Origin of the sequence: Algoriphagus aquaeductus, assembly GCF_003253485.1 — a bacterium.
GTDB classification, from domain to species: Bacteria; Bacteroidota; Bacteroidia; order Cytophagales; family Cyclobacteriaceae; genus Algoriphagus; species Algoriphagus aquaeductus.
Map to the genome: position 1 here is coordinate 288,357 of NZ_QKTX01000003.1, position 57,671 is coordinate 346,027.

52 protein-coding genes (2 of these 52 cut by a window edge) are annotated in these 57,671 nt (G+C 44.2%); 20 read left to right on the forward strand and 32 right to left on the reverse strand.

Annotated elements, in window-relative coordinates; all coding sequences use genetic code 11:
• Positions 1 to 360: the 5' portion of an IMPACT family protein gene (locus tag CLV31_RS05665; protein ID WP_111391915.1), read on the reverse strand. It extends 255 nt beyond the left edge of the window; only the first 360 of its 615 coding nucleotides appear in the window; its start codon is at positions 358 to 360; its stop codon lies beyond the left edge, outside the window.
• Positions 361 to 443: 83 nt separating this feature from the next.
• Here CLV31_RS05665 and CLV31_RS05670 point away from each other — a divergent pair, with 83 nt between their 5' ends.
• The 3 genes from CLV31_RS05670 to CLV31_RS05680 are packed head-to-tail and all read left to right on the forward strand — an operon-like array spanning position 444 to position 2,728.
• Positions 444 to 884: a sugar 3,4-ketoisomerase gene (locus CLV31_RS05670; RefSeq protein ID WP_111391916.1), complete on the forward strand. Its 441-nt coding sequence runs from the start codon at positions 444 to 446 to the stop codon at positions 882 to 884.
• The gene (locus CLV31_RS05675; protein ID WP_111391917.1) at positions 856 to 1,776 is read left to right on the forward strand and encodes a hypothetical protein; all 921 of its coding nucleotides are present in this window, start codon (positions 856 to 858) and stop codon (positions 1,774 to 1,776) included. The genes CLV31_RS05670 and CLV31_RS05675 overlap by 29 nt, the downstream gene beginning before the upstream one ends.
• Before the next feature lies 1 nt (position 1,777).
• A complete protein-coding gene (locus CLV31_RS05680; protein WP_111391918.1) occupies positions 1,778 to 2,728 on the forward strand; it encodes a glycosyltransferase in 951 nt (316 codons plus the stop codon).
• Here the strand turns inward: CLV31_RS05680 and CLV31_RS05685 are convergent, their stop codons facing one another.
• The 5 genes from CLV31_RS05685 to CLV31_RS05705 all read right to left on the reverse strand — a co-directional run bounded on the left by CLV31_RS05685 (position 2,729) and on the right by CLV31_RS05705 (position 9,837).
• Entirely contained in the window at positions 2,729 to 4,000 is a 1,272-nt protein-coding gene (locus CLV31_RS05685) for a M16 family metallopeptidase (RefSeq protein WP_111391919.1), read from the reverse strand. It abuts the gene before it with no gap.
• On the reverse strand, positions 4,000 to 5,214 hold the full coding sequence (porV, locus tag CLV31_RS05690; protein ID WP_111391920.1) for a type IX secretion system outer membrane channel protein PorV: 1,215 nt from the start codon (positions 5,212 to 5,214) through the stop codon (positions 4,000 to 4,002). Before porV ends, CLV31_RS05685 begins: the two co-directional genes overlap by 1 nt.
• Positions 5,211 to 8,360, reverse strand: a complete 3,150-nt coding sequence (gene porU / locus CLV31_RS05695) for a type IX secretion system sortase PorU (RefSeq protein ID WP_181452578.1) — start codon at positions 8,358 to 8,360, stop codon at positions 5,211 to 5,213. The genes porV and porU overlap by 4 nt, the downstream gene beginning before the upstream one ends.
• Before the next feature lie 77 nt (positions 8,361 to 8,437).
• Positions 8,438 to 9,130 carry a CDP-diacylglycerol--serine O-phosphatidyltransferase gene (gene pssA / locus CLV31_RS05700; RefSeq protein WP_111391922.1) on the reverse strand — a complete coding sequence of 231 codons (693 nt, stop codon included), beginning with the start codon at positions 9,128 to 9,130 and terminating at the stop codon, positions 8,438 to 8,440.
• Positions 9,127 to 9,837, reverse strand: a complete 711-nt coding sequence (locus tag CLV31_RS05705; RefSeq protein WP_245943329.1) for an MBL fold metallo-hydrolase — start codon at positions 9,835 to 9,837, stop codon at positions 9,127 to 9,129. Before CLV31_RS05705 ends, pssA begins: the two co-directional genes overlap by 4 nt.
• Between CLV31_RS05705 and CLV31_RS05710 the strand changes: the two genes are divergently transcribed.
• The 4 genes from CLV31_RS05710 (at position 9,818) to CLV31_RS05725 (ending at position 16,649) form a co-directional block, all read left to right on the forward strand.
• On the forward strand, positions 9,818 to 10,882 hold the full coding sequence (locus CLV31_RS05710; RefSeq protein ID WP_245943330.1) for an NAD(P)/FAD-dependent oxidoreductase: 1,065 nt from the start codon (positions 9,818 to 9,820) through the stop codon (positions 10,880 to 10,882). The two genes, CLV31_RS05705 and CLV31_RS05710, sit on opposite strands and share 20 nt — an antisense overlap.
• Positions 10,883 to 10,903: 21 nt before the next feature.
• Positions 10,904 to 14,206, forward strand: coding sequence for a biopolymer transporter Tol (locus tag CLV31_RS05715; RefSeq protein WP_111391924.1), 3,303 nt, complete (start codon positions 10,904 to 10,906; stop codon positions 14,204 to 14,206).
• A gap of 13 nt (positions 14,207 to 14,219) precedes the next feature.
• Positions 14,220 to 15,098 carry a YicC/YloC family endoribonuclease gene (locus tag CLV31_RS05720; protein ID WP_111391925.1) on the forward strand — a complete coding sequence of 293 codons (879 nt, stop codon included), beginning with the start codon at positions 14,220 to 14,222 and terminating at the stop codon, positions 15,096 to 15,098.
• Between the two features lie 174 nt (positions 15,099 to 15,272).
• On the forward strand, positions 15,273 to 16,649 hold the full coding sequence (locus CLV31_RS05725) for a hypothetical protein (protein WP_111391926.1): 1,377 nt from the start codon (positions 15,273 to 15,275) through the stop codon (positions 16,647 to 16,649).
• Positions 16,650 to 16,729: 80 nt separating this feature from the next.
• Here the strand turns inward: CLV31_RS05725 and CLV31_RS05730 are convergent, their stop codons facing one another.
• The 17 genes from CLV31_RS05730 to CLV31_RS05805 form a co-directional block, all read right to left on the reverse strand.
• Positions 16,730 to 17,251: an energy transducer TonB gene (locus CLV31_RS05730; RefSeq protein ID WP_111391927.1), complete on the reverse strand. Its 522-nt coding sequence runs from the start codon at positions 17,249 to 17,251 to the stop codon at positions 16,730 to 16,732.
• Positions 17,248 to 17,394 (reverse strand): hypothetical protein, encoded by a 147-nt coding sequence (locus CLV31_RS21805; protein ID WP_181452579.1) that lies wholly within the window; start codon positions 17,392 to 17,394, stop codon positions 17,248 to 17,250. The genes CLV31_RS05730 and CLV31_RS21805 overlap by 4 nt, the downstream gene beginning before the upstream one ends.
• 134 nt (positions 17,395 to 17,528) lie before the next feature.
• Complete coding sequence (locus CLV31_RS05735) at positions 17,529 to 18,209, reverse strand: energy transducer TonB (RefSeq protein ID WP_111391928.1); 681 nt, start codon at positions 18,207 to 18,209, stop codon at positions 17,529 to 17,531.
• A 66-nt stretch (positions 18,210 to 18,275) separates the two neighbouring features.
• Positions 18,276 to 18,647: a VanZ family protein gene (locus CLV31_RS05740; protein WP_146250870.1), complete on the reverse strand. Its 372-nt coding sequence runs from the start codon at positions 18,645 to 18,647 to the stop codon at positions 18,276 to 18,278.
• A 12-nt stretch (positions 18,648 to 18,659) separates the two neighbouring features.
• On the reverse strand, positions 18,660 to 19,037 hold the full coding sequence (gene gcvH / locus CLV31_RS05745) for a glycine cleavage system protein GcvH (RefSeq protein WP_111391930.1): 378 nt from the start codon (positions 19,035 to 19,037) through the stop codon (positions 18,660 to 18,662).
• 53 nt (positions 19,038 to 19,090) lie between these two features.
• A complete protein-coding gene (gene sov / locus CLV31_RS05750) occupies positions 19,091 to 26,029 on the reverse strand; it encodes a T9SS outer membrane translocon Sov/SprA (protein WP_111391931.1) in 6,939 nt (2,312 codons plus the stop codon).
• A gap of 201 nt (positions 26,030 to 26,230) precedes the next feature.
• Positions 26,231 to 26,824 carry a Holliday junction branch migration protein RuvA gene (gene ruvA / locus CLV31_RS05755; RefSeq protein ID WP_111391932.1) on the reverse strand — a complete coding sequence of 198 codons (594 nt, stop codon included), beginning with the start codon at positions 26,822 to 26,824 and terminating at the stop codon, positions 26,231 to 26,233.
• Positions 26,821 to 29,100, reverse strand: coding sequence for an NADP-dependent malic enzyme (locus CLV31_RS05760; protein WP_111391933.1), 2,280 nt, complete (start codon positions 29,098 to 29,100; stop codon positions 26,821 to 26,823). The genes ruvA and CLV31_RS05760 overlap by 4 nt, the downstream gene beginning before the upstream one ends.
• A gap of 21 nt (positions 29,101 to 29,121) precedes the next feature.
• A complete protein-coding gene (locus CLV31_RS05765; protein WP_111391934.1) occupies positions 29,122 to 30,222 on the reverse strand; it encodes a DUF4837 family protein in 1,101 nt (366 codons plus the stop codon).
• 100 nt (positions 30,223 to 30,322) lie between these two features.
• The gene (locus CLV31_RS05770) at positions 30,323 to 31,726 is read right to left on the reverse strand and encodes a lytic transglycosylase domain-containing protein (RefSeq protein ID WP_111391935.1); all 1,404 of its coding nucleotides are present in this window, start codon (positions 31,724 to 31,726) and stop codon (positions 30,323 to 30,325) included.
• 11 nt (positions 31,727 to 31,737) lie between these two features.
• A complete protein-coding gene (gatA, locus tag CLV31_RS05775) occupies positions 31,738 to 33,165 on the reverse strand; it encodes an Asp-tRNA(Asn)/Glu-tRNA(Gln) amidotransferase subunit GatA (RefSeq protein WP_111391936.1) in 1,428 nt (475 codons plus the stop codon).
• Positions 33,166 to 33,184: 19 nt separating this feature from the next.
• On the reverse strand, positions 33,185 to 33,382 hold the full coding sequence (gene tatA, locus CLV31_RS05780) for a twin-arginine translocase TatA/TatE family subunit (RefSeq protein WP_026951369.1): 198 nt from the start codon (positions 33,380 to 33,382) through the stop codon (positions 33,185 to 33,187).
• A gap of 112 nt (positions 33,383 to 33,494) precedes the next feature.
• On the reverse strand, positions 33,495 to 34,733 hold the full coding sequence (locus tag CLV31_RS05785) for a murein hydrolase activator EnvC family protein (protein ID WP_111391937.1): 1,239 nt from the start codon (positions 34,731 to 34,733) through the stop codon (positions 33,495 to 33,497).
• 3 nt (positions 34,734 to 34,736) lie between these two features.
• Entirely contained in the window at positions 34,737 to 35,474 is a 738-nt protein-coding gene (locus tag CLV31_RS05790) for a DUF4292 domain-containing protein (RefSeq protein WP_111391938.1), read from the reverse strand.
• A complete protein-coding gene (locus tag CLV31_RS05795; protein ID WP_245943331.1) occupies positions 35,467 to 37,194 on the reverse strand; it encodes a tetratricopeptide repeat protein in 1,728 nt (575 codons plus the stop codon). Before CLV31_RS05795 ends, CLV31_RS05790 begins: the two co-directional genes overlap by 8 nt.
• A gap of 103 nt (positions 37,195 to 37,297) precedes the next feature.
• Positions 37,298 to 38,797: a lipopolysaccharide biosynthesis protein gene (locus CLV31_RS05800; RefSeq protein WP_111391940.1), complete on the reverse strand. Its 1,500-nt coding sequence runs from the start codon at positions 38,795 to 38,797 to the stop codon at positions 37,298 to 37,300.
• Between the two features lie 15 nt (positions 38,798 to 38,812).
• Positions 38,813 to 39,595 (reverse strand): enoyl-CoA hydratase/isomerase family protein, encoded by a 783-nt coding sequence (locus CLV31_RS05805; protein WP_111391941.1) that lies wholly within the window; start codon positions 39,593 to 39,595, stop codon positions 38,813 to 38,815.
• A 211-nt stretch (positions 39,596 to 39,806) separates the two neighbouring features.
• Between CLV31_RS05805 and CLV31_RS05810 the strand changes: the two genes are divergently transcribed.
• The 5 genes from CLV31_RS05810 (at position 39,807) to CLV31_RS05830 (ending at position 45,933) form a co-directional block, all read left to right on the forward strand.
• The gene (locus CLV31_RS05810) at positions 39,807 to 41,261 is read left to right on the forward strand and encodes an NADP-dependent isocitrate dehydrogenase (protein WP_111391942.1); all 1,455 of its coding nucleotides are present in this window, start codon (positions 39,807 to 39,809) and stop codon (positions 41,259 to 41,261) included.
• Between the two features lie 116 nt (positions 41,262 to 41,377).
• Complete coding sequence (locus tag CLV31_RS05815; RefSeq protein ID WP_111391943.1) at positions 41,378 to 42,667, forward strand: glycosyltransferase family 4 protein; 1,290 nt, start codon at positions 41,378 to 41,380, stop codon at positions 42,665 to 42,667.
• Positions 42,648 to 43,736 carry a DegT/DnrJ/EryC1/StrS family aminotransferase gene (locus CLV31_RS05820; RefSeq protein WP_111391944.1) on the forward strand — a complete coding sequence of 363 codons (1,089 nt, stop codon included), beginning with the start codon at positions 42,648 to 42,650 and terminating at the stop codon, positions 43,734 to 43,736. The genes CLV31_RS05815 and CLV31_RS05820 overlap by 20 nt, the downstream gene beginning before the upstream one ends.
• 44 nt (positions 43,737 to 43,780) lie before the next feature.
• Positions 43,781 to 44,914: a DUF819 family protein gene (locus CLV31_RS05825; RefSeq protein ID WP_111391945.1), complete on the forward strand. Its 1,134-nt coding sequence runs from the start codon at positions 43,781 to 43,783 to the stop codon at positions 44,912 to 44,914.
• A 152-nt stretch (positions 44,915 to 45,066) separates the two neighbouring features.
• Complete coding sequence (locus tag CLV31_RS05830) at positions 45,067 to 45,933, forward strand: bile acid:sodium symporter family protein (RefSeq protein WP_111391946.1); 867 nt, start codon at positions 45,067 to 45,069, stop codon at positions 45,931 to 45,933.
• A gap of 52 nt (positions 45,934 to 45,985) precedes the next feature.
• Here CLV31_RS05830 and CLV31_RS05835 read toward each other — a convergent pair whose 3' ends face one another.
• Genes CLV31_RS05835 through CLV31_RS05855 form a run of 5 tightly spaced genes read right to left on the reverse strand, consistent with a single transcriptional unit; the run spans position 45,986 to position 48,312 of the window.
• Positions 45,986 to 46,684, reverse strand: a complete 699-nt coding sequence (locus CLV31_RS05835) for a hypothetical protein (RefSeq protein WP_111391947.1) — start codon at positions 46,682 to 46,684, stop codon at positions 45,986 to 45,988.
• Complete coding sequence (locus CLV31_RS05840; protein WP_111391948.1) at positions 46,681 to 47,376, reverse strand: hypothetical protein; 696 nt, start codon at positions 47,374 to 47,376, stop codon at positions 46,681 to 46,683. The genes CLV31_RS05835 and CLV31_RS05840 overlap by 4 nt, the downstream gene beginning before the upstream one ends.
• Positions 47,376 to 47,723: a DUF5615 family PIN-like protein gene (locus tag CLV31_RS05845; protein ID WP_111391949.1), complete on the reverse strand. Its 348-nt coding sequence runs from the start codon at positions 47,721 to 47,723 to the stop codon at positions 47,376 to 47,378. Before CLV31_RS05845 ends, CLV31_RS05840 begins: the two co-directional genes overlap by 1 nt.
• Positions 47,720 to 47,953 (reverse strand): DUF433 domain-containing protein, encoded by a 234-nt coding sequence (locus CLV31_RS05850; protein WP_111391950.1) that lies wholly within the window; start codon positions 47,951 to 47,953, stop codon positions 47,720 to 47,722. The genes CLV31_RS05845 and CLV31_RS05850 overlap by 4 nt, the downstream gene beginning before the upstream one ends.
• Positions 47,954 to 47,964: 11 nt before the next feature.
• Positions 47,965 to 48,312 (reverse strand): PadR family transcriptional regulator, encoded by a 348-nt coding sequence (locus CLV31_RS05855; protein ID WP_111391951.1) that lies wholly within the window; start codon positions 48,310 to 48,312, stop codon positions 47,965 to 47,967.
• 92 nt (positions 48,313 to 48,404) lie between these two features.
• On the opposite strand from CLV31_RS05855, the gene CLV31_RS05860 reads away from it, so the two are divergent.
• A complete protein-coding gene (locus tag CLV31_RS05860) occupies positions 48,405 to 49,007 on the forward strand; it encodes a hypothetical protein (protein ID WP_111391952.1) in 603 nt (200 codons plus the stop codon).
• Positions 49,008 to 49,009: 2 nt separating this feature from the next.
• The gene (locus CLV31_RS05865) at positions 49,010 to 49,540 is read left to right on the forward strand and encodes a GNAT family N-acetyltransferase (RefSeq protein WP_111391953.1); all 531 of its coding nucleotides are present in this window, start codon (positions 49,010 to 49,012) and stop codon (positions 49,538 to 49,540) included.
• A gap of 49 nt (positions 49,541 to 49,589) precedes the next feature.
• Here CLV31_RS05865 and CLV31_RS05870 read toward each other — a convergent pair whose 3' ends face one another.
• Complete coding sequence (locus tag CLV31_RS05870) at positions 49,590 to 50,261, reverse strand: OmpA family protein (RefSeq protein ID WP_111392036.1); 672 nt, start codon at positions 50,259 to 50,261, stop codon at positions 49,590 to 49,592.
• 127 nt (positions 50,262 to 50,388) lie between these two features.
• Between CLV31_RS05870 and CLV31_RS05875 the strand changes: the two genes are divergently transcribed.
• From CLV31_RS05875 to CLV31_RS05900, 6 genes are all read left to right on the forward strand, one after another.
• On the forward strand, positions 50,389 to 51,630 hold the full coding sequence (locus CLV31_RS05875) for an alkaline phosphatase family protein (RefSeq protein ID WP_111391954.1): 1,242 nt from the start codon (positions 50,389 to 50,391) through the stop codon (positions 51,628 to 51,630).
• The gene (locus tag CLV31_RS05880) at positions 51,627 to 52,025 is read left to right on the forward strand and encodes a group III truncated hemoglobin (RefSeq protein ID WP_111391955.1); all 399 of its coding nucleotides are present in this window, start codon (positions 51,627 to 51,629) and stop codon (positions 52,023 to 52,025) included. The genes CLV31_RS05875 and CLV31_RS05880 overlap by 4 nt, the downstream gene beginning before the upstream one ends.
• A 147-nt stretch (positions 52,026 to 52,172) precedes the next feature.
• Complete coding sequence (locus CLV31_RS05885; protein ID WP_111391956.1) at positions 52,173 to 53,210, forward strand: hypothetical protein; 1,038 nt, start codon at positions 52,173 to 52,175, stop codon at positions 53,208 to 53,210.
• Between the two features lie 364 nt (positions 53,211 to 53,574).
• Positions 53,575 to 53,820 carry an acyl carrier protein gene (locus tag CLV31_RS05890; RefSeq protein ID WP_111391957.1) on the forward strand — a complete coding sequence of 82 codons (246 nt, stop codon included), beginning with the start codon at positions 53,575 to 53,577 and terminating at the stop codon, positions 53,818 to 53,820.
• A gap of 49 nt (positions 53,821 to 53,869) precedes the next feature.
• The gene (locus tag CLV31_RS05895; RefSeq protein ID WP_111391958.1) at positions 53,870 to 54,541 is read left to right on the forward strand and encodes a 3-keto-disaccharide hydrolase; all 672 of its coding nucleotides are present in this window, start codon (positions 53,870 to 53,872) and stop codon (positions 54,539 to 54,541) included.
• Between the two features lie 148 nt (positions 54,542 to 54,689).
• Positions 54,690 to 56,117 carry a membrane dipeptidase gene (locus tag CLV31_RS05900; protein ID WP_111391959.1) on the forward strand — a complete coding sequence of 476 codons (1,428 nt, stop codon included), beginning with the start codon at positions 54,690 to 54,692 and terminating at the stop codon, positions 56,115 to 56,117.
• A 7-nt stretch (positions 56,118 to 56,124) separates the two neighbouring features.
• Here the strand turns inward: CLV31_RS05900 and CLV31_RS05905 are convergent, their stop codons facing one another.
• The 3 genes from CLV31_RS05905 to CLV31_RS05915 form a co-directional block, all read right to left on the reverse strand.
• Positions 56,125 to 56,598: an RES family NAD+ phosphorylase gene (locus CLV31_RS05905; RefSeq protein ID WP_111391960.1), complete on the reverse strand. Its 474-nt coding sequence runs from the start codon at positions 56,596 to 56,598 to the stop codon at positions 56,125 to 56,127.
• Positions 56,599 to 56,603: 5 nt separating this feature from the next.
• Complete coding sequence (gene parS / locus CLV31_RS05910; protein ID WP_111392037.1) at positions 56,604 to 57,065, reverse strand: type II RES/Xre toxin-antitoxin system antitoxin; 462 nt, start codon at positions 57,063 to 57,065, stop codon at positions 56,604 to 56,606.
• A 325-nt stretch (positions 57,066 to 57,390) separates the two neighbouring features.
• Positions 57,391 to 57,671 carry the 3' portion of a DNA polymerase III subunit alpha gene (locus CLV31_RS05915; protein WP_111391961.1) on the reverse strand. Its footprint extends 2,686 nt past the window's final position, so only the last 281 of its 2,967 coding nucleotides appear in the window; its start codon lies off the right edge, out of view; its stop codon occupies positions 57,391 to 57,393.

Sequence of the window (57,671 nt, forward strand, 5' to 3'; positions counted from 1 at the left end):
GGCATTTATCAGTCCGCTTACTCCAAGTTTGGTTCCGCCAAAGTACCGGACGACCACGATAAGAACCTGAGTGAGTTGATGGGAGCGGATTTGTCCCAAAATCGGATCACCGGCGGAGTGGTTGGGTTCACCGTCATCATTGGCACGAAATTGTGCTCCTTGAGGTCCCAGAATCCATGCATAACAATGGTGCGTGGCATCAAAATAAATTTTTCGTAACGCGGCCAACTCGGCTTTGATCTCCTCTTCATTTTCCACCCGAAAAGCGAAATAGAGAAACTTGCTCCCTCGATCTTTATAAATGCCTGAGCTTTTTCCAGCGAGAGTCAAGTAGGAATCCTGTTCAGAAGAGTAGGGCATGATTTGTAATAAACCGATCCCGAAATTAGAAAATTAACTTTTTGCTAATCACTTCTTCCCGCTATTTCACTTAATTTTAGCCAATGCAGCAGGTCGAGATTTCGGGTTCACTTGAGTTGAAATATCCCAAAATGATCAAAATTCCGGGGAGAGACTCATTGTCGGGGGAGTTACATTTTTGGGAAGACAATACCTTGTTTCCCCAGGGAATCCTTCGTTGTTTTTGGATCACCGGAGTACAAGAGGGACTGACCCGAGGCAATCACGCCCATCTGAACGAATCCCAGGTTTTAGTGGCTTTGGCAGGCTGTGCTTATTTGGAAGTGGAAAGCATCGACGGGAAGCTTCATTCCTTCGAATTGCGACATCCCTCTGAAGGTGTTTTTGTCCCGCCTCTCAATTGGACTCAGGTAAAGTGTGAAGAGGGTACCGTGGTTTTAGGGCTATCCGACCGTGAATTTTCAGAAGAGGACTATATTCGAGATAAATCAGATTTTGAACGACTCCAAAAAAACTTCCGCTGAGTTTCGGGTACTTTCCTCTTTCGAAAGTGGAAAGCCTTATTTTTTATGGGATTTTCCAGGAGTTGACTGCGTACAGGAATTGGAGTATCAATGGCACAAAAAAGGGAAGTTGAAGGCGGTAGTCCGTGTAGCTATTCAGAAAGACGGAAAGGCTGTCTCATCACCCGGGCTCCCTTTTGGAGGAATCTGGATTTTTGGTTCGATTCATACTGATGAGCTTACACAGTTTGTAGACCGATTTGTCTTGGACTTGAAAAACCGAGGGTTGAGCAGTCTCTTTTTGACTCAGCCTCCCAAACCCTATGAACCCTTTACCGATCTGATCCAAAGTGTTTTGTTTAAAAAAGGATTTGTCCAGACAAGTGTGTTTAGCCATCAGTTTTTTCTCGGAAAAAAGAAGATCAAAGAAGAGGCTCAAAACTTGAAAGAAAAGTTGAAATCTCAAAAAAATGAATTGCGCTTAACCAGCTACAGAGGTCAAATCATGAATTTTAAGTTTCTTCAAGAAATCCGAAACTGGAACAATGAAAGAGGCTATGCCTTTAATTTGGACGAAAAGCGAGTGATTGAGCAAGTTTCCGTGTTTCCGGAGCGATACTTTCAGATTTCAATTTTTAAAAATGATCACCCTATAGCCCACGCTATGGCGGTCAAATTGGTGCCTGAAGGGATGTACTACTTTCTTTCAGCCATTTCTCCTTCGGCAAAAGTTCCAAATTGTGGGGATTTGATTCTTTTGAACCTGTTTCAGCTTGCCGCGGAGCAAAAATCCGAATTTATTGATTTGGGGTCATCAGAAATCGAATCCGGAATCAATCATGGTTTAATGTTCTTTAAATCCCGATTTTCCAACGATATTAGTAATAAAGTCACCTGGAATTTGAGGTTTTGACATGAATGAGGCTGAAAAAGTAACAGTTATTTGCATTGCCTACAATCACGAGCAGTGGATTGAGGAGACGCTGGAAAGTGTCAAACAGCAGGATTATTATGCCAAAGAGTTGATAGTGGTGGATAATGGCAGCACCGATTCTACAGCCGAGGTGATCAGAGCCTGGGCCAACCAAAGTGCTGGATATCTACCTGTTCACACTTATTTCTACAAGGAAATGCAGCCCTATTGTCGGCTGTTCAATGAGTTTTTAAACAAAGCCACGGGCCAATATTTGGTGGATCTTTCCGGGGATGATATACTCTATCCAGAGCATCTTTCCATTTCAATCCGGGAATTGAGAAATGCCCCTTTTGCAGCTTTTGTATTTTCTGATGCGTACATTTTGGATGAAAAATCAGAGGTTCGGACCTTTTATGGAAGGAACTCAGCAGGTGAGTTGAAAGAGGAGATCGAATTGACCAATATTTATGAAACGCTGATCAGGAGGAATTACATTTGCTCACCAACCATGGTTTTTAATACTGCAATCCTGAGAAAAGAAGGAGGGTATGATGAAAGCCTGTATTATGAGGATTTTGACATTCAAATCCGCTTAGCCCGAAAGTACCCCGTGCTGTTTTCTGATCACATGGGGGTTTTGAAGCGGCAACACAATCAGTCCATGTCGGCATCTCAATATGATCGGTATCATTCTCAGATGCTGCCCAGTACGGTTAGGGTTTGTTCCAAGATTCAACAGCTCAACCTCTATCCCGAAGAAAATAGAGCGCTTGGTGAGCGCATCATGTATGAATTGAAACATGCCTTATGGTCAGGTAATTTTGAGCCGGCAAGGGAATTGGTAGAAATGGGAGAGCAAATCGGCTTAAGAAGCCTTAGGTTTCTTTTTTATAAATATTGGGCAAAAAAAGCCTGGGATATCTCATGGCTGTACATCAAGCTCACCTGATTAGCCCACCACTACCTCTACAAATGGAGGAGAAGAGAAATAAATATTTCCTATTCTCAGGAGATCTTCAGCCGTAAAAGTTTTCAGAAAATTCAGCTTGGATTGGAAAAATGACAAATCCAGTCCTGAATAATGAACGGTTCGAAACCGGTCCATTAAGTCAAAAGACGTGCTGAATTTGGAAAGCATTTGGCCAATTAGGTAATTTCTCACCACCTCTAGCTCCTCGATTCCAACAGGCTCTTGACACAATTTTCTTATTTCAAGATGGATTTCTTGAATGACCTCATCTTTGAATGCTTTTTGAACATCCGCACCGATGACCCAATAGTGGTAATCCCCAATCTCAGCCAAGGAAGAGGAAATTCCATAGGTGTGACCTTTGTCTTCCCGGATGTTTTTGACTAGACGTGACCCAAAATACCCTCCAAGGATGGTGTTGAAGACTGATAGGGCAAAATAATCCGGATGGGATTTGGGGATCGACCACGAACCGATTCTAATGCTGCTTTGAAGAGCATCTGGTCTTTCTTCGTGAAGTTCGGTGGTTGTGATCGGAGTTGTTATTTTTTCAGGCCCTTTGGATTTTCTTAATGGTAAAGACTCCAGGATTGAAAGAATAGATTCGATTTCAGATTCACTGAGATTACCGCAGAGAAAAACTTCACTATCATGCCAAAGCTCTTGGTCATAGTAGGATTGAAGTAATTCTGACTGAATCAGATCCACATGTGATTCCGTGATTTCCAGACCAAAAGGGTGTTCTTTTCCGAATAAGGCGCTCCTGAAAAGTTGGCTCGCTCGGGAGTAAGATTTCTCTTTTTCTAACTGCAAACTCAGCTTTCGTTGGGATTTTCTTTTTTCAAGATTTTCTTTCGGAAAGTTAGCCTCTGTAAATAATGAGCTAAAGACCGGCAACACTTCAAAAACATGCTTTTTGGTACTCAATAAACTCAATCCTTCATGGGAAAAACTTAACAAAGGATGAACCTCTGATGCGTGGAAATCAAAAAACTCAGAAAGCGAACGCTCTGAATGGGTATGAGTGCCCTCGAGAAGCATCTGGAGGGTAAATGATGGAACTAAAGCATGGAGAAGCGGAAGATTGGACCGTTTACTTTTACCGACCACTTCCAACTTTACGGCATCTACCGATGGGGTAGGGATAAAGAAAAGCGGGATTCCCGACTTGAGTTGATAGGATGTCGGATTGATGAATTCAAAATCGCCCGGAATTTTAAACTCGGGGGCCTGAGACCTATCCAATTTCATCAATTGGAAGCGATTGTGTACCGAAGCGTAAACCTGAGCGTTTCGGCCAATGGGTGATTTTGAACTTGTGGAACCAGATAAGAAAAATCAAGGCCGAGTCTTCTCATATTGAAGCCCAGACCCATCGTGAAATATTTTCTGCCTCCCTTGGTTCGGTCTTCGTAGAAGTATCCCGTCCTCAAGGCAAACTTATCAGCATAGAGATATTCGGCACCAAAGGAAATAGTGAACTCACGTAACTCTTCCTCAAATCCTCCCGGGGCATCCGAAAACGACCCAAACATTCCCGAGATCAGAGCCCGATTAGGGTCCTGGCCGGCAGCGATTTCCAAATCCCCGTTTTCATTGGTGAATAGCGTTCCGTCAGGATTGGTCCGATAGATAGGAGGAGTGGGCACCATCAACTTGTTTGCGTCCAAAACGAAGGTGATGGAATTGGTTTTGTCAAAATTGATTTTGTAAGCCGTACCTACCCTGAAATTGGTAGGGATGTAGTCCAAGTCTTCGGCACTGTTGTAAGTGATTTTTGGGCCAATGTTGGAAATTGACATGCCCCAAGACCAAGTGCCTTCCTTGGATCCGATCAAAACTGGCTTTTGATAATAGATTCCAATATCCGCTCCTACACCAGTTCCTGGTCGGGCTTCAGTCCCACCGGTGGAAGAAATATTTCCTGAGAGATTAGAGTGGATGAATCTCGCGGAAATACCGATTCCGAAATTCTGAGAGAGCTTTCGGGAGTATGAACCTCCGATCGCGATATCTCTTGGATTAAATTCTCCAATTGGGTTTCCCCTTCCGTCGGTCAATTCGATATCTCCCATGTTGAAATACCGGAGGTCAAATCCCCAAGTGGAATTCTCATCGATTTTCTTATAGCCCGACAGATAGTTGAGCGACATGTCATTGACCAATCTTCCGAGCCAAGGTGAATACGATAGGGATAAGCCTAAGTCGTCTTTCACAAAAGCGAGTTTACCCGCATTCCAATGCGCCGAATTGGCATCTGGGGAAGTGGCAACCCCTGCATCACCCATGGCCGAATGCCTTGAGTCAGGAGCAAAGTTCAAAAAAGGCACCGCAGTCGTGATCACTCTTCGGTTAGGATCCTGACCTGAGATGATCACACTGTTCTGTGCAAGGGTAGAAAATCCAGCCAAGGCAAAAACTACAGATAGTATGCTTTTCCTGCTTAAAATGGCCTTTTTATTCATTGAATCAACAGTTTTCCGCTGACTGAATCCTGGTCCAAATCGGATTCTGACTTAAGCGTTAATTTGTAAATATAAGTTCCTTTCGCTGGATATTTTGTCATGCTTTGTAAAAAAATCCAGTGCCAATCATCAATTATTTCATTCGCTTTCACTAAACGTCTGGAATCAGAAAAAAGTATCTGACCCAATGTAGAGTAAACTTCTAAAGTTGCCTCGAGGTTTTCACCCGGCCGATTATGCCGAAAGAAAAAGGAAGATTTTTCCAAAGCTGGGTTAGGATAAACCCGATGTTCTACTATGCTGATTCTTTCACTGCCTCGGACTTCAATGGTAAAGGAAAGTTCACTTTTGTTGCCGGCGTTGTCCCAGGCTAAAATCCGGATTTGATTCATTCCTTCGATCAAGCCTTTGAGAATCATGGTGATTTCTCCTTTTTGAAATCCTCCTTCAAGCGCTTTAAATAAGTGATTGATGGGAATCAGTGGGCCTTGGTTGATCTGGATACTTAAGAATTTCTCCCTGTCTCTCGATGAAATATATATTCCGCTTTCGTCAGAAAATTCCGCTTTTAAAGAAACTTGTCTGGTAGGGATCACCAATGGCCCTTCCTTGCTTCCTGGGATTTGTGCTTGGATTTCAGGCCCCGTCTTGTCAGTAATCGGGTTTTGGGAAATTCCGCCTACGATCGGTTGAATGACTCCTCCAGCTTGGATCAATTGAATACTGTCCCATGCCACGAGGCGGAGGTTTACCGTGGCAAATTCCGGATTAATTTCAGCGGGAAGTTGAAACTGACCTATAAATCTTCCGTTTTTCACTTCTCCCTCACCTTTAAACAGCAGATCTGATTCGTCTTTAAATTCGAAGGGAGTATTTTCATCTCCAAAAGTTTGAATGTGGACTGGCTTATCGCTCAATTCCAGCCGAAAAAATCCGTTAAAATTAGGAAGAGTGGCTTCGGTCATCGGATCGATGATCATTCCTTCATACTGGACTTTTTGAAAGGGCCGGATAGAATCCAAATCATTGCCGGTAGTGGCATCAGAGATTTTTTCGAGTTTTATACCCAATTCTGGAGTATTCAAAAACATGCTCGGATCTCCCAGAAGAGAGAAATTCCTGTTCAATGAACCGTTGAGACTCTTGTTTTTGGTGTTTTTAAAAATATTACCCAAGCTTTGGTAATTGAAATCTACTTTTCTGAAAACCTCTTCGATGAAGGCTTGATTTAAAGAAAAATTGACACTGCTAAAGACAGGTCTGCCCGTACTGAGAAGGCTGATGGCCCCTTTATTCTTGGAAAAGAGTAACTCTTCTGCCGCGGATCGGAAAAATGGGCTGTCGTGTCTACCAAACTCGCAGGTCGCAGTCATCCAAAGGGCTAACTGGTCCTGATTTGCCCAGTCGGCAATATCCTGGACTCTAAAGATTTCTTCTGCAGTCAGAGTCGTTTCATTCCCATGACCGATATAGTTAAGGATCAATGCCCCCTGTTCCAGATTTTGTTCGAGCGCAGTCCTTAATTGGGGGGAAGACTGAGTTCCTCCGGACCGGATTTGTTCAAATCGGTCCAAGTAAAGTTTTTCAAGTCCAAAGAAAGGGTGGTTTTTCGAGAGAAAGTCAGCATGGACCTCGGCATCTCTCATGTGGATGGAATTGTCTCCATCATCGGCCACGATAATTAACCTTTGATTGAAAGGAAGTTGAAAGCGTAAATTTTCATACCGGATCAATTTTTCTACCCAAATATTGGCTTCCTCGAAGGTGATCGCGGGTACGCGGCCAACTCCGATCTTCATAGGCTCATCTCCGGATTGTGACTCCTCCCATTCCCCCTGTCCCCAATCGATCAGACCCAAAAAATCATCCGAGCTGAAAGTGCGCAACGGATCGAGACTGTTTCGGCTGGTGTAAATAGGGATCAGATTTGGCCTTCCGCCGAGTTTATTTTTATAGTCAAAGGTTCCTTTTCCTAGGATGAGCACCTGTTTGAGCCGTGATCCAGCATGGTATTGAGAAGCGATGAAATTACGGATGGCGGTCAGGTCCTTATTCCCATATCCAAACTGATCAAAAATATCCGTAATCGGCACCACCTGTGCAGGGATCCCTTTACTCAATTTATGGTCCCGAAGTTTAAGTGCAACTGCATTGAAAAGTGGGGAGGTAATGATTAATAATTCCGGATAGGCAGTGGAAATCTCTTGGGATATTGGCTGGAGATTTTGAACGGCTTTGGTGTCGTTTTGAGAAAAGATTACCCACTTTTTTCCTTTGGCCGAAATCCCTGTTGTGAAAGCTTTAGGATGGTAGAAATCACTGATTTCCCAGGTGTTTAGCGACGTAGGAAGAGAAATCAGTTCTTCGGTTTTTCCATAAAAGATTCCGGAGGATAAGGTGGAGTTTTGTACCGGTATTCCCAGGGAAATGAAGTCTAGATGCCCCGATCCCGATCCTTGAAAAGTTACCCTAATTTGGTTTAATCGATTGTATGCCGGGTTGAACTGCAATTGAATTTCACTTTCTCTCCCTTTGATTCCGTATGTGGAATTGGGAATAGGATCAAAAGTTTGTTCGGAAAGAAGATCATTTCCGGAGAAGATTCTTATTTGTGAACTGGAGCTTGGTTGAGCCATGACCTTGGCTTTCATCAGCCAGGGTTCAGAGCCTTCAGAGGATATCCCAAAAGAAATATTTAGACTTTGTCCTGTACGGATCGGGTCAGAATACCATGATCTTCCCGAGTTAAGCAAGTTGATTTTTTCTTCCTTAAAACTTCGGATGGAGTACCAAACTGTGCCCGGATTGGCTCCATCGTTAACGCCCGTTTGTGCTTGAATTCTTTTTGGAGATGCTTTTTTACCGAGTAAATACTTCAGGGTATCGGTATAGAGGTGATGGTTGTATTGGATTTCTCCCAGTTCATTAATTGAAGCGGTGTGTGGTCCTTCCAAGAAAAAGAACAAAAAGTCCCCTTCTTTCCATGCCGGGATTTCCTGTAATTCCAGTTGCGTAGAATCCAGAATTTGAGGTAGCATTCCGGGATATCCATACACCGCTAGTTCATCCAGACTGCTAAATCCCGCTTGTCTGGCATCAGAAGAGGAGATTTTATAAACTCCCGCCTCGGTGACTCCGAATTTCATCAGGGAAGATTGCCCAAAGGAAATTGAGAGGGGTAGCCCAAAAAAAAGTATTGAAATTATGGTAAGCGCCGTTTTCCTCATTCACTTCCTGTGGCTTGCTCCAAAATGGATAAACCAATATACACCAAAATCACCAACGGGATACCCGCAAGTTGCATCCAGGCAAAAGAGGTGAGTCCAATAAAAATAAGCAGGTATCGGGTTTTGTTGGAAGCGAGGGAATAATCTTTGAATTTCAGTGCAATCAGAGGGATTTCTGAAACCAGTAGGATCGAGAAGATCCAAGCAATCACCACCATTGATAGGGGGAGTAATAAAAGACTTCCCCAAGATGGATACTGAACGGCGAAGTGTGGAAGGGTAGAGATGAAGAGCGCATTTGCCGGGGTCGGCAATCCAATGAAACGATCGGATTGGCGTGTATCCAGGTTGAATTTTGCAAGCCGATAGGCCGACAGCATGGGCACAATCAAGGTGAGGTAGGGTAGCCAATCCAGATCTGATTTAGATTTGGTGAGTGAAAAAAGGATCACACCAGGCAGCACCCCAAATGACACCACATCGGCCAAGGAATCCAATTCTTTTCCTATCGCACTTTGCACGCGCAACAGACGTGCGGCAAATCCATCAAAAAAATCAAATCCAGCGGCAATCAAAACGAAGTAAGCTCCTGAAAGGATGTCGCCTTGGATGACCCAAATGATTCCGGACACTCCAAAAAACAGGTTGAGGAGCGTCAAGGCATTGGGTATGTGTCTTCGGATTTTCAATGGAATGCTTTTTCTCCAACAAAAGGATTGTAAATTTTTTCGAAGCCGATGGTGGTTTCGGGACCATGACCTGGAAAAACCACCGTTTCATCCGGTAGCTCGAACAATTGACTTTTTATTTTCTCCAAGAGCAGCTGATGGTTTCCTCCAGGCAAGTCAGTCCGGCCAATACTCCCACGAAAGAGAGTGTCCCCTGCAATGCATCGGCGACTCGGGCTGTGGTAAAATACCACATGCCCCGGAGAATGCCCGGGGACAAAGAGAATATTCAGTTCTTCTTTTCCTACCCGGATCACCTGTGCTTCTTCGAGAAACTCTCCGGGTTCGGCGGATTCATAGCCATGAAAGCCGTAATTAGGAGCGTAAACTTCCACTGATTTGAGAACTTGAGCTTCTTTTGGGTGAATTTTAAGTGTAAGACCAAACTTGCGTATCGCCCACGCATTCCCCAACACATGGTCGATATGGCAATGGGTATTCAAAAGTTGGGAGACCTGAAGTCCTTCATTTTGAATAAAATCCTCCAGTTCTCTCCGCTCAAGGGCCGTGTGACAACCCGGGTCAATCAAAGCAGCCTGACCTGTTTCGTCGTAGGTTAAATAGGTGTTTTCCTGAAATGGATTGAAGGTGAAGCACTTAATTTGAAGCATCTGAAAAGTCCTCGTGATCTGGACAAAGTAAGGAATTATGGCGTTAATTTGGGCCATGGAATTTGATTTTTTAATCATAGGTCAAGGTCTTGCAGGAACTGCCTTGGGATATCGTCTTCTCAAGGAAGGGAAAAATGTGCTCATTTTGGACCAGCCGCACCAAAATCAAAGCAGCAGGATCGCGGCAGGATTATACAATCCGGTCACGGGGAGAAAAATGGTAAAAACCTGGATGGGTGAACTGCTTTTTCCAAACATCGAACCTTTCTACCGGGAACTGGAAGAGGTGACGGGAAGAAGCTTTCTCAATTCAAAACAGATTTATCGTCCCTTTTTGTCTGTAGAAGAGCAGAATGAATGGATGGGACATTCGAGTGATCCGGAAATTCAGATTTTTATTCAGAAAATTTTCACGGAAAGCCAATATTCCGAATTGAAAGACCCCTATGGAGGAGTTTTGCTTTGCATGTCGGGTTGGTTGGATATCAACTCTCTTTTGGACGGCATGGGGGAGTTTTTTGGAGATCGTCTCAGGGTTGAATCATTCCAAGAAGGAGAATTGGAAAAAAATTCCAACGGGTGGAGCTATCGGGGAATTCTTTTCAAAAACCTGATTTATTGTAGTGGTGTGGCGTCCAAAGATTCCCGATTCTTTTCTTTTTTGCCTTTCGCTCCGGTGAAAGGGGAAATCTTGGAAGTTGAACAAGGATTTAATCCGGATTTTATCGTGAATCGAGGGGTTTTTCGGGTTCATTTGGGAGGAAAAACATTCCGGGTGGGTTCCACCTACACTTGGCATGACCTGGAATTGGGGCCTACAGAACGGGCAAAAGTTGAACTTTTGGATAAGTTGAATGAGGTGGTTAAAGTCCCTGTAGAAGGGGTTATTTCTCATAAATCAGGGATTAGACCGGCTACCAAAGACCGAAAGCCATTTCTGGGAAAACATCCAACCCATGAAAGCGTTTACATCTTCAATGGTTTTGGTGCGAAAGGCGTATCATTAATTCCCTATTTTAGTGGGCAAATGGTAGACTTTCTGCTTCATTCCAAGCCATTGATTAGCGAAGTGGATATCACAAGGTATTTTAAGTATATTTAAAACCTATCAATTCTTTCTCGAATGCAAATATCGGTCTTTCGATACCTATTCTTGCTTACGTTGCTGTTTTCCTTTACCCAGGTATGGGCACAATTTGACCAAGAACGATTTGGAAAAAATCGGGTACAGCACAAGGAAATCAAATGGTACTTTTACTCCTCCAATAATTTTGAAGTTTATTACTACGATCGGGGAGGGCCCAATGCCAAAATGGCCATTGATTTTTTGGAATCAGAATTTGACAAAATCACCCAAAGTGTAGGATACGTCGCCTACACCAAACCCAGGATTTACATTTACAACTCCCCCGAAGAAAGACTTCAGAGCAATTTGGGTTTGAATGCCATCCAATATACCGAAGAGGGTCAGACCAAATTTACAAGATTGATAGCGGAAGTGGCCTACAAAGGCCGCTTAGATCAGTTTAAGGAGGATATCGTTTTTGCAACAGCCAAAGTCATCATCAGAGAAATGCTTTATGGGGCGTCGGTTGCGGATGCATTCCAGGCAAATCTGATCAATGATTTCCCCGATTGGTATGTAGATGGAGTCGCACTTTATCTCGCGAAAGGTTGGAGTCGGGAAATGGATGATTTTATCCGGCAGTTTTTAAAGGATAATTCCAACCCCAAAATTCATAATCTGACCGGTGTTGAAGCAGGTTTGGTAGGACAGTCCATTTGGAATTATATCTCAGAAAAGTACGGTAGAAGATATGTATCCAGTATCCTAAATCTTTCCAGGATCAACAGGAATGAGGAGAATAGTATTGCCAATACCATAGGACTCAATTTCAAGACCTTTTTCAAAGATTGGCAACAGTATTATTTGAAGGTAAATGAACCGGTTTACAATTCATTTAAGCAATTGAAGCCTGAAAATGCCATCGCCACTACCTCTTCCCGAGTAGACGGAGCGATTTCTGACGTCAAGTTCAGTCCTGATGGGTTGAAATTAGCCTATGTGATCAATAATGCGGGGAAATTCAAGGTCATTGTCAGAGACCTTTCTTCAGGATCTGAGCAGACCGTATTTCAAGGCGGAGCAAAATATGAGGAACTCCCGGCCAACCTGAGTGCGCCGGTCATTGCATGGAGAGACTCTGCCAATATTGCCATTGCTTCTTTCAAAAGAGGATTTACCACACTCCGACAACGGTCTATAGACGGCACCTCACAGGATAAAATTTTCCTAAGAAATATTACTCAAATCCTCAGCCTGGACTTCAATGAATCGGGCAGGAATATGGTGCTTTCAGCTATTTCAAATGGCAGAACTGATATCTACACCCTCAATGTAAGGGGACAGGGTAAAAGGCTGACCAATGATCTCTTTGATGATCTTACCCCGGTCTTTTTGAATGATTCTACGATCATTTATTCTTCCAATTTCACTGAGCTTCCGGACTCCGTACTCACGGCTACTCCAGATATCAAACTTATACCTTCACAGTATAATCTGTTTATGGTTCAGGTTTTGAAAGACACTACGGAGTTTTCCAAACTAACCAATGCAAACAGTGTGAACTTGATGCCGAGGAAGTTAAATAACAACTCGGTTCTCTATCTGAGTGACTTAAGTGGAATCACCAATATGATGAGATTCAGTATTGGGAATCAGGTTTCCAATCAAATTTCTGCTTACGACAAGAGTGTGGAGGTTTTTGACGTCACCGGACGAATGAATAAGATCGCATATGCAGTCCGTAACGGTAAGGAATCTTACCTTTTTGTCGAAGGATTCAGTGGAGCCGATCAATTTACACCCAGCACACCGAGGGTTCAATTGGCCCAGGCCAAAGATCTCAATGAAAGATTGGCCGCAAGGAGACTCCTAGAAGCGAGGACTCAGACTCCTGAAGCGCCTGCAGCAAAGCAACCGACCCAGCAAGAACTGAGGCAGGCGGTATCCGTGGATACTACCCAGGCCAAGACTTCTTCCATCAATTTAGACCGATTGCGTTTTGAGTCCAGAAAAGGAGTCAACACGGATAATTATGTGTTTGATACCGTGCCCGCTACCTCCATCATTCCGCAGCAGTCGGGCAATACCAGAACTGATCCTAATCGGACGAGTTTACTGGAGTCCTTCAGAAGACAATCGCTCCAAAAAAGAGTGTCAGGTCCAAGGGAAATGGAACCTCAGTTTTTCACCAATAATATTAATACCCGATTTGTCGTAGATCCTTTGAGGGGCTTCGGAATTAATCTGAATGGAAAAATGACTGATATTCTGGACAACCATGTGTTTATGGGAGGAATAATGACGTCATTGGATTTTAGCTCGGGTGGTGATGTCTGGTTTGAATATGAGTATCTAAAGTCCCGTTTGGACTTCCGGGGCAGGTATGACCGAAAAACCATACGGGTTTCTGAGGGAGACGTTACTTTCCAAAAGTATGTCTTGACTAAGGTGGAGGCAGGGGTCTCGTATCCTTTTAATATTCACTCGAGATTTTATGCCGCCCCGTTTTTGGCAAAATCCCAATACCTCAACCTTAATTCAGATTCTGTCATATTTGGCCAAGTACCAGAGCAAAACCGTTTTGATGTCAACTATCTGGGTGGAAAAGCAGAATTTGTGTATGACCGTACCGAACCAATGGGATTGTACTCGTTCACGGGTACGAAAGGAAAGGTTGGATTTATGCATTACCAAGGCTTGAACCATAGCAGTAGGTCATTCAGCAATTTTTACTTGGATATCCGCAATTATCAGAAAGTTCACAAAAACATTGTCTTGGCCTCCAAGCTGTATTTCGGGTCCTTTATGGGTGCAAATCCCCAAAACTACCTCGTAGGTGGAATGGACAATTGGCTGTTTAATGAATTTTATAACCCTCCGAGCAACAGGCCCGAGCCTTCACCTGTCAGAAATCCCTCTGGAGCCGAGAATTCAAATATTTTATTTGCGGACTTTGTGGATCTGAGAGGCTATGATTATGACGAAATCAGAGGCAGGAATGTATTTACTTTTACCACCGAGCTTCGATTACCCTTATTCTCTTATCTGACCAGAGGAAATATATCATCCAACTTTGTGCGAAATTTCCAGCTGGTAGGCTTCTATGATATCGGTTCGGCCTGGAACGATGCAGCTCCTTGGGAACGGGTCAATGATCAGAATACTGAAGTAGTCAATACCGTCGGTTCTCCGTTTGTGATTGTCTTGAACAATTTTAATAATCCTTGGCTTCAAAGTTATGGCGCAGGTCTAAGAACGGTCCTTCTGAATTACTATGTGAAATTCGATGTCGCTCGACCTATTCGAAATTATAAAGCCGAAGACCTGAGATTTTACTTTACTTTGGGGTACAATTTCTAATACCTAATTATTTATGATCAAATCTATGACCGGCTTTGGTGTAGCCGGCTTTGAGAATGAGCATATGGTGATCCAAGTGGAGGTTCGCTCGCTCAACTCAAAGTTTTTGGACCTTTCGGTCCGAAGCCCCCGACAATTCTCCGACAAGGAACCTGAAATCAGAAATCTGGTTCAGGGTATTCTAGATCGGGGGAAAGTCAGTGTCTCCATTGAATTTTTGGCCAAAGGAAGTCAACATCTTCCTGTCAGCATCAACGAGGATTTGTTTAAATCTTATTTTCAGGAATTCAAAAGACTTGGAGCTCTCGTCAATCAGCATCCCGCAGATTTGTTCAAATTGGCACTTCAGGCTCCAAATGTGATGATCAGTACGCCTGTAGATCGTGAAGAATCTACAGATTGGGATCAAGTCAAAGCTGTGTTGCAGGAAGCGATCATGAAGTGTGAGGAGTTTAGAAAAGACGAAGGAGAATCTTTGTATCAAAAACTGAAAGAAAGCATCCTTACCATCAGGGGAGGCTTGCAAAGAGTGCAAGAGGAAGACCCGGGTAGAAAAGAGAAGATCCAATCCCGAATCAGAGGCCATTTTTCACAATGGTTGGATGAAAACTCCTTTGATGCGAATCGTTTTGAGCAAGAGTTGATTTATTATTTTGAAAAGATCGATATCACAGAAGAAATCGTACGATTGGAAACACACTTGGATTATTTCCTAAAATCCATGGATAAGGAAGTAAATCAGGGTAAAAAGCTCGGGTTTATCAGTCAGGAGATCGGAAGAGAGATCAATACTATCGGTTCAAAGGCTAATGACGCAGAAATCCAAAAACATGTGATCTTGATGAAAGATGAGTTGGAAAAAATCAAGGAACAATCTTTAAATGTCCTCTAACTAGGGTGAGAGGTGTTTTGGAATAAGATTTTTTAACTAAAGTTTTTAACATTCTTTTAATACCTAGCTGAACATCCTATATTCCTAGTATTTATTTTTGGAATCAAACCGAAACAAGAAGTTTCGGTTTGAAAAAGGTCTCATAGTTTTTCATTGATTTTAAACTTGTGTTTTATGAAAAGTAGAATTACTCTAGTCTTCGCGTTGCTTTTTTGTGCTTTTGGTTTGGAGCTTCATGCACAGAGCCGATTGAAAATGGAGCTTTATGGTGGTCCTCAATTGATGTATCAGCGTTCTGCAGATCAGGTTCGAAATCCCCCCAATTATCATTTAGGGATTAATTGGCTGTATGGAGTTAAGGAAGATTTTCAAGTAGTACTCCAGGCCGAATCTACTCGGGCGAACTTCAATTACGATTGGTATCCAACCTTCCCCAGTACCAATCCGTCTTATAAGGCTTTTTACTATGATTCCTTCGGGAACTTCCGGCTTGGGTTGAGGAAATCTTGGGAAAAAGGATCCAAGGCCTTTTTTATTCAGCCTAACGTGGGGATAACTGTCAATAATTTCTTTGATTTTTCGGTTGCCGACTCGACTTCCTTTTTTATGGCTTCCAAAGAGTCCAGGATTGTGGGGAATCTGGGAGTGGAAGCAGGAGTCAAATTCTACACCGGGAGGAGAAATTACATTACTCTCGGTATAAGGCATCAATCCGGCCTGAATTCTTTGAATCCCGCAGAAGTTTCCTGGGGAATTCCGCAACAAAGCAGGATTTTGGTAGAGCGTTCAGGTACATATACAGGCTTGTTTGTCGGCTATGGGATTGATTTCAAAGGGAGGACAAGGGAGGAAAGGGCTGATGCTAAACTTGAAAAGCTAGATCAGAAGACAGTGCGGAGGGAGAGGGCTTGGGGAGATGGAATGTACCTTTCGATTGCCGGTGCACTCCGCTTCAGGCCAAAGTCTGAGCGAGTTCCTAACTTGGAGTTTTCGCATATTTCAGGAGCTTATCAATACGGAATCGGCTATACTATGGGTCATTTCAGTCTAGAAAGTGGATACGGGCGAATGGTGGCCTTCAATCACATTCGGATTCCAGAAGCGGTAGTTCAGACTCAGCGTGGCTATACCGTGGAGGCAATTCCGCTTCGCTTGCGATATCATAGAAATTTAGGTGACAAAAACAGACTTAGAGTAGGCGCTTCTTTTGCTGCAAATTACACCCTTGCTACCCGAGGATTGACCAATATCGGGCAAGGGGGAGGAAATGGGAATGGATTTACTGTCTATCAGATTAATAGTACTCCATTGGAGCAGACTTCCAAGGGAAAGGTATTTTTTAATGCAGGACTATTTGGGGAGATTCCTGTCTTTAATTCAGGCAAGGTTACCTTTAATTTTAGTAGAAATTTTGGAAGTCCAGCTGTAGGCAGAGAAAATATCAGTGGAATGATCTTTGGAAGTCCGGTTAATCAAGAGCTCACGGGGACTTTGGATGGCTGGATAATGGAGGTAGGGTACAAAATACCGATTGGACGATTTTTCAGGTAAATTTCCTATTGGAGGAAAAACAAACACCTCGATTTCATTCGAAATCGAGGTGTTTTAAATAGGAAACAATTAGCGCTGAATTACTGAAGTTTAAATCGGATCGGCATGGTCATTCGAGATCGCACAGGTCTGCCTCCATTTTTGCCGGGGTGCCACTTAGGAGAGTTTTCGATAACCGTAACTGCCGCCTGGTCTAGTCCTGGGCTTGCAGATCTAATTACCTCAATATCCTGAATGGATCCATCGATGTTGATGACAAACCGGAGGATTACCGTTCCTTCGATTCCCATCCGCTGCTCTTGCTTGGGGTATTTGAGGTGGGTTTTGAGATAGGTATACCAAGCTTCCATTCCTCCCACGAATGAGGCCATGACTTCTGTAAAATCGACAATTTCAGGGGCTGTTTCGATCACAGGAAGATCATCCAATATTACAGGAGGAATGGCTTGATCATTTGGGAGATCAATGTCAATAAGCGGGAAATTTTGCGGGTCAAGCTTCACCTCATTATCAATGACTTTGATCTGGGGAGGAACGACAGGAGGAGGTGGGGGTAGGGTAATGGTGATGGGTGGCACAAAATCATCTTCCCAAGCACTCATATCTCGATCCAAAGGGGTTTATCTTCATAGGCTTTCCATTCGAAAGCTGCCAAAACTGCGCTGATTGAGATCATCAATCCAAAATTGGTCAAGGTCCCTCTCCATCTTAGAAGATCCTTGTGAGGATGTTTTTTGTTTTCCATGGCTGTGAAGTTTCAGTGTATAGGAATTTAATCTTGTTTATCCTGACAACCTACTGGAGTAACAAATTTTAACTAAACAAAAAGGCGATTTCGATGAGACAAAAAAAAGACCCGAATGAATCGGGTCTTATGTTTTAGCTTAGTTTGAATCGAATCGGAAGTCTCATTCGAGTACGTACTGCACGTCCTCTTTGCTTTCCTGGCTCCCATTTCGGTGCGTTTTGTACGACTTTTACCGCTTCTTCATCGCAACCGCCTCCGATACCTCTCAAAACTTCTACGTCTTGAATGGAACCGTCAGTGTTGATTACGAATACCACGATAACAGTACCTTCTATGCCCATTCTTCTTGCTTGAGTAGGGTATTTCAAGTTTTTGGAAAGATATTCATTCCAACCTGACATACCACCAGGAGGATTAGGCTGTGTTTCTACAACGTCAAAGATTTCGTCTGCTTTTTCTTCCACTGGAGCTTCAGCAATCACTACTTCTTTGATTACGGTAGTTTCTTTTACATCCACATCGAAGTTTACTTCAATCTTCTCTTCAATCTTCACCTCATCAGGAATCTCCTCGATGATAGGCTGCTCCATTGGTGGAGGCGGCGGCGGTGGAGGTGGCTGTTCTGTGATAGGCACATCGAGCAGTTCTTCGAAATTGTCATTTACGGCACCCAGATCTTTCAGACCGCTGTCGTCATAAGACTTGTATTCGAAGGCAGCAAGTGTGAGACCTACAGCAACTGCTAGTCCAAGGTTGGTGAACATTCCCACCTTTTTGGTCAAGTCAGCACTTGGAGTCTTTTTTGCTTCCATGGCGAATTTGGTTTATACAGGTTAATCTTTTCTGATTTTAATAACAAGTGTAAGAATTATTGAAGATTAATCCAAAATGAATTTAATGGTCGGCCATTTTAAATATCCTAATAATCCTAAAATCCCCCCGATCATGTTGACGGTCATATCCATCCAATCAAAGGATCTGAAGGGGATATAATATTGGGCGGTCTCAAAAACAGCACCAATCAAAATTCCAAAGAGGAGGAAGTTGATCCAAACTCGTTTGTTCAGTCTTCCCTTATTTGATTTTTCTACTCCAATTCCACACCATAAATAAGCTTGGATAAAGAAGCAGACCAGATGAATCAGCTTGTCTTGGAGGTCAAACAGGTCGACTTCCGGAAAGCTTGTGCCAGGACTGAGCATGGCAAAAGCCAAAAGAATCAACCAAGCTATCGCAAGACCTACTCTCAAAGAAGGGCGGGCTTATTCTCCGATCAGGGCCTTGTAGGATTCTACATCCAAAAGGTCTGCCGGAAGATCACCTGTGATTTTTACTTTTACCATCCAACCACTTTCGTAAGGGGATTCATTGACCATTTCAGGGGAAGATTCCAATTCGCTGTTGAACTCAATAATTTCACCTGTGAGCGGCATGAAAAGGTCAGATACAGTTTTTACGGCTTCCACAGTACCGAAGACTTCACCTGCTTCGATGGTTTCTCCTACTGTTTCTACTTCGACGTAGACGATGTCTCCCAGTTCCTTTTGGGCAAAGTCAGTGATTCCGACTGTGGCAACATCTCCTTCAATTTTGACCCACTCGTGGTCTTTGGTGTACTTTAGATCTTGTGGAAAGTTCATATGCTAATTTTTTCAGTGTGCCAAAATTAAAAGGAATCCCATGAGATTGAAATCTATTGGGATAAATTAAATCGAAGCTGTCCCCCGAAGGCAGTGGTGGCACGTCGATAGGCAGTCGTCACCTTTGGATCATTGATGGTGCGCTCGAAATAAAAAGTCAGATTGAGGTTTTGATTGACTACATAGCTGATCGTTGGACGAAGCTGAATATTCAGGTTGCCATTGGTAACGGTAGCCTTTTCCTCGATTTTTCGCTGCACTTGTTGGGTGTCGACTATTTTGGTGTCAAGCCTCATTTGAAGGTCATTCTTTAAGATTTTTTGAGCGCCATCGATCCGGAAGGGTACCTTCATTCCTGCCTTGGTGTAGGAAAGTGTCAACCCGAAATCGTTGCTCCGTTGTTCGGTCACCTGTGAATTGGAAAAGTTAAGTCCCAAGTTGCGTTCCCGATTATAATTGACCGCAATATTCATTCGCTGTTTGGTCAAAACATCTACCCCAATAAACGGCGCGAAGCGCTCTGAGAGTACCACTTGATTTAAAACAAAGATCGGGATGAATTGCCCCTCCAAGTTTACCAAATCAGGTCTTCTCGATTGTTGAAGGGTGTTGAAGAGTTCGAGACCCTGCTGGTATTGCAGCGAATTGGAAAAGTTGCTGACATCATACGTAGAGGAGTAGGCATGGGTGATGTTAATACTGCTAAATATGTCACTTAGGCCTTTTAGTCTTGATAATCCGCGGTAGTCCAGCCTCCAGTTAGGAAGGGGAGTTTTTGGGAAGGGATTAAGGCTGGAGGTGTTGGGATCTTTACCCAAGTAGGCAGCAAGGAAAGAAGGAATGAGTACGTCTTGTCCATTGATTCCAAATTCTCCGTTTCCTCCGGCTTCACGATCCAGTCGCTGCTTGATGATGGCGCGGTTGTTTTCAAAATCGGTGAACAATTCTGAAGTATTCAATGCCCCCTCTCGTGCAAATGTGGTTCCGATCATCATCGTGGTGATGCTGTAGGACCCCATTCGATTGGGGCTAAGTGCCATGTAGTTGCCCGGCGAATCCATTGAGTTTCGGAAGATTTCGGAATAATCTCCTGTTTCCCTTTTCCTCGCTTCCAGAGTGACTCTGAAGTCCCGAATAGGCTCGGCCAATCCTGTAAACCTCAAGTTCATGGCTCTGTTTTGTTGGAAATTCTGAGTGAGTTCGGGACTCGGTGCCATATTTCCATTTTCGGCCAGGTTAAACCTTAGGTTTGGATTTTGACTGCCGAAGACAAAAGCCCACCCGGGATTACTCCATGCCCGGTCCATACCCAGGAGCCCCGTGTTAGGCATGTAGCCAGGCAAGAATGTGCCTTCGACTACGCCGTAGTTGAATGTGACTTCTTTCAGCATCATCAGGAATTTGAGCAATCCATTGCTGAAAGGTGTGCCTATGGTATCTGTCGCATTCGTTGAAGGTCTTCCCGGAATCGAAGGCCTTTTGGGTGCGTTTAGGGCCGCTAATTTTTTATTCTTATTGTAGAGTTTGACCAGATCCAGTTTTCCGGTGAGGTTTTGGTCACGGGTGTTTTGGATGACATTTCCCAACGAATCTTTTTGGCCAATAGCTCCGGTTTGCCAGGTGAAGTTGGTCAAATACCGGTAATCAGCTTGGATCCAATCTGTAAGTGGGATTTTGCTTAAAGGAAGTGAGTAATTGACCGTGACGGTGTGATTGTAATTGGTTGTTCGACCGAATCTCCAAAAGTTTGCTTTTACGGAGTCGATTTTGGCTTGGGTATCCAGATCTCCCTCAGGCTCATCTACCACTGAAAATGCCCGGGATTCAAAATCTACACGGAGGCTATTGGAAAGATCCCAGTTCACGACAAATGAGCGGTTCATAAAAAAGGACTTCTGGAAAAGCGGATCTACTCCTGAGGTGCCCAACTGATCGTTTCGGTACTGTGACCGGGTAAATCTCCGATCCACATCCATCCTTGCCAAAAACAGGGTTGGAGCCAAGTTCAAATTAAAATCCTTAATCAGCTTTAAGTAGGGACTGTTCATCCCCTCCTTTTTCTGAAGAGGAGAGATTCTCAGTTCTTTGGGTTGAAAGCTGTAAGTTATATTCCCCCGGTTGGTTTTGAAGTTATAATTCTCCAATTGGGCATTAGACTGTGTCACATTACCCACCGCATATGAAAAGGCAAGATTGGAGAGGTCATAGGGTCTGCTTGGAGATTCCGGATTCTTCTTGAGTTTTCGGACATTGTTGAAACTGATGTTTCTTCTATTAAGCTGGTCGAGGGCAATATCCCGGTAGGCGTCTTTTTCCGAATTGGTTTCAAATTTTCCCAAAGCCACCTCAAAGGGCACATCCGGATTGAGTGGGTCATATTCCGGACGGGTGGTGGCATTTTCTACCGAAAAATACATGGGGATGCTTACTCCAAGAGCCTCAGGCAGGAGCTTGTCCACTTCCACATTGGTAGAGATGTCATATTGGGTGGTGGCCTGTCGGGTTCGTTGGGAAAGCTTGGTTTCCAATCCTCCAAAGCCGATAGAGTTGTGTCTGATGGAAGCAGAAACCACTGCGATGTCCGCGATTTTGGTGTTCAAAAATGCATTCGCAGCCCAACCGTTATTTTTGGTAAATCCGGTGACCCTGAGTTCGTTGGCCCAAATACATATATTTTTGGAAGAGCCGATGCTTCCTCCCGGATTTCTCACACCGATCATCATCCCCTGCACCATACTGAGTTCAGGACGACCCACCACGGTTACTTTATATTGCCTGATGTTTTTGGAGAATGGCAAGGTAAGCGGGGATTGGGTATTGTCCCGGTCTACTTTTACGCCTACAATTTCCTGAATGGCAATATCAATTTCATTTTCTTCCGGCCACACAATCCGAGGATCATTGCTTCCCAAAGAGGAAATTTTCAGGGGAACTTCTATTTCATAATAATTGTCGGTGTAGTCAGTGCCCAATCTCAAAAATGCGGTGACTTCTCCATCTTGTGCGTCTTCACTATTGGCATGGAAAAACATTTTGATTCGCTCATACTGAACCAAATCAATGGTGAGGTTTTTGAATACAGCCCGAGCATCCCGAGGGGCTAAGTCTTCCACACAGATTCGTAGGGATTGCTCATTCAGCCTTCGCTCCACCGTAGATGTATTGTCCCTGTCCCTTCTGATCCCCGGAGGAAGTACATACGGACTTGATTTGTCACTTCCCTGTGCATTTTGCTCGATGTTGACCACATCAACGGTCACATTGGAATTGTCAGGTTCGGGGATCTCAAAGAACCCGCGTTCAAATAGGGATTCTTGAAAAACACGCCATTGGCTTCCGACCATTCGAAATTCAGCCATTCTCAACACGACCGGCTGCTGGAAATCCGTCAAGTAGGTACGAATCCAACGGATGGATTTGAATCCGGTGATATCTCCCTGCACCCGGTCAGGCTGTCTGACGGGAATCCGGAAGAGGTACCAGTTGACTTGCTCGCCTCCTTCGGTATGAGTGACTTGGTCTACGATGTAATTTTCTCCGACATTCAATTGGCCCGGTCTGAGATCGATTTCATACTCGTAATAATTTTCAAGCTCGTTGATGGTATTATCCGCATTGAGGTCTTCATTGTCGGGATTGTTTGTACCCGAGGGAGTGTAGGGCAGGCTTGGATCTGCAGAGACCGGAGTGTTTCCTTCGGTACCATTGAATTTTTTGTACCGTTCGAGGATTTTGACATCATTCTGATCGAATCTGGAATCCAGGTAATATTGGAACGCATCAGCAGATACGTCTTGCTCTATGGCATTTCGGACTGCCGGAGATACATTCAGGCGGTCCAGAAATCTACTTCTAAAGTAGTTGACTTCATCCTCATTTTTCAAACCGTCCAACCCCACATCCTGGTTGACCCGTGAAGCTGGAGAATTGTCAAAGGCAGGAATTAAAAATTGTTGTCTGGTGATTCTTCCCCATTCGTTTTGATTGGTGCTGGCAGGATCTCCGTCTGCTGGAAGTCCATTTTCGAAGGAGTGGCTTCCATCCCGCATGACATCTTCCGAGATGTCACCGAGATTGAGAAACAGTTTTCCGCCTGTGGTATTGTTTTGATTGAATATCCCATCCAAGACCCGTCCGTTTTCTCCGGGAAGGAAAGGATCCATCATCCAGAATTCGATGTATTCGATATTGGTCCGGTCAAAGTCCACTTCAGTGGTTATTGCACGGGTCACTCCACCATAGTTGAGTCTTGGGTTGGGCAATAGCCCATCCTGATTCAGATTTGGATTGTAGTTGTACATCCCTCTTTCTTGAGGGAAGAAAGCCATCTCGAATAGGGGTTGAGGGACTACAATGACGTCCCGATCCTGATTTTTGAAGATTTCCTGTGGTATTACCCTTCGGACATAGTGGTTCCTTCGGTCCTGCGAATTGATATTGGTGGGTACTCCCGGACCACCTTCCCGGTAAAAAATATTATCAATGTTATACCAAGCGAGTCTGGCTCGACGATAGGCATTTCCCAGATTGTCCTCAGTTTGATTACTCAGGTCAAATCGGTTATCCGGAGTTTTTGGAGTGGAGGCCAGTTTCCAGGTTTGATTGGCTTGAGCTCCTAAATAGAAAGGAGTAACTGCCGCCTCAAAGTCATCTATATAGGAAGCGGCATCCCCATCGACCGTGTTGGAAGTTCCGGGAATGAGATGGGCGAATTCCGCATTGAACTGCACCAGAGATTTTTCCTTGGTATTGGTAAAAGGAAGTGCGTCGGCCAGCTTGGTCAAGAAGCGCGATTCGTCATTGAAATTCACATCAAGGCCCCAAAGACTGTTTCGGAGCGTTTCGTTTCCGGTGGCGATTCTTGTCACATTGGGTCGTTCGTTGAGGTACAGGAAAGTACCTCCGATATTTAATTTTTTATTGGCCAGGTAATCCAAGCGAGTTCCGATCAGACTCCTAGTCTGAAAAGAGACCAGGTCAGCTTTTTCAAAACTCACATTGATCTGCTTACCGGATTGGAGGATGGCATCATTGATGATCACCAACCGGCCTACGTTGTAGTCTACCGTGTAATCTACTCCTTCTGTGAGCGGGATATTGCCCGCTTGGACAATGACAGAACCCGGAGCAATATTCAGTCCCGGAAGCTGAATTTCACTAGCTGAGCCAGCTGTCAGTCGGCCTTTGATGAAGAATTTGTTTAGTCGGGTGACTAGCTCAGCGTCTGCCTGTGTCGTTCGGTACAGGGTGTCATAGACATATTTGTCTTTGAGTACCAATTCGTCCGGATTGAATCTTCTGGCCAGGTTGGAACCAAAGGGCTCCAACACAGGAAATATCAACAGTCCTCGGTCCGAAAGCATCGTGATGCCTTCTACAAAATCAAAGTTGCCATCTGGAGCGGGATCGTTTTGAGGGTTGAGGTTGTCCAGTCCCGTGAGTCGGATGAGTGGTACATCCTTGACGTTTGCCCCTTCCAAAAGCGAAGGATTGTCCAGTCCGGTTCGGTCATCCCTGTAGATGATCTGAAGCTGGAAGCCGTCCCTTAAGATTTGACTGGCATTGAGACTGTAGACGTTTTTCATCATCAAGTCCCAAGTGGGCACTCTGGTATTGATTCTGGCAGGGCGGAGTAGCTTCAGGAAGATCAATTCATCTTCTCTCCGCACTTGGTAATCTTCTGTGAGTTCACCGACTTTGTAGACTTGTCCGTTGTAGGTATACTCATAGGATACCGCCAAAACCTCGTCATTTTGAAGTCTTCTAAACAGGGAAACATAGCCCAATTGGGGATTGAAAAAATATTCTCTTGGGTCAAGTTTCCTAGCTCCGTTGATTTGCTCAAAATCCACCCCTTTTCGAAGTCCAAGGCTGGATTCCATCGTTCTTGAACCGGTGTCAAAGGGGCGAAAAGATGGGTTGGAACTAATATTGGAATAGAGCTGATTGGCCTGATTAGAGGATGGACTCCCTGGGGTTCCGTTTCCGATGGCCGGGTTACTTGGATTTAAAAGAACGCGTCCTTCACCCAAGTCCATGAATGCTGCGAAATTTCGAAGAGTTTCGGTATTGGTAGCCCGGTTCATGATGTAGACCTCAACCCGGGTCACATTGACACCTGACAGCACCTGCGGCAGGCCCCGGAGCCAGCGTTCGTAGTTTTCCCGGAAGAAATGTCCGAGAAAGAAGTGCCTGTTTTCATCATATCTCGAAGCCTGAATATCAAACGACCTACCCTGACCATTGGCATCGATCACCAGATTGTCTCTTCGACCCCGTTGGGTGGAGGCTACTGCAGTTACATTGAGTTTTCCGAAACGCATCTGGGTTTTTACCCCAAAGAGATTTTGCGCACCTTGAATCAGCCGGTTTTGGACGGGCATGCTGACATTGCCGAGCTCTACGGATTGAAGAATATCTTCATCAAATCCGTCGTATTCCAGCTTCAGTTGATTCTGAAAGTCAAAGGAGTTGTTGGAGTCGAAATTGGCGCCCAATTTCATTTTCTGACCCAGATTACCATTGACAGCCATTTGGATTTGCTGTTGGAAATTGAATCCGCCGTTTTGTTGCTGACGTATCGGCAAGGTAGGATTATCCACTCTCCTGAAGATGGCCCCAAAATCCAGGTTGACATACCCCGTCGGTACAATATTGACGTCGCTTCCGCCAAAGATCCGGTCAAAAGTAGGACTTACAGTAAGCGGAGGAATGAGATTCCGGCCTTCCACGGCACTTTCTCCGTCCATTCCTCTGGCGCGGGTTCTCCAGTAATCCTGTCTTACCCGGTATTCCTGATACTGGGAAAATCGCTCAAAGTCATATTCTTGTTCATTACCCAATCTGGTCGTATCGATCTGATCTACAATGTTATACCTGAGCGTAGAGTCAATCAGAACCTGTACATTTTGATCTATCGGCGGACTGGGGATGAAGGGCGACCGAGGCGTCAAAAAAGGATTGCGATAAGGGTAAAGAGGATTTGTCCTCATATTTTGCCAAAGCAAAAATGAGGGAGAGAGTCTCCTTAAATTAAGAGAATCTGTTCGTGACCTATTTCCTGTTTCTTGTTGACCTTTGGCAGGTGATGATGCCACTAGCAAAACCAACAGAAATAAAGAAAATGTAAGATGACTCCGAGATTTCCTCCAGCAAAAAGTAACTAACTCCTGAAAGTTCAATCCAGCTTCAGATTATGGTGTCTTTAAAGATGCTTTAATTAAATCTTCTAAGGAAATTTCTCCTGTTGTTTTTTTAAGAACTTGAGCTATATTTTTTTCTGCAACAGCTCGGGGAAAACCCAAAGTAATTAAAGCCTGTAACGCCTCTTCCCGGATTTTATTACTTGATTTCAAAAATCCCAGCGGAGCAGTCAGTTCGGAGGTTGACTTTCCGATTTTGTCCTTGAGTTCCAATATTATCCGTTGAGCGGTTTTCGCTCCTATTCCTTTGACAGCCTGGATCGTACCTACATCTCCTGATAGGATGGCTTGTTCGATTTCATCCGTTGAAAGAGAAGATAAGATCATCAAACCCGTATTAGGGCCCACGCCATTGATGGAGATTAAGAGAAGAAATAATCTTTTTTCACTTTCCTCTTTAAAACCATAAAGTGTATGAGCATCTTCCTTGATATGAAGAAAAGTGAGTAGCCTGATTTGCTCTTCATCTTTGATTTTGCTGTAGGTTTGAAGAGAAATTTTCACCTGATATCCGATCCCGCCTACGTCAATGATCACGTAGGTGGGATCTTTGAATACCAATCGACCACTCAGATAGGCTATCATAAGTTCATTTCGCTGGATTGTGCATCCACTACAGCTATGGCTACCATATTCACAATCTCTCTGATGGAGCTTCCCAGTTGAAGAATATGGACTGGTTTGTTCATGCCCAACAGGATTGGGCCGATGGCCTCGGCATTACCGAGTTCTGCCAACAGTTTGTAAGCAATGTTGGAGGAGGCCAAATCTGGGAAAATCAAGGTATTGACTGCTTTGTCTTTGTGTGCCAAGGCAGAGAATGGGTAGATTTCCCGTTGGATTTCCTGATTGAGGGCAACATTTGCCTGCATTTCACCTTCGATGACCAAGTCGGGATATTTTGCTTTGGCCAGGGCTGTTGCTTTGGCCATTTTGGCAGGAATATCACCTTGAGCGGATCCAAAATTGGAGTAGGACAAAAGCGCAATTCGAGGCTCCATGTTGAAAAACTTCACCGCGTTGGCGGTAAGGCCAATGATATCCACCAATTCCTCGGCAGTCGGATTGAGATTGACGGTGGCATCGGCAAAGAAATAAGGGCCTCTCGGGGTGTTCATGATATACATCCCCGCTACTCGATTGACCCCTTTGTTTACCCCGATAGTCTGGAGTGAAGGCAAAATCGTTTTTGGATAATCTCTTGTGAGACCTGAAATAAAGGCGTCTGCATCTCCGGTTTCGACCATCAATGCTCCGAAATAATTCCGTTCTCTGACCAAGCGATTAGCATCATAAATGGTCATTCCTTTTCGCTGACGCTTTTTATATAGGAATTTTCCGAATTTTTCAATTCGACCATGTTCCTCAACCGGGTCGATAATGGTCACATGGGCAAGATCTAAGGAGTTTTCTGCAATCAGCCCCAAGATTTTTTCCCGATTTCCCAAAAGGATGGGGATTGCAATTTTTTCGTCTCTGAGAATTTGAGCCGCTTTGAGGATTTTTAGATTGTCGGCTTCTCCAAATACTACACGTTTTGGATCTTTTTTGGCCCGGCCAATGACGATGGACATGAGCCTTTGGTCGATTCCTATTCGTTTCTGGAGTTCAAGTTCATAGGATTCCCAATCTTTGATTTCCTTTTTGGCTACACCCGAATCGATAGCCGCCTTGGCTACAGCTGGGGCAATCGTCGTGATTAGCCTTGGATCTACAGGCTTTGGGATCAGGTACAATCTGCCAAATGCAAGATTGTTTTCACCATAAGCCTTGTTGACAATTTCAGGAACAGGCTCTTTGGCCAGTTTGGCAATAGCCTTTGCAGCCGCCAGTTTCATCGCCTCATTGATGACTGTCGCTCTTACGTCCAGTGCTCCTCTGAATATGTAAGGGAATCCAAGTACATTGTTGACTTGATTGGGATGATCAGATCGTCCGGTCGCCATGATTACGTCTTTTCGCGCAGCAATAGCTGCATCATAGCTGATTTCCGGATCGGGATTGGCCAATGCAAAGACGATTGGATCAGGAGCCATGCTCTTGATCATTTCTTCGGAAATGATATTACCTGCGGAAAGTCCCAAAAACACGTCAGCTCCCGGCAAAGCTTCAGCAATGGAATAAATGTCCAAATCGGTCGCAAACTCCCTATGAATATCAAGGAGACCCTCACGGTCGGCACGAATCACCCCATCTTTGTCACAGACAATGATGTTTTCTTTTAGGACACCCAGGCTGACATAAAATCTCAAACAAGAGATCGCTGCTGCTCCGGCTCCACTGACCACCAGTTTGATATTTTCAATTTTCTTCTCGACCAGTTCTAAAGCGTTGAGCAAGGCCGCTCCAGAAATAATCGCCGTGCCGTGCTGATCATCGTGCATGACCGGGATTTTCATTTGCTGCTTTAGCGTCTGCTCGATTTCAAAGCATTCAGGAGCCTTGATGTCCTCTAGATTGATTCCACCAAAGGTGGGTTCCAGAGATTTGATAATTTGAATCAGTTTTTTGGGATCTTTTTCATCGATTTCAAGATCAAAGACATCAATTCCCGCGAACTTCTTAAAAAGTACCCCCTTACCTTCCATCACCGGCTTGGAAGCCTCTGGTCCGATATCTCCAAGTCCGAGTACTGCAGTTCCGTTTGAAATTACGGCAACGAGGTTTCCCTTTGCGGTGTATTTATAAATGTTTTCGCTATCAGCGGCTATTTCTTTACAAGGCTCAGCTACACCGGGTGAATACGCCAAAGCCAAATCAATCTGACTGGAAACGGGTTTGGAAGGGATTACTTCAATTTTGCCGGGTGATCCTTGGCTATGGTAGTTAAGGGCGTCCTCTCTTCTTATTTTAATCGCCATAAATGGATTGTTATACTGGGTCTATGCACCTTGGTTTTCCGACCAACTCACATTGGTATTCAAAAGTATGGTTTGGACTTCCCGAAGCGCATCACGATGGACTTCATTGGGGAAATAAACAAAGCCTTCCATGTAGTAGAGCTTCCCTTTTTTCTCGTCGATCATCAAATACCCGAGGTAAGTTCCACCCATGCTGATGTTATTGGTTTTCCAGGTGCCTCTTATTTCAATGGTAAAATTATCATTAATCACCATGTTTCTGAAGGAGGGCGGGATTTGTTTTTCGCTTGTCATGAAAGATTGAGGGACATCAGGATCTCCAAAAATGTGTTTTCCTGCTACGGAATCTCTCATTTTCAGGATGTTTTCAGGAAAAGTCTGCTCTTCAGATAAGTAATCAGTCTCATAAAAAAACAAACTGATATCCGGCCTTCTTTCGGTCGGAGAGGGTTGTCTCAACCACAAAAAGCTCTTTTCTGACTTGGCGATTTGGTAGGAAACCGGAGGCATGATCTCAATTCCCAGGTTTTGTTTGGCTTCATTTTGGGCAGCGGCATTTTTACGGGCAAGTAAGCCTTTTTCCAACCGGCCTCTTTCCCTAACCTCAAAGAGGTTCTGAAGGCGATCTTTGTTTTTTCTCAAATTAGAGATCAATTCTTCTTCCGTGTTTCCAAAAAGGTAAAGCACTTCTTGGCCCTGGGCGTATTCATCCTCCATTCGAAGCGAGTATATGGTAGGATCCGCAGCAGCTTTTTCTTTGGACTCTTTGGTGAATTGGGCATTGATCACCTGACTTCCTCCGCTTCTGTCATCAAAGGTGGTGACGTAGATCAGGTTGGTATACATCTTTAGCATTCGGGTCATGGCTCTTGGGTCCACCCGGTGAACCTTGAACATGGGCTCTGACCGGAACATGCCGGGGAGATCTGCTTCAAATATGCCCCTTAATTCCTCCCCGACGGGTCCTGCCCATTTGGTAGAGTCTATGGCCAGGACAATTTCTCCGATAGAGCCTCGTGCTTTGGGCTTGGATCCACTGAGTTTTTCTTTGGTTTCCTCGCTACAAGCAAAGGTGAATAGTGTCAAAAGTACAAGAATGAAGGAGGTGTAGGTTGCTTTCATGGGAATCCGATTTTTGAGAAGGATTTTGTGGAATTGAAGTGAGGCTGCGAGTTCTTCTTAAAAAGATTCGATGGAAACAAAGAACTCAAGCCAATTTGGCTCAGCCGATGATCAAGCGTTGCCCGGGTTTTATGTTATTGGTATTCAGATTATTCAGGCGCTTGATTTGCTCAACAGAAAGGGAATGCTTTTGGGAAATAATCCAAAGTGAATCCCCGGGTTTTACAGTGTAGGTTTTTGGGCCTGAAGAATTGGTGTTTTCGGCCAAACTTCGATTGGGTGAAGCGGTAGATGGCTGTGATTTTCCAGAATAGATGTAGAGCGTTTGGCCTACTTTGATCAGATTGGAATTCAAATTATTCCATTCCTTTACCTGGGTCACTGAGACGCCATGGCGGGAAGCAATGGAGCCCAAGACATCCCCGGATTTGACCTGATAAGTGATTCTGTTTCCACTTATCGCTTTTTCTACCGGTGTGACTTCAATCAATTGGGAAGAGGCCAAAAGTACATTGTTCGGCTTATTGCCAAGGGAATCACTGATCCAAGCCAAATTTTCCTTCAAGAATATGGATTTTGTTTTGGGAACGCGAATAGCCATGGACCGGTTGGACTCAGGTACGCTTCTGTGTTTGATAGATGGATTGAGCTCTTCGAGATCTTTCAGGCACAAATCAGTCAATTCTGCCAACTTTTCAAGGCTAAAGGCCCGATCAAATCGAACCTTGTCATAATCAATCGGATAGGTAGGCTCTTCCAGAATCAGATTGTGCTCTTCGAGATGATTCAGGATATAGAGCATGGCCTGAAACTGTGGGACATAGCTTCGGGTTTCTTTTGGCAGATAGTCATAAATGCCCCAAAAAGTAGTTTTCCCTCCAGATCTTCTGATGGCTTTTCTGACATTGCCCGGCCCACAATTGTATGCAGCCAAGGCCACTTCCCAATTGCCAAACATCCGATAGAGGGATTTCAGGTACTTAGCGGCTGCATCCGTGGACAGTTCTGGGTCCATTCGGTCGTCGATTTCAGAGTTGACGTGCATGCCATACATCCGCCCTGTAGCCGGCATAAACTGCCAAAGACCCATTGCTCCAACCCGAGATTTGATCTGAGGATCCAATCCCGATTCAATGATGGAGAGGTATTCAATATCGGTGGGCATTTCATGTTTGAGTAAGGTCTCTTCAAACATCGGGAAGAATTTATCCTTCCTAGCCAGCACCATTTTGGTGTAATCGCGATTTCTGACGGTGAAGTATTGGATAAAGGAGAAAATCCGGTCGTTCAATTCAAATGGCATCCCGGTTTGCATGGCTTTGATTCGTTTGGCCACTTGGTCATAGGTGAAATCCGGAATGTACTCGTAATGGTAATTGGGTAAAAGTTCTTCAAAAATAGTGTTGGCGGCCTCAAGAGGCTCTTCCTGTGAAAAAGCTTGGTGCAGAGGTAACAGGCAGGATATCAGGGCTGGTACGACTATTCTGGACAAAGACTTTTTCATTTTTTCGGGTTTTAAGAGGTCAACTCGGTCAGGTAATTACTGAATGCATAAAGCTCAGCTTCTTTGAAGGAATTGGCAATTATTTGCAGTCCGATAGGCATTCCAGATTTGTCTTTGCCGTTGGGAAGGGAAATTGCCGGTACTCCGGATACCGAAGCCTGTACCGTGAATAAATCTTCCAAGTACATGGCTACAGGATCGCCGCTATGCTCTCCAAACTTAAACGCTGTAGATGGCGTAGTCGGCATAATAATATAGTCAAATTCATTTAAAAGATTCTCGGTATACTCTTTTATTAATCTTCTGACCTTCTGAGCTTTGGTAAAATAGGCGTCGTAATAGCTGGCAGACAGGACAAAGGTCCCGAGCATAATTCTCCTTTTGACTTCTTCTCCAAATCCCTCGCTTCGGGTGAGTTTATACATGGATTCCAAATTATGGGCATTTGAAGATCTGTATCCATATTTTACCCCGTCAAAGCGAGACAAGTTTGAACTGGCTTCAGCAGTAGTTAAAATGTAATAGGTAGGAAGCGCATATTTCAAAAGGGGGAACTCCACCGCTTTAACTTCATGCCCTTCGGATGTTAATTTTTCCAAAACCTGTATCGTATTTTCTCTGATTTCGGATTGTAAGGCTGGAGAGTCCAAGGTTTCTTTGATAAAAGCTACTTTGGCTTTTTTCTCGAAGTGTAATAATTCACTGTAATGAAAAACCGGTTTGCGGGAAGAAGTACTGTCAAATTCATCATGACCGGCCATTATCTCCATCACCAGCGCGTTGTCTTTCACGGTGTTTGAAAAAATACCGATGGTATCAAAAGAAGAAGCATAAGCGATCAATCCCCAACGGGAAACCCGAGAATAGGTCGGCTTCATACCAATTACTCCTGTAAAGGCAGCCGGTTGTCTGACCGAACCTCCGGTATCCGTGCCTAGAGATACGGTGCATAAATTGGCTTGAACTGCCACAGCCGATCCACCTGAAGAACCTCCTGGTACCTTGGATTCGTCCAGCGCATTGAGCACTTTTCCATGGGCAGAGTTTTCGTTGGAACTTCCCATGCCAAATTCATCACAGTTCAAGCGTCCGATGATGATGGCATCCTCATCGATCAACCGTTGTACGGCGGTAGTAGTGAATTGGGAAATGTATCCTTTCAGGATGTTGGAGGAGGCATGGGAGGCATGTCCGGCATAGTTGAGGACATCTTTGATTCCGATGACCATTCCGGCGAGTTTGCCGGCTTTGCCTTTGGCAAGTTTTTCATCGATTCGCTCAGCCTGTTGGAGAGCAGACTGGGCATAAACTTCGACGAAGGCGTTGAGATGCGCCTTCGTCCGGATGTTTTCAAGGTAATGGTTGACGATTGCTCGGCAATCCGTTTCTTTCTTTTCGAGCGTTTTTTTGATTTCGTCGAATGAACTAAATTTTTCCAATGTCAATTGGCTTTCGGGATTACTTCTTTTTGTCTTTCAGCCCATCTTCAAGATCGTTCTGAATTTCTTTGGTAGCATCTTTGAATTCTCTGATGCCACGACCCAGACCGCGGGCCAATTCAGGGATCCTTTTAGCACCAAACAGGAGGAGGATGACGAGGATGATCAAGATCAAAGAACCTCCGCCCATGTTTTGAATGAAACCTAATGTAGTCATGATGGTGTGTGTTTAAGGATATACAGGATTACAAAGATACAACTGTCGACCGCTTGACAAAGGTTCATGGCCTTGGCAGTTAATCTTTTTTATGAACGTACGAATTTTTTGCCTATTTGGACGTAATCCATGTGGAAGGGTCCATGATCTGTAGTCCTTTCCAAGTTTGGAAGTGTACCTCTGATACACCCTCTGCATTGGTCGCTACTTGTCCGATTACTTCTTTGGCTTTTACATTTTGACCTGCCTTTACCGAAATGGACTTGAGGCGGCTATACATGGTGAAATATTCCCCGTGCTTGATGATCAGCGTGTTTCCGTATCCTGGAATAGTGGTGATCTTGGTAACCACGCCGTCAAATACAGCCCTGACGTTGGAGTTGGGCTGGGTTCGGATATCTATTCCGTCACTTTCCAGCGTGATCCCTTTCAGGGTTGGGTGAGGGTAGGTTCCATATCCCAAGGCGATAAATCCGGTTTCCACCGGCCAAGGAAGTTTCCCTTTATTACCTGCAAACGAGCTGGAGAGGGCAGCCGCTTCCGGTGTCATGGGCATGGAAGTTCCAGCCTTTTTGGTACTGGTTGAGTTTTCTATTTTCGCGGCTGCCTCTGCCAGGCGAATTTCCTCTTCAATGGCAGCTTTGATCATTCGATTGAGCTGCTCCTGTTGTTTTTTGGTGGCAGCAATCTGTCTTTGAATGTCACGCTCTTTTTTGGAAAGGGTATTAACCAAGCCCTGCTGCTCTTTTCGCATCTGCTCCAGTTTTTCCTTTTCCGCTTTTTCTTCAGCCAATACCTTCACTTTATCCTGTTTTCGTTCATCCAACAATACCCGTTGGTTGGCGAGGTCGGCGCTGAGTTTTTCGATTTGAGCTGCTTGTTGTTTTCGGCTGTCACTATACTGCTTGAGATACTTTAGTCTCATGTACAGCTGATTGAAATTGGAGGAACTAAATACAAAACCGATGATGGATAATCCCCGGTTTAGCTTGGAGGAGTTGTAGATCATTCGGGAATATTCCGCTTTGAGATCTTTCAGCTGAAGTTCGAGGGCAGAGATCTTATTTTCCGTTTCCGTTATTTCGCTATTGATCAATTTCACCTCTCGGTCAATGGTATTGACAAGTCGATTTTGGCTTTGAAATTGTCGGGTCAGCGCGTTTAGCTCCCCGATGGAGGTTCTCTTGGTGGCTGTCGTTTGCTTCAGGATCGCATCAAATTCCTTCAATCGACTTTGGACCTCTATTTTTTCCCGTTCTAATTCTTCCCTTGTTTTCTTTACTTGTGAATAGGAAGAAGCAGAAATTATCAGGCAAGTAAAAAATAAGAAGAGGCTGGATATTCTTCTCATGGGTTAAAATCGGAATGGAAAACTTAAGTTGCCGGAATTGGGATCAATGGATGTCCAATTGACGTGGATTCGGGTATTCTGACTTCCCTCTGGGAGTTGAAATGCAATTTTGAACAAAACTTCTACAGGAAAGGGCTGGGAATTGATATCCTGAAACTTTGGGAAACTTGCCAATACCGTCCCACGATCATCCAGAGAATTGCTGGAAAACTCGGAAACTTTGCCGTGGCTGGTTTCTACCTTGGTGAAATAACGAACATTGTCCCGCACCTGTGTCAATTCAAATTTTCTTCCAATCCTCACCAGTCGATCTTCATAAGTGACCGAATAGGGAATATTGGCCCAGATGACATTTTGGAATAATTCCAGCGACAATTTCAACCCATAAAGCCGTTCAAACTCCAAATAGGTCATATTGACATCGTCCTTCCCCATTCGGTCTCTGATTTGGATTTTATCTTGGGTGAAAAGCCCACGAATGGCTTCCATCCCCATTCCCGGAGACATGGTAAACCACAGCACACTGTCTTTTTTTGCACGTAGGCTGAGGGTGCCACGGGTGGTTTTTCCCGATTCCTCCTCAATGACGATTTTTGCTTTGGCGCTGAGGTAATCATACTTTGCTTCAAGCGGGGCGAACTCGTCCATTTTTCCGTCTCCTTCAAAGAGCACTACTTTTCGGCTACAACCTACCATTGCGAGTAGGCAGACCACAATCCATCCTGAAAAAAATTTATTCATGGTATTTTCCTTCTTTAATTTTTCGCTCCAATTGATCCGAAGCCTCTGAAGATCCCTCTGCTTTTTTCCACCAAGCTATAGCCTCCTGGATTTTGCCCAGATGGTATAAAATGTCTCCGTAATGCTCCAGCATGACTCCGCTGGGTTCTTTTTCATTTTGTATCGCCTGATCCATATAGGTGTAGGCTTCCTGGTAATTCCCCATCTGGAACAGAACCCAAGCATAAGTATCCAAAAAGGTGGCGTTTTTAGGATTTTTTTTGACGACCTTCTCGGCCATGGTTTTGGCTTTTTCCAGTTCTCTCTTTTCCAACGACAGAAAGTAGGCGTAATTATTCAATACCTGATCATCGTTGGGGTTGAGCTTCAGCGCTTTTTCGAAATTGACAAAAGCAGAATCTTTCTGGCCAAGATTGTAGAGGCTATTTCCCAAAGAGCCAAAGCTAACCTGAGCTAATTGAGGGTTTTTTCCTGCATTGAGCTCCAAGGCTCTTTCCAGCGAAACTACGGCCAAAGAGTCTTTTTTTCTGGCCGATTTGACCACTCCGTCATAAAACCAAAACTCAGGAGCGTTTGGAAATTCATCCACCCCCATGGTAGTAAAGGTTTCCAATTCCTCAAAATTGGCATTTTCACCAAACGAACTGAGAATTACCTCCTCGAGCACAGGTGCGTTTTTAGGCTGGATAGCCAAGGACTTTTTGAAATAATCCAAGGCTTGAGCCAGGTTGTTTTCTGCTTTTCTTCGCTCTCCTAATGCGGCCAAAACATAGGCATCATTGGGATTGACTTCGGTCAGAATGGATTCCAATCGGTCCAGAAGAGCTTCCCGATCTGAGGTTTTTATCTCTCTTAAAATAGATTGGTAAGTCTTTGACTTTACCTCAGGATCCAAATCAGGACTTTGGAAAGCGCGGAAAAGGTAATGGTGGGATTCTTCTACCCGGTTTTTTTCTTTGAGCAGGGTGTAGGCCGCCATTTGGAGTTCGGCTTGGTCAGGATAGCGTTGAATCTCCTCCATGACCAAGTTCAGGGCATCTTCCAATTTGGCATTGTTATAAAGAACCTCTACCAAATTGAGGACATAATTGGGGTTTCCGGGAAAAGCATCAATCAGCTTGTGACCTTCTTCGATCGCTTTGGGCAGGTTGTCTTTTCTGAGGTATATGCGCTGTTTCTGAACCGTGAAAGGTTCACGGATTCCATAGTAATCTTCGGCTCTGTCAAGCACTACCAAAGCTTTGTCAAATTCATTGGCATTGAGGTAGATGGATGCCAGGTCCAAATTATACTGTTGGTTTTTGTCAGACTCTGAAGTGAGTCTGTCCAATATTTCCGCTGCTTTGAGGGGTTGCTTGAGGTTGGAATAAATTTCCGCCACCATCAAAGCATAATATTTATTGTCCGGGTCTTTGTCTACTGCCTTCTCGGCAAAGGGGAGTGCCTTTTCTGCCTGATTTGATCGGATCAAAACCTCGGCAATCTTGTAGGAAATCGCCGGTTCTTCGGGAGATAATTCGAGGGATTTCTGAAGGTAAAAATAGGATTTGTCTAAATCTCCCAAGACAAGCGCTTTTTCTCCTTCAATAAAATACCGCGTGGCTTTTACCTGATTTTCTTGGGCTTTGCTTGGTTTTTTTGAAAGCTTCGCCTGGGATAAACCATCGAATGGATTACCTATGAGGAGAGTAGAAAGAAGTAGAAAGGGAATTAATCTCACTGAATTGGGGAATTGCAACACCGAGTCACAAACATAATGCCTTTTGTTTAAAAAGGCTGAACTAATCCCGAATACGGACGGATGAGCGGAGGGTTTCTAATCCTTAGTGGTTTCTGGAGAAAAGTGCCTTCAGGTGGCCTCTTTCCATAAAGATCACTATTCCCAGAAAGATCAAAATGCAGCAATTCTTGACAAAAAAATCGATCACTTGATTGTCTGTTTCCCAGAAAAAACCAACATAACTCATTCCAAAAGCGAGGAGTAAATAGAAACCTCCTTTGACTGTTTGATAGGGAATAGGATAAAATTTTTGGCCATACCAAAAGCATGTTACTGTCATGACCAAATAGCAGGCTAGGGTACTCAAGGCACCTCCCATAAATCCCCACATCGGTACCAATCCAACGATCACCACGACACTTACCAAAGCTCCAATGAACGTAATCCAGAAGCTGTAACTTGTTTTATCTGTGATTTTAAACCAAATCGATAAATTAAAATAGACTCCCAGCAACAGGTATCCCATCAGCAGAACGGGAACAATGAAGAATCCCATAGCGTAGTCTTCTCCTTTTAAAAAGGTTGGTCCAATCCAGAATAGATTCACAGAAATGGCCACCATCAGCAGGGAGCAGAAAATGATAAAGACATGCATTACTTTGGCATAGAGCTGTGGGGAATTTTTGTCTGATGACTGTCGGAAAAAGAAAGGTTCGGCTGCGTATTTGAATGCCTGAATAACCAGATTCATCAGAATGGCCAATTTGAAATTGGCTCCAAAAATCCCTGCTGCTTCCCGAGAAGTCATTCCCTGAAAGTAATTCTCAGGAAGGATGTATTCAAACAGCAATCGGGAAACCAGTTCGTTGGTGACTCCTGCCAGTCCCATAAACAGGAGCGGGAGTGAATACTTCCACATGGGACGGATGATTTCCTTTTCCAGGGAAAATCTGAAAAATCCAGCTCTCCACCAGACGTATGGAATAATCAGACCATTGGCCAATAAATTAGAGAGAAGAATGTATTCCACTCCCCAATCAGATTGAAATCCCAAGAAATCTGCTTGAAGTACTCCTTCATTGATCCAGACAGGAATCCAAACGATGAGGAGTAAATTGAAGACAACATTAAGCAGGATGTTGATCAGCTTGGCTCCTGCAAAAGCCATAGCCCGATTTTCCAGCCTGAGCTTTGCAAAAGGAATGGCTAAAAGGGCATCGAAAGAAAGGATCAAGGCAGTCCACTTGAAAAGATATGCCTGTCCCGGGTAATTCATGGTCTCTGCGAGCCATGGCGCCAAAAGGTAAATGGATGAACCCAGAAAAAGTGTAGAGGTAAGTAGAAGCGACTGGGAATTATGGTAGACTTGATCCGGATTTAGATTTTTTCCGGTCGAAAAGCGGAAAAAAGCCGTTTCCATACCATAAGTAAAAACAATGTTCAGAAAGCCAATCAATGCATAGATGCCTGTAAAAGCTCCAAGAGCTTCTTTGTCCAGATAAGCCGTGTAAACAATGATCAACAAAAAGTTGATGGACCGGCCCAGAATACTGCTCAGTCCATAAATGGCCGTTTGACCGGCGAGTTTTTTTAATTGGCTCATGGAGTGGAAAGAGACCTATTCTCCTCGGAAGACGGGCTTTCGCTTTTCCAAAAATGCTGACGTTCCCTCTTTGTAATCTCCCGATTTGACGCATCGTGCAAATGAGTTGGCTTCGGTTTGGTATCCGTTTTCATCGGAGAATACCGCATTGACGCAGTCAACCACCATTCCTATGGCCAAAGGAGCTTTGCTCATTATTTTTGAAACAATTTCTTCGGCTTTGGCAATAGCATCTGCCTTGGTGGGCAATACGTAATTGACCAGTCCCAGTGCCTTCGCCTCTTCCGCACTGATCATATCTCCGGTCATCATCAGTTCGTTAGCCTTACCCCGTCCCACCAGCAAGGTGAGTCTTTGGGTGCCCCCATATCCAGGTATGATCCCCAAATTGACCTCCGGTTGCCCAAATTTTGCATTGGCTGATGCCACTCTCATGTGACAGGACATGGCCAATTCGCATCCTCCCCCCAATGTAAAACCATTGGTGACCGCGATGACTGGTTTATGGCAATTTTCGATCATGGCAAAAATTTCCTGACCGTTTTCAGCAAATTTCCGTGCATTCACCTCGTTTAGGGTAGCAATCTCATTGATGTCCGCCCCTGCTACAAAGGCCTTTTCACCTGCCCCTGTGATGATGACAGCTTTGATGGATTTGTTGTCGATGACATGTTCAAAAATCACTTTGATTTCCTCCAGCGTACCAAAATTCAACGCGTTCATTTTGTCTTCCCGGTTGATGGTAAGATAGAGGACTCCGTTTTTTTCTTCGGTGAGGATATTGACAAATTCAGACATAGTCATTTTGATATAGGGAAAACAAATATAAGTCTGGCGCTATCAATGCCAAATTTGACCACTTAGAAAAATCCGAAAAGGGCATTCGTTACTGGATTTCAAGTGATTTTTAATCTATACCATAAGGGAAATTTTAAAGGTAAACCAAGCCCCTTCACCCAAATTTCCTTACTTTTGCGCCAGCTAATTTTCAACTAAAACAACTACTTATATGTCCTCCAAAAGAAAAATTACCGTGGCCTATGGCGATGGAATCGGTCCAGAAATCATGAAAGCAACCCTGGCAATCCTGGATGCTGCCGGAGCTCAATTGGAGTACGATGTAATTGAAATTGGTGAGCAAGTTTATCTCAAAGGGATCAGTTCCGGGATGGAACCGAAATCCTTCGACTCTTTGAGAGAAACCAAAGTTTTTTTGAAATCTCCGATCACTACACCTCAGGGCGGCGGGTTCAAATCCCTGAATGTGACTACAAGAAAGTCCTTTGGTCTATATGCCAATGTAAGACCTTGCAAAGCATACTCTCCTTTTATCAAGACACACTTTCCGAAGACTGACCTGGTGATCATCCGCGAAAATGAGGAAGATCTCTATGCTGGTATCGAGCACCGTCAGACCAATGAAGTCTATCAGTGTTTAAAGGTCATCTCTCAGCCGGGTTCTGAGAAGATCATTCGTTACGCCTTTGAATACGCCAAAAAATACGGCCGAAAGAAAGTAACCTGTATGACCAAGGACAACATCATGAAATTGGCCGATGGTCTTTTCCACAAAACTTTTGACGAAATCGCCAAAGAATACCCTGAAATCCAGACCGACCACAAAATCATCGACATCGGAACAGCCTTGATCGCAGAGCGTCCTGAGATTTTTGACGTGATCGTGACGCTCAACTTATATGGAGACATCATCTCTGACGTGGCCGCACAGGTAACTGGTTCGGTTGGTCTTGGCGGTTCTGCCAACGTAGGCGAGGAAGTGGCTATGTTTGAAGCGATCCACGGTTCTGCTCCTGATATTGCCGGTATGGATATGGCGAATCCATCAGGCTTGCTCAATGGCGCAATCATGATGCTGGTACATATCGGTCAGCCGGAAGTGGCAGAGAAAATCTCCAATGCCTGGATGAAAACCTTGGAAGATGGACTTCATACCGGGGATATCTATCAGGAAGGACTTTCTTCCAAAAAAGTAGGAACCCAGGAATTTGCTCAGGCAGTGATCGAGAGATTAGGTCAAATGCCGGAGAAAATGCTCCCAGCTTCGTTTGAGAAAGGTGAGATCAAGCCAATGGACACCAAACTCAGACCAAAGGCAAAAGCCAAGAAAGAGTTGACCGGTGTGGATGTATTCATCGATTGGGATCAGGAGGGAAGAGACCCCAATGTCATCGGAGAGAAACTTCGTCAAGCCAATGCCAACGGGCTTCAGCTTCACCTAATCACCAACAGAGGTGTAAAAGTATTTCCTGAAGGCATGAAGGAAACCTTTTGCACCGACCACTGGAGATGCAGATTCAAGACTGACGATGGAAGCGTGGTATCCCATGCTCAAATCCTGGATTTGCTCCAGCAGATCGAAAAGTTGGGCTTTGACTTTATCAAGACCGAACACCTGTACACCTTCGACGGTGTGAGAGGCTACTCTTTGGCACAGGGTGAATAAATTTTCAGTTTGAGATTTGAAGTTTGATATTGGGCTGCTTTTCTAACTAAGGCAGCCCTTTCTTTTGCAAGGATTGCCTAATTTCAAATTTCAAATCCTGAATTTCAAATTCGTAAATGTCCCGACGCGTACTCATTATCACCTATTATTGGCCCCCGAGTGGAGGCTCGGGTGTGCAGCGTTGGTTAAAATTTGCCAAGTATTTGCCCGAATCCGGATGGGAACCGGTGATTTTTACGCCCGAAAACCCTGATTTTGACCTTCGGGATGAAAGTCTGGAAAAAGAGGTGCCCAAGCAGCTGGAAGTAATCAAATTCCCGATTTGGGAGCCCTTCCAACTTTTTTCCATGGTGAAAGGGAAGACCAAAACTCACCCCGGACGTCTTTTGGAGCAAAAGGAAAAAGGATTTTTGGAAAAAGCAGCCATCTGGGCCAGAGCCAATCTGCTGGTGCCGGATCCGAGGGTATTTTGGGTTAAACCTTCGGTGAAGTTTTTGACAGATTTGGCAAAAAGTGGGCAGTTTCAAGCTGTCATTACCACGGGTCCGCCGCATAGCATGCATTTGATCGGGCGAGAACTGAAGCGTAAAACCGGATTGCCGTGGATCGCTGATTTCCGAGATCCTTGGTCTGCTTGGGAGTTTTTGGATACCCTTCCCATGACTTCTTTTGTCCGAAAAAAACATCAGCAACTGGAAGCAACCGTTCTTCGGGAGGCGAACGCAGTTTTGACGATTTCTCCGACTTTTCAAAGGGACTTGGTGAAGCTTTCCCATCGCAGAATTTACCTGCTTACCAATGGTTACGATCCCGCTGATGTCCCTGCTGGTTTTTCACCAAAGGAAAAAGTAGAAGGAAAATTACACTTGGTTTATTCGGGAGTTATAGATGCAATTCGAAACCCGATCCCGTTGATGAAAGCCTTGAAGTCCGAGTTTCAACATGGCATCGAAGAAGTAAAATGGACTTTCGTGGGCAAAGTCAGTGAACAGGTTCAGACTTATGTCAAGGAGGATGCCTGGCTAAGCGAGCGAATTCACTTTGCCGGCTATGTTTCACATTCGGAGGTTTTTGGGTTTTATGCCAAAGCCGGTGTGTTGGTTTTGATCCTGACCGATACCAAAAATGCACAGGGGAATATTCCGGGGAAGCTGTTTGAATACTTGGCCACCGGAATTCCGGTTTTGGCTTTGGGCGATCCTGAAGGAGACTCTGCCAAAATCCTGAAAGATGCAGGTGCCGGGCAAGTGATTGCTCATACCGATGCTGCCTCCATCAAAGCCCAACTTAGGACCTTGATGGATTCTTCTTTGAAAAAAGTTGATCCAAAAGATCTCGAAAAATACTCCCGTCAACACCTGAGTCATCAACTTGCCCGAATCCTCGATGAAAATACCCTTTCTTGATCTCCGTCGAATGGAAGAAAGCCTGAAATCAAGGCTGAAATCACGGTTTTCGGAAGTGTTGGAGGCCGGTATTTTTTCCGGGGGAAAGGAAGTAGAAACCTTGGAAGGAGCCATTTCCGATTTTCTTCAATCCAACTATTCCATCGCCTGTACCAATGGAACCGATGCACTTGAGCTGGCTTTGCGGGCTTTGGGAATCGGCCCCGGCGATGAAGTGATCGTCCCGGCGATGACTTGGGTAAGTACGGCAGAGGCGGTGGTGCTGGTAGGGGCTAAGCCCGTTTTTTGGGATACCGATCAGTACGGACTGTTAAGAACGGATTGGGAAAAGGCTGTCACACCCAAAACCAAAGCGGTGATTCCGGTGCACCTCTATGGGAAAATGGTGGACATGAATTCGCTGATGGCAAAAGCCAAACAGCATCACCTATTCTTGATCGAAGATGCAGCCCAGGCTTTTGGAGCTTTTAAGGATGAAAAAGCTGCCGGAACTTGGGGGGACGTGGGATGCCTGAGCTTTTACCCGACCAAAAACCTTGGTTCATTAGGCGAGGCAGGCATGTGCTTAGCTCAAGATGCTCAGATTTCAGTAAAAATCAGACTCCTTCTTAACCATGGTCAGCCTATTCGAGATCAGCATGAGTTGGTCGGAAGAAACAGTCGGATTGATACCGTTCAGGCTGCTTTTTTGAATGTGATGCTGGAAGATTTTGAGCAAAATCAATCCAGACGCAAAGCGATTGCCATGTCCTATTTGGAGGCTTTTCAAAATATCTCTGAAATGATTTTGCCAGAGGGTATTTTGGCAAAAGATCACAATGCTCATTTGTTTGTGATTCAGACGAGGCAGAGAGATAAACTGAAAAAGTTTTTGGCTGAAAAAGGAATCGGAACAGCCATTCATTACCCGACTATTTTGCCGGATATGAAGCCTTATTTGTCAGTAGGTGATTTTCCAAATGCCAGAAATCTAGCCAATCAGGGGCTTTCTTTGCCGCTGAATCCGTATTTGAGGGAGGAGGAAGTCGGTGAGATCATCAAAATGGTTCATAGTTTTTTCAAGGCTTAGGATATTTTACCCTATCCTTTCTGATATTTTTTCTATTTTCCTTCATGACTTTCACCCAAGAGCCACTCTTCATTGCCGGAACCCTCTGTATTGCTGTATTTTTTGCCAATTGGCTGATGCGCTTTCCTTGGGGAAAAACGGTAGGAACACCGATTTGGGTGATTTTGATCTGTGCTTTGCTGTCCAACTTGGGAGTGATTCCGAGCGCCATGGAGGGAAGTCCGGTGTACGATGGGGTATTTCTGTATCTCGCGCCCTTGGGAATTTTTATTGCCTTGCTGGAGGTGGATCTGAAAAGTGTGAAAAAGGCCGGTTTGCCACTTCTCTTGATGTTCTTGTTGGGTTCTTTGGCAACGGTAATCGGAGTACTGGTTTCGTGGTTTTTGGTTAATCCGGCTGTTCAGATCGGTGATCTGGCACCCGCTGTAGCGGGGATGTTTACCGGAACCTACATTGGGGGATCAATCAATTTCAATGCGATTGCCTTGCACTATGAGGTCAATCAAAGTGGGAATCTGTATGCTGCCGCCACGGTGGTCGATAATCTGATCGGTACGCCTTGGATTATTGCGACCCTGATTTTGCCCAAATATTTGCAAAAGCTCTTCCCACGGAAAAAACTTGCTTCGGCTTATTCCGGAGAAAAGTCACAGGGCATCGAATACGTCTCGATTTCTTCTTTGGCTTCGCTTTTGGCATTGGGCCTCTTGGGAATTACGGTAAGCAAAGTCTTGGTGGGCTGGTTTCCTCAGGTGCCAGAAATCATCTTTCTCACCACCATGGCCTTGATTCTTGCCCAGTTTCCTGCTGTGCAGCAATTGTACGGAAAGCATACGATCGGATTCTTTATGATTTTGATCTTTCTGGCGGTAATTGGGACGCTTTGTGATTTTGGGGCATTGGCCCAGACGGGAGAGTTGGCGGGTACATTGATGCTGTTTGTGGGACTATTGGTCCTGATTCATGGGCTGGTGATTTTCGGAGTAGGGGCAATGCTGAAGATGGATTGGGATGTGATTGCGGTAGCCTCTCAGGCCAATGTGGGTGGAAATACGACAGCAATTGCAGCTGCTGAAAGTCTAAACCGGCCTGATTTATTGATTCCCGGTGTGCTGGTGGGAAGTTTGGGAAATGCGCTGGGAACGTATGTGGGGTTTGTGATATCAGGAATTCTTTGATTATCTGGGATCAGGTGTCTAGTATCAAGACCTAAGACACAGGAATTATCAATTTCCAATGAGCAATGCTCAATTCTCAAGGGAGATGGAAGTTCAGTTTATAATAACCAATAAGATACATAATAACCAATTCCACCCTAACCCAAAACACCATGGAATCCAGCGTTCTTACCGAGTTATTTCTGCCTTTGGCATTGGCCGTGATCATGTTTGGCATGGGGCTTAGCCTCACTCCGGAAGATTTCAAGCGGATATTGATCTACCCCAAAGCTGTTTCTTTAGGCTTGTTTAATCAGATCATTTTACTTCCGGCGGTTGCTTTTTTGATCGCCATTGTGCTTCAGCTTCCCCCTGAACTGGCTGTAGGTTTGATGATTTTAGCGGCTTGTCCCGGTGGGGCCACTTCCAATTTGATTACTCATTTGGCAAAAGGAGATTCTGCTCTTTCGATCACCTTGACGGCCTTTTCTTCCTTGATTACCGTGGTGACGATTCCGTTTATCGTCAATTTTTCTATCGGCTATTTTATCCCGGGAGGAGAAGAGTTAAAGTTGGAGATTTTGGGGACTGTGGTGGCCGTTTTGGCGATTACGATCATTCCTGTGGCGATTGGAATGTTGGTATTGAAAAAAGCCCCCGAACTGGCCAAGCGATGGGATGCTCCCTTTCGGAAGATCTCGGCGATATTTTTCGTGATTATCATTATCGCGGCCGTTGTAAAAGAAAAGGATAACCTTTTACAGTTTTTCGTGGAAGCAGGTCCGGCGTCCTTGGCGCTTAACTTAGCTACATTGGGTTTGGGCTATGGCATTGCGAAAATAGCGGGATTGAATTTCCGACAAAGCCTCACCATAGCCATAGAGTCCGGAATCCAAAACGGAACTTTGGGAATCACCATTGCTGCTACCCTCATCGTCAATTCGGTCATGACCATTCCTTCGGCTATTTACAGCCTGATCATGTTTGGAACTGCTGCTGCGGTCATAATGTGGGGGAATAAAAGAGTTCCAAGTTCTTGAAGTTGGATTGGTTCAGGTGAGAGGAGGCACTCAACGGGGCGAAGAGCTAAGCTCAGGCTTCGTATATCGACTTCAATCGCTGGGTTTCGGCTGCAGCTTCTTGGATGATTTTTGGTAAAAGGAATATGGATATCCAGCCGATAAGCATGGAAATGATCGCTAGCCAGGCAAAGACTCCCTGAAAAGTAAATTCCATAGCTATTTCGGGACTGGTTAAGTATTTTGATCCTTGAAGGGCAAACTGCATGATCAAATGCATCCCTCCTGTAAAGCTCAGCGCATGTTTGAATGTGGCGTAATGTCTGAAGCCCTTGCCCACTCGATGGTAATAAAACACCAAAAAGACCACGCTGACGAATAAGGCAATCACACCCCAACCCGGTGCAGTCAATCGCTCTCCAAATAGGGTGAAGTTTTGGCTGATGAAGTGAAAAGTCCATCCCAAAAGTAATAGATAAACGACACGATAAGAAGTCAAGAAGCTTCTCAAACTCGCCCAATAGCGGTTCCAAAACTTCTTCCGGATGCTTTCCCGATAGGAATCCGCCAAGTCAGCAAAGCCAAAAATTCCAAATTCCGAATGCGCTTTTCGAAAGGCTTCATCCAGAGTCAACTTGGGGTTTTCGGCCATCAGTACTTCGATTCGACAGGCCACATGATCGAGAATCTCATACTGCACATCAATCTCTTCATAACCTTTGGAGGAAATGAGTTTCTTCAGGGTTGCGATTTGGTCGGGGGAGAGGTTCATGATAGCGCAGTTTTGGATTTGATTTTCCAGACTTCGTAGGCGGAAAAGGAAATGATGGAAATCAGAAAAGCGATAAATGCAAAAAACAGCAGAATCAGATTGGGGCTAATTCCAAAATCAACTGATTCAAAAGCTTTTGGACCATAGATAATAATATTTGGCAGGGCCAGTATAGTTCCAATGGCTGCACTCAAACTGTTTGATTCCGCATAATTCAAATCGAATCTTCTTGAGTCGAGATTAAAGGTTTTTCTAAGCAGCTTATACTTCTTCCTAGAAGAGTAGAAGAGCGAAAAGTTGAAAACATGAAACAGGATAATCGCAGGGATAATTGTAGAAAAAGCAAATACTTTTGGAGTAATCCACAAGCTAAGGCCATACAGAACTCCAAAAAATAGAATGGTGGAAATGATCTTTGGCCAAGAAAAATAGCCTTTGATCAGTTTCCAATGCAGGGCTTTGAGGGATCTATCACTGGTTTTGATGAATTCATCCTGCAATCTGAGACAATAGAGATTGGTCCATTTGGAATCTAGATTTGCCAATTCACTTTTAAACTCCTCTTCCGGAAATCCCTCCAAATGACTGATGTAGTGGTCATACACCTCCGCTAAGATCTCAATTACCGAGATTTCTTTGGCTTTGATGGCAGTCTGCACCAGCTTTAGTTCTTGTTCGGACAGTTTTCTCATCAATTAAAAGTTAATATTTCATCAGGAGTAAGAATGATCATAGAGGCTGTTTCAAATAGCTCTTTAATTTTTGGCAGGTTCTTTCTGAAATAAGATCTTAATTCTCTGATTTTCATATTACCCAGTTTTACTAGAATCAGTTTTCTAGGCTTTCTCCCCTGGAGGAAAGAGTGGTAAAAGTCAAAGTCCTTGGTGATTAGAATTGCTTCATGATTATGGGTAAACTCGATGATTTCTGAGTCTTTGGATGCATTTCCTTTAGGCAAGGATTGGGTAGTGAAGACCTCAAATTCCTCAAGTTCTTCAGCCAATGAAGGAGGAATGTTTGCATCCAAAAGAAACTTCATGCCGCGGGGATTTTAAACTCCTGATGATTGATCGCCTTGGAGGCATAAGCCAAACAAGCCAAAATATCTTCTTTGGTCAATTCTTTGAACTCTTTCAAGATTTCATCAACGCTATCCCCGCCAGCCAAATATTCCAGAATTGAACTCACCAGTATTCTTGTTCCTCGAATGGCAGGTTTGCCATGAACGATTTCTGGGTCTAGCGTAATTCTTTTTAGTAAATTTTCCATGATTCAAAATTTTAAAGTGAAAACTCCGGCTTCAATCCCGGATTGATGATGCGCTGCATGCTTTCTACAAATGACTGAAGCTCGGCCAACTTGGAACTCACTTCCTTTTGCCCATCCTTGGTCAGGCTGTAATATTTCCTCACGCGATTGTCTACTTGCTGGATTTCGGTGGTCAGCAGTCCTTCGGCTTCCAGTTTGTGCAGGGCAGGGTAGAGGGCACCCTCGGTGATTTTGATCTCGCCGGCGGTGAGTTCTTTCACTTTTTGGGTGATTTCGTAGCCGTACATCTTTTCATTTTCCTCGAGTAGCTTGAGGATGATGGTCTGAAGGCTTCCTTTGATCAGCGCGTTGCTTGACATGGTGTTAAGTTTGAATTCGAATATATTAAATTCTTATATACATAAGAAACTGAGGTATATTTTTTTCTTGGATTTTCATTTCAAATTGCGGCATGATCAAAAGTGGGTATTTACTGAGTTTTCTGCTGATTTGCTTGGTGGGTAAGGTGTTTTCCCAATCCTATTTCAATGAGTTTGGAAGACGAATCGTAAAAGCTGACTATGAGGATAAAATCCTGAATGGGCCGTATTTTGGTGTGCCGGGTGATCAGGAAGGGGACATGAAGCTGATTCACCGGATGCCGTCGGGCTTGACGGATGCCAAGCTTTTTTATCAAAAGTTGGGTAGGGAGGCTGATTTTGCCGCAGGCCGTCCGCTCATTGTGATTTATTATCCCGGAAAAGACGAGTGCAATTCCACGGGCTTGGCAAATGACCCCAAAAACTTGATAAATGACCATAAAGCTATCCTTCGATATGCCGAAAAGCATAGAACTTCCGAACCGATCTATGTGTATCATCATCCACACGGGTTGGAAAAGTACCGGGGTATCATGACCTGGATTCCTGATCCGGAGGAGGTGTTTAAAGCCAATTTTTTCAAGTATCCTTATCCGTGCAGAAGTTTTGTGGTGATCAGCCCCAAGGGAACTTACCGAGCCATTTTGGGCGAATTTCCCACTTCTCAAATCGATGTAGCGCTCAAGAAACTCTAGCGATGGAAAGTCAAAGTACAGAACCCATTATCCGAAAAGCCACCCAAATCGACCTCGGGGATCTACTCCACATGGCCAGAACCGCCTTTTTGCAGGCTTTTACCTCAGGGAACAAACCCGAAAATGTAGCGGCTTACCTTGGGGAGGCTTTTACCTTGAAGCAGTTTGAAAAAGAACTGGACAATCCTGCATCCACCTTTTTTGTGGCCGAACTCGAGGGAGAAATCATCGCCTACACCAAAGTCAATCTGGTGCCTGCACAGACGGACTTACATGATCCGGATAGCCTTGAAATTGCCCGATTGTATGTCTTGGAACATCATTTGGGAAGTGGTTTGGGGAAAAAACTATTGGAAACGGCAATAGCTTTTGCGAAGCAGCATCAGAAAAAATATCTCTGGCTGGGCGTATGGGAGCATAATACCCGAGCCATCCGATTTTATGAAAAAAATGGCCTCCGAATCTTCGGAAGCCATCCTTTTCCATTTGGAGATGAAGTCCAGACAGATTATTTGATGCGGATTGATTTTTAAGTCCGATCCATATCAAAACTCGGTGTAGACATTCTTCTTTCAGTTGAGATCAGCCGAGTTGACCTCGTCTAGCCATTCGTTTCATCTTTTTATTGGCATAGATGGCCACCTCAACTCTTCGGTTTTGAGCTCTCCCGGCTTCGGAGTCATTGCTCGCCACGGGCATCGCTTCTCCATAGCCTACACTGCTGATTCTTGAGGTAGAGACTCCCAAATTTCCAAGATAGCTTTGTACGGCATAAGCTCTGTCTCTAGAAAGGGACAAATTGTAGCTTTCTTCCCCAACTGAATCAGTGTGGCCTTCGACCAAAATATTGGTGTCTTCATACTTCTTAAGCGTGGTGGCGAGATTTTCCAGGTTGGATCGAGAAGAAGAGTTTAACGTGGATTGATCAAAACCGAAAAGCAACTCCGAGTCGAAGGTGATTTTGATGCCTTCTCCGACCCGTTCTACTTTGGCTCCTTTCAGATCCCGGCGGAGTTCTTCTGCCTGTTTGTCCATTTGTCGGCCTATAATCGCCCCTGCTGTGCCTCCAATGGCCGATCCGATGATGATTCCCGTGGCAGTATTTTTCTTTCCGGCGATCACGCCTCCCAATACACCACCAGCCGAGCCGCCGATTGCAGCACCCTTTACTGCGTTACTCGATTTGCAGGAGGGAGCTCCCGCCAAAATTCCCATTAGGCCTAATCCGAGCAAAATTCTGTTTGTGGTTTTCATAGTTAACATGGTTTTTCCTTGGATTTTGCAATCTGCATACCAAGCTATATTCGATTTGGATTCACTATTCCACCAAAGGGTTGGATAGATAAGCCCTTGTGGGGTAATTTTGAGAAAAAAATCCCGCATGCGTTTATTTCTTGTTTTGACTTTTGGCTTTCTGCTATCCTCGGTTCAGACCTTTTCACAATCCAAGGAGCCGACGGTGATCCTGATTTCACTTGACGGATTCAGGTACGATTACGTAGAGCGGTTTCAGCCCGATAATATTTCCAATTTTATTGAAGAGGGAACTCGTGCCAAATCCATGATTTCCTCCTTCCCATCCAAAACCTTCCCCAATCACTACACCCTTGCCACGGGGATGCGCCCTGACCGACATGGAATAGTGGATAATACGTTTTATGATCCCAAAAAAGATCAAGTGTATGCGATCGGCAAGCGTGAACTGGTCACTGATGGGTCTTGGTATGGTGGAACGCCCCTCTGGGTGTTGGCTGAGCAAAACGGAATAAAGTCAGCCAGTTATTTTTTCGTGGGTTCAGAGGCTGCCATTCAGGGAGTTCGTCCTAGTTATTATTATGATTATGATGGTCAGGTGAATAATCTTACAAGGATTTCTAAGGCATTTGAATGGCTACAATTGCCAGACTCGATTCGCCCTAGAATGATCACCATGTATTTTTCAGATATGGATGATATCGGGCATCGATATGGCCCGAGCAATGAGGAGCAGATTGGAAAGCGATTGAAGAAATTGGATGCTGAGCTTGGGGCTCTTTTTGAAGGCGTCAAAAGCTTAGATTTGAATGTGACCATCATTTTGGTTTCTGACCATGGGATGATCGACGTCACTTTGGAAAGGCGGATGCTCTTGGATCAGCTAGTCGAGGGGATTGACGCCCGCATCGTGAATAGCGGCGCGTTGGCGCATATTTATCTGAAAAACCCCTCTGAAAAAAAATCGGTCCTGGAAAGCCTGAAGACAAAAAAGGGGAACTTCAAAATCGTTGATCCTTCGGACTTGGAGTATTATAAAGACATCAATTCCTTCGGTGAGAGGATCGGAGATTTGATCATATTAGCTGATCCGGGCTATTATTTGGCAAATGACCAAAACTATCTGGAAACGGTAGCAAGGCGAATGCGAATTGACGGAACAAGTGCACGAGGCGAGCATGGATTTGATCCGCAGGCTCAAGAGATGCATGCGATTTTCTATGCTAATGGGCCTCAGATCAAGGAAGGTTTAACCATCGAATCTTTTGAAAATATCCATGTGTATCCGTTGATTTGCAAAATTCTTGGGTTGCCCATTCCTTCGGATATTGATGGAAATGTAGAAGTACTCCAACCCATCCTGAAATGAACCGCATACCCATTCAGTCCCGGAGGGAAGTTGATTTTCTGGTCAGAAGATTTTATGACCAAGTGAGAAAGCACGATTTGCTTGGGCCGATTTTCAATCAAATCGTGGAGGATTGGGATCATCATTTGGTGCACCTTTCCGATTTTTGGGAGATGATTCTCCTGCAGACCGGTCCGGGTAGGGGAAAATTCAACCCGACTAAAGTTCATAGAGAAGTCGATGCGGCAATCAGTCATCAGATCGATCAAGTTCATTTTGGCAACTGGCTCGAACTCTGGTTTGGTACAGTAGATCGGTATTTCGAGGGGGAAAATGCAGACTATGCCAAGGAACATGCCCGAAGAATGGCTCATATGCTTTTTATGCGGATTTGGGAAGCCAGGCCTAAAGGATAGATTATTTGTTTGGAAAGTATGAAAAGGCGGAATTTTGAAAGATTATTCCGATATTTTTGAAAATAAACATCAAGGCAAAAGATCGTGATTTAGTCATCGGCTATTGTTACATGGTTAGAATGCCGCACGAATTTAACCCAGACTACTATGAGGATTTCAACCCTATTTTCGATTGTGTTTATTTTTCTCGGATTTGGAACAGCGTTGGGACAGGAGAGAGAAAAGTTGTTTGATTCGAATGTTCCCATTTCCATGAAAATGAGTTTTTCGATCAAAGAACTCAAAGCCAAAACCAACGATTCCACCTATATGGATACTGAAATTGCGGTAGAGTCCGCACCGGGGTCCTGGGAAACGTATCCTTTTGAAGTAAGAACCCGAGGTAATTTTAGACTCCAAAATTGTTTCTATCCCCCGATGAGAATCAAGCTGAAAAAAGACGATGCGAAAGGAACCATTTTTCAAGGGAATCGCAATCTGAAGCTTGTCCTGCCCTGTAGTAAATCAAAAACGGCTGATAATTTTCTTGGGAAAGAGTACTTGGCCTATCAATTATTCGAGCAGGTGACTGAATACACTTTCGAGACCAGACTTGTGAAGGTAGAGTTGACCAATTTGGATGATAAAAAAGCCGAACCGGTAACCCTTTTGGGTATATTGATCGAGGATGATGATGAAGTGGCTAAGCGGTTCAAAGGGGAAATTGTCAATAAGAAAATCCCACCAAACATCATGGAGGACTATGCGACGGTTCGTCACGATCTGTTTCAACTCATGATCGGGAATACAGATTGGTCAGGATTGTATCAGCACAATCAAAAAGTAATGGTCATCGGTGAAAAAACAATTATCCCTTTGGCCTATGATTTTGACATGACCGGATTGGTCAATCCACCCTATGCTCAAGTCAATTCAGCAGTGGGAATTGAGCGGGTCACTGACAGGATGTATCGTGGGTTTTGTAGGGATAAAAGCATTTTTGAGGTAGTAAGAGCGGAATTTTTAGAGAAGGAGCCTGCAATTTTTCAGACGATCGAAGACACCAAAGGGTATTTTTCAGATACCGATGCCAAGGCAGCCAGAGCTTTTGTCAAGGAGTTCTATGATATCCTGAAAAACGACAAATTATTTCAGTTGAAAGTGGTAGACTCATGCAGAAAACTGGATGGCACGTATTCCTTCTAAAATTAGGTTTTTGCAGAATTTACTAAAATGGGGGCGCAGTTCATGGGTAAATAGACAGAACTGCCAATTTTCCGAGTGAGATGTGCTCCTATTAAAGAAACACACTAAAATGTAAAAAGTCTTCTGAGATAAATTTCAGAGGCTTTTTTTTTATGGCATTACCTTCAGATCCTTAACTGATTCTAAAATTCAAAATCGATCATAAGGGTGATTTTTTAGACACATTGCTTTTCAGATACTTACCTAATAGAGGAAGAGTTTACTCTTTTTCTCCACGTTTTTTATGCTGATTTTTTTTATCTCTTTCTAATCTCACAGTCTAAGGTGAATACAAATCTCGTAATTCTTAAAAAATTTCCTTTTTATGAAAAATCATCTCAAAAAGACTAAAATTCTCATTTCAGTGTTCCAGGAGTTTGGGATACCGATTACCGGCAAAAGAAAGTTCAAGCAATTTTATTCGGAAATTCCAGTCGACCGATTCTATGTGGAAGGGATTTTATTTGAACTGGAAAGTAGACTTGGAGTATTGTTGGAAGATGAGGAAAACAGTCTGATTCAATCGCCCTTGGATGTGATTATGGCATTTAAGAGCAAAGCATTAGCTTGATCATTTACAGAAAAAGGCTATTTTGCTCATCCACCCTGTGCTATGTTCCATGATCAGACTTGTCCTTATAGTTTTTGCTGTACTTTTCACGACTTCTCAGTCTACTGCTCAAATTCAACTTTTTGATGGAAAGACTCTCCAAGGATGGTACATGGATGTTCCAGACCTGGAAAAAGACAGTAGTCTAAGAAAACCATTTGTCATCAGAGATGGGCTATTGGTGAGTTTGGGAACTCCCGGAGGACATTTGATTTCTGAGAAAAGCTATGAAAACTATGTTCTGGAATTCGAATACCGTTTTGCTGACAAACCCGGTAACTGTGGAGTATTGGTACACGCATCTTCACCAAGAGCCTTATATGGCATGTTTCCAAAATCAATCGAAGTACAGATGATGCACAGCAATGCGGGAGATTTTTGGTGTATTCAGGAAGATATCCAAGTGGATGATATGGAGAAAAGACGTGGGCCGAAAGAGAATTGGGGTGTCACAGAAGGAAAAGAAAGGAGAATTGTCAATCTGACCGATGATTCCGAAAAACCGCTCGGAGAATGGAATCGAATGAAGATCAAATGTGAGGGCAACCGAATTACCGTATGGGTCAATGGAGATTTGGTCAATGATGGTTATGGGGCCACAGCCCAAAAAGGACAAATCGCCCTACAGGCAGAAGGCGCGGAAGTGGAGTTCAAGTCCCTGACTTTAACACCTATTGACTGATCTACCTGGGGTTTTTTGGCATTTTTTGTCTATCCTATTTTCACAGTGATGATTTTTGGTGAATAATGCAGAAATGAGCTAGAACTGATTTTTTTTATGCCTGCCATCTGAAGAGAGGGATTTCTAACTTTTTGGAAACAAAAAGATCATGGAAAAATACGCCTTTGCCGACTGGCATGTCCATCCCAACTTGAAGACATTCGGCCATACGTTTGATTCGACTGTCAGTGATAAAAGTGATCTGTGGAGATATAAGAAACCCAGCGCTGTTTCCAAGCTGCTAAACAGACTTTTTGGCCTGACCAGAATGTATCAATCCACATTTTCTTCCATGAATTTGGCTGGGGTGAAAATTGCTTTTGTATCGTTATATCCATTCGAGAAGGGTTTTTTTGTAAACAAGCAATACTGTGGTCCCAAGACTGCATTTTTCGCAGATCTGATTACTGGAATTGGTTACCGAAGAATCAGGCATCTTCAAAAACAGGATAACTATTTTGAAGAACTGAAGGCGGAATATGAGTTTGTTTTATCTGCGGATAAAGAAAGAAAAATTTCGGGGCGAGACTACCGGTGGAAGATAGTGGAGGACTGGGTTGGGATAAGGCAAATACTTGATGACAAGAATATTCTTGGAGTTATTCCGACCATAGAGGGGAGTCATGTTTTTAATTCCGGCTTAGGGGAATATGGAAGGCCAACTTGTGCAGTAGAGGTAATGAACAATATCATGGAGCTCAAAAAATGGAAACACCCTCCCTTTTTTATCACTTTCGGACACAACTTTGGAAATGATTTTTGTGGGCATGCTCCAAGCCTAGAGAAACTCGGTCCTCTTGTCAACCAAAGTCACCAATGCCAGGAAGGATTTACCCCATTAGGCTGGGATGTCGTGGATTCATTGCTCAATGATAAAAATGGTCGCCCGATCCTTCTTGATCTAAAGCATATGAGTCTCAATTCGAGAAAGCAATTGTATGAATGGAATAAACGGAGATCTGAAGGGATGAGTCCCTTGATAGTCAGTCATGGGGCTGTGACAGGTGGTAGCTGGAATGTGACAAAGAAAACCGGGAGAGCCATTTTTTGTCCGAATGAAATTAATTTTTACGATGAAGACATTCTGGAGGTGGTTCGGTCGGGGGGATTCTTTGCCTTGCAGTTGGACGCCAATCGGCTGGGAATTTCTAAAGTAATTCGAAAGCCATTGTTGTCAAGTGGCCGGGCACGGCTCACACATTCATGTCGGATAATTTGGGCACACCTACGGCATATCGCAGAATTGCTTGACCGGGAGGGGCTTCCGGCTTGGGATCATATCGGAATAGGATCTGATTTTGATGGAACCATCAATCCTTTGGATGAGATTTGGACTTCGGAAGATTTTCCCTCCATGGCCGCATGCCTGCTGAAGGAAATCGAAGCGTACCTAGATAGTCCCAACTCATTGAAGATGTTGACAAATAAATTTGCAGAACCAAAGGAAGTCTTAAGCAAGTTTTTGATCGAAAATACCCTTCGTTTTTTGGAGCGGAATTTTAAGGAAAAAACAACTTTAATGTCTTATGCAGATTAGGGGCCGTCTATTGCCGTTTTTCTTTTCCTCGTATAATTCGCTTATCCAGTTCAAGAGGGTAAACAATGAAGGTTACTGATTGGAAGTCTACGGAAAGAGGATTGATGACGAAATTCATCGAACTCACATCCACTACCGAGGGTACCGCAAAGCAGAGGATACCGGACTTTAGCAAGTTTGTTCCAAATTCCATCGAGCTGCGAACAGCAGGTATTTGATTCCAGTCTTGGGGTAATTCTTCTTTTTTTGGGAAATAAATCAGGGGATCAGGAATGCTGAACTCCATGACAGAGTAGCGTAAATAGCGCTCAGATGAAAGCAACTCCGTGTCAATGGTTAACCTTTCCAGCAAAGAAGCAGAAATGCTCGCTCCGGCATAGATGGCAGGATAGCCTTGGAGGTTCCATCTGCCTCCGTAGATTTTGTCGCCTTCGCCACTCAGATCGCAATATTGGGTCAGGGCCAGTCCATAGACCTTCATGTAACTTAAATGGCAACTCCATGCTGCATTCTCATGATTTCGGTCTTGAGGAGGGATATTCCTTCAGATACGTCGATCAAATCCAGTGGAACGCGATTACCGAGAGAAAAAAGCGGCCTTTCCATCCATCGTCTGAATCCTTCCCTTCCAAAATAATTAATTCCCATGGCATACAGCTCTGCCAACTCGTAAAGCTTCTCTGACTGTCCGGTGTCAAACACTTCCTTGCGCTGAAGTGTCTTGGCGGAGACACCCAAAGCATCCGCCAGGGTCTCATAGTCAAGACCTGATAGTGCTTTAAAACTCTCGAAGGAACTTTTGTTTAGGCCACTGCGAAAGGTTTCCAGGCGTGATAGCGGCTCATCCAAGTCCGCCAAATCTAGGCAGAGAATGTCTTCCACACTCATTTTGGCTTTTTGATAAAGGGCTGCTACGGGCTCGCTTACTTTTAAGGTCTTTTTAGCCATGATGATTTTCGGTAATTTGTCTTTTAATATAACGTAATTTGTCCCTTTTTTATCTTTATCCCTCAATTTTTTTGTTCATGTTTATGCATGGGGAAAGGACTTTTTCTTAAGCCGTCTGCCTCTGGAGAAATAGGACAACTTTTTTAAACCATCTAGGAGATTCATAGAAACACATAGTTTTTGGCCTTGAAAATCTTTTTCTATGTGGCTTACAGGCTACAAGTAAGAAACCCTTTGTGAGCGCCCTCTTTTTCTTGAACGACTCTCTGTTCAAAAACCTTTGAGTCCTCTCCTTTATTCTTCGTGTTCTTGGTGGCAAAAAAACTCAATCCGCGGCATTCCAATACGCCATCCGCTCCAGCTTGTCCACTTCGATCGAGTAGAAGCCGAACTCTTCCACGACTTTCCCCTCGATGCGGTAGATTGCCCGGCCTTTGAAGGGATATTTTTTCACCACAGGCGGGAAGTGTACCGTGTCGATCCAGTCTCCGTCCCGATCCAGAAAGGTCCCGAAGTTCATTACATCGCCTTTCACTGTACGGGTGTATTTTACAGTGACCAGATAGCCTAAGATCATCACTTGTTTCCCTAGGTACTGAGTCATTT

What these genes read in the sequence shown, in the direction of transcription:
- CLV31_RS05670 (WP_111391916.1), top strand. Translation starts at nt 444, where the DNA reads ATGCAGCAGGTCGAGATTTCGGGTTCACTTGAGTTGAAATATCCCAAA.
- CLV31_RS05680 (WP_111391918.1), top strand. Translation starts at nt 1,778, where the DNA reads ATGAATGAGGCTGAAAAAGTAACAGTTATTTGCATTGCCTACAATCAC.
- CLV31_RS05685 (WP_111391919.1), bottom strand. Translation starts at nt 4,000, where the DNA reads ATGAAATTGGATAGGTCTCAGGCCCCCGAGTTTAAAATTCCGGGCGAT.
- porV (WP_111391920.1), bottom strand. Translation starts at nt 5,214, where the DNA reads ATGAATAAAAAGGCCATTTTAAGCAGGAAAAGCATACTATCTGTAGTT.
- porU (WP_181452578.1), bottom strand. Translation starts at nt 8,360, where the DNA reads ATGAAATTCGGAGTCACCGAGGCGGGAGTTTATAAAATCTCCTCTTCT.
- CLV31_RS05710 (WP_245943330.1), top strand. Translation starts at nt 9,818, where the DNA reads ATGGCGTTAATTTGGGCCATGGAATTTGATTTTTTAATCATAGGTCAA.
- CLV31_RS05705 (WP_245943329.1), bottom strand. Translation starts at nt 9,837, where the DNA reads ATGGCCCAAATTAACGCCATAATTCCTTACTTTGTCCAGATCACGAGG.
- CLV31_RS05715 (WP_111391924.1), top strand. Translation starts at nt 10,904, where the DNA reads ATGCAAATATCGGTCTTTCGATACCTATTCTTGCTTACGTTGCTGTTT.
- CLV31_RS05720 (WP_111391925.1), top strand. Translation starts at nt 14,220, where the DNA reads ATGATCAAATCTATGACCGGCTTTGGTGTAGCCGGCTTTGAGAATGAG.
- CLV31_RS05725 (WP_111391926.1), top strand. Translation starts at nt 15,273, where the DNA reads ATGAAAAGTAGAATTACTCTAGTCTTCGCGTTGCTTTTTTGTGCTTTT.
- CLV31_RS05730 (WP_111391927.1), bottom strand. Translation starts at nt 17,251, where the DNA reads ATGAGTGCTTGGGAAGATGATTTTGTGCCACCCATCACCATTACCCTA.
- CLV31_RS21805 (WP_181452579.1), bottom strand. Translation starts at nt 17,394, where the DNA reads ATGGAAAACAAAAAACATCCTCACAAGGATCTTCTAAGATGGAGAGGG.
- CLV31_RS05735 (WP_111391928.1), bottom strand. Translation starts at nt 18,209, where the DNA reads ATGGAAGCAAAAAAGACTCCAAGTGCTGACTTGACCAAAAAGGTGGGA.
- gcvH (WP_111391930.1), bottom strand. Translation starts at nt 19,037, where the DNA reads ATGAACTTTCCACAAGATCTAAAGTACACCAAAGACCACGAGTGGGTC.
- sov (WP_111391931.1), bottom strand. Translation starts at nt 26,029, where the DNA reads ATGAGGACAAATCCTCTTTACCCTTATCGCAATCCTTTTTTGACGCCT.
- ruvA (WP_111391932.1), bottom strand. Translation starts at nt 26,824, where the DNA reads ATGATAGCCTATCTGAGTGGTCGATTGGTATTCAAAGATCCCACCTAC.
- CLV31_RS05760 (WP_111391933.1), bottom strand. Translation starts at nt 29,100, where the DNA reads ATGGCGATTAAAATAAGAAGAGAGGACGCCCTTAACTACCATAGCCAA.
- CLV31_RS05765 (WP_111391934.1), bottom strand. Translation starts at nt 30,222, where the DNA reads ATGAAAGCAACCTACACCTCCTTCATTCTTGTACTTTTGACACTATTC.
- CLV31_RS05770 (WP_111391935.1), bottom strand. Translation starts at nt 31,726, where the DNA reads ATGAAAAAGTCTTTGTCCAGAATAGTCGTACCAGCCCTGATATCCTGC.
- tatA (WP_026951369.1), bottom strand. Translation starts at nt 33,382, where the DNA reads ATGACTACATTAGGTTTCATTCAAAACATGGGCGGAGGTTCTTTGATC.
- CLV31_RS05785 (WP_111391937.1), bottom strand. Translation starts at nt 34,733, where the DNA reads ATGAGAAGAATATCCAGCCTCTTCTTATTTTTTACTTGCCTGATAATT.
- CLV31_RS05790 (WP_111391938.1), bottom strand. Translation starts at nt 35,474, where the DNA reads ATGAATAAATTTTTTTCAGGATGGATTGTGGTCTGCCTACTCGCAATG.
- CLV31_RS05800 (WP_111391940.1), bottom strand. Translation starts at nt 38,797, where the DNA reads ATGAGCCAATTAAAAAAACTCGCCGGTCAAACGGCCATTTATGGACTG.
- CLV31_RS05805 (WP_111391941.1), bottom strand. Translation starts at nt 39,595, where the DNA reads ATGTCTGAATTTGTCAATATCCTCACCGAAGAAAAAAACGGAGTCCTC.
- CLV31_RS05810 (WP_111391942.1), top strand. Translation starts at nt 39,807, where the DNA reads ATGTCCTCCAAAAGAAAAATTACCGTGGCCTATGGCGATGGAATCGGT.
- CLV31_RS05815 (WP_111391943.1), top strand. Translation starts at nt 41,378, where the DNA reads ATGTCCCGACGCGTACTCATTATCACCTATTATTGGCCCCCGAGTGGA.
- CLV31_RS05820 (WP_111391944.1), top strand. Translation starts at nt 42,648, where the DNA reads ATGAAAATACCCTTTCTTGATCTCCGTCGAATGGAAGAAAGCCTGAAA.
- CLV31_RS05825 (WP_111391945.1), top strand. Translation starts at nt 43,781, where the DNA reads ATGACTTTCACCCAAGAGCCACTCTTCATTGCCGGAACCCTCTGTATT.
- CLV31_RS05830 (WP_111391946.1), top strand. Translation starts at nt 45,067, where the DNA reads ATGGAATCCAGCGTTCTTACCGAGTTATTTCTGCCTTTGGCATTGGCC.
- CLV31_RS05835 (WP_111391947.1), bottom strand. Translation starts at nt 46,684, where the DNA reads ATGAACCTCTCCCCCGACCAAATCGCAACCCTGAAGAAACTCATTTCC.
- CLV31_RS05840 (WP_111391948.1), bottom strand. Translation starts at nt 47,376, where the DNA reads ATGAGAAAACTGTCCGAACAAGAACTAAAGCTGGTGCAGACTGCCATC.
- CLV31_RS05845 (WP_111391949.1), bottom strand. Translation starts at nt 47,723, where the DNA reads ATGAAGTTTCTTTTGGATGCAAACATTCCTCCTTCATTGGCTGAAGAA.
- CLV31_RS05850 (WP_111391950.1), bottom strand. Translation starts at nt 47,953, where the DNA reads ATGGAAAATTTACTAAAAAGAATTACGCTAGACCCAGAAATCGTTCAT.
- CLV31_RS05855 (WP_111391951.1), bottom strand. Translation starts at nt 48,312, where the DNA reads ATGTCAAGCAACGCGCTGATCAAAGGAAGCCTTCAGACCATCATCCTC.
- CLV31_RS05860 (WP_111391952.1), top strand. Translation starts at nt 48,405, where the DNA reads ATGATCAAAAGTGGGTATTTACTGAGTTTTCTGCTGATTTGCTTGGTG.
- CLV31_RS05865 (WP_111391953.1), top strand. Translation starts at nt 49,010, where the DNA reads ATGGAAAGTCAAAGTACAGAACCCATTATCCGAAAAGCCACCCAAATC.
- CLV31_RS05870 (WP_111392036.1), bottom strand. Translation starts at nt 50,261, where the DNA reads ATGAAAACCACAAACAGAATTTTGCTCGGATTAGGCCTAATGGGAATT.
- CLV31_RS05875 (WP_111391954.1), top strand. Translation starts at nt 50,389, where the DNA reads ATGCGTTTATTTCTTGTTTTGACTTTTGGCTTTCTGCTATCCTCGGTT.
- CLV31_RS05880 (WP_111391955.1), top strand. Translation starts at nt 51,627, where the DNA reads ATGAACCGCATACCCATTCAGTCCCGGAGGGAAGTTGATTTTCTGGTC.
- CLV31_RS05885 (WP_111391956.1), top strand. Translation starts at nt 52,173, where the DNA reads ATGAGGATTTCAACCCTATTTTCGATTGTGTTTATTTTTCTCGGATTT.
- CLV31_RS05890 (WP_111391957.1), top strand. Translation starts at nt 53,575, where the DNA reads ATGAAAAATCATCTCAAAAAGACTAAAATTCTCATTTCAGTGTTCCAG.
- CLV31_RS05895 (WP_111391958.1), top strand. Translation starts at nt 53,870, where the DNA reads ATGATCAGACTTGTCCTTATAGTTTTTGCTGTACTTTTCACGACTTCT.
- CLV31_RS05900 (WP_111391959.1), top strand. Translation starts at nt 54,690, where the DNA reads ATGGAAAAATACGCCTTTGCCGACTGGCATGTCCATCCCAACTTGAAG.
- CLV31_RS05905 (WP_111391960.1), bottom strand. Translation starts at nt 56,598, where the DNA reads ATGAAGGTCTATGGACTGGCCCTGACCCAATATTGCGATCTGAGTGGC.
- parS (WP_111392037.1), bottom strand. Translation starts at nt 57,065, where the DNA reads ATGGCTAAAAAGACCTTAAAAGTAAGCGAGCCCGTAGCAGCCCTTTAT.